Here is a 47646-nt window from a genome sequence, read left to right as displayed (position 1 = left end):
GAAGCTATTTAGGGTTGTATGGTTAAGTGACTAAGCGTATACGGTGGATGCCTTGGCAGTAAGAGGCGATGAAGGACGTGTAAGTCTGCGAAAAGCGGTGGCGAGTTGACAAAACGCATTTGAGCCATCGATGTCCGAATGGGGAAACCCACCCGCTTGCGGGTATCGTTAACTGAATACATAGGTTAACGAGGCAAACCCGGGGAACTGAAACATCTAAGTACCCGGAGGAAAAGAAATCAACCGAGATTCCCTGAGTAGCGGCGAGCGAAAGGGGACTAGCCGATATCTGTTGTGATAGTGGAATATTCTGGAAAGTTTAACGGTACAGGGTGATAGTCCCGTACACGAAGTTGCAACAGGTACATATTAAGTAGGTCGGGACACGTGTTATCTTGACTGAAGATGGGGGGACCATCCTCCAAGGCTAAATACTCCTTACTGACCGATAGTGAACCAGTACCGTGAGGGAAAGGCGAAAAGAACCCCTGTGAGGGGAGTGAAATAGAACCTGAAACCGTATACGTACAAGCAGTGGGAGCCCTTCGGGGTGACTGCGTACCTTTTGTATAATGGGTCAGCGACTTATATTTAGTAGCAAGGTTAAGCGAATAGCGGAGCCGTAGCGAAAGCGAGTGTTAACTGCGCGTTGAGTTGCTAGGTATAGACCCGAAACCCGGTGATCTAGCCATGGGCAGGTTGAAGGTTGAGTAACATCAACTGGAGGACCGAACCCACGCCTGTTGAAAAAGGCGGGGATGACTTGTGGCTGGGGGTGAAAGGCCAATCAAACCGGGAGATAGCTGGTTCTCCCCGAAATCTATTTAGGTAGAGCCTCGGACGAATTCCTTTGGGGGTAGAGCACTGTTAAGGCTAGGGGGTCATCCCGACTTACCAACCCTTTGCAAACTCCGAATACCAAAGAGAACTATCCGGGAGACACACGGCGGGTGCTAACGTCCGTCGTGAAGAGGGAAACAACCCAGACCGCCAGCTAAGGTCCCAAAATATTGCTAAGTGGGAAACGATGTGGGAAGGCTAAGACAGCTAGGAGGTTGGCTTAGAAGCAGCCACCCTTTAAAGAAAGCGTAATAGCTCACTAGTCGAGTCGGCCTGCGCGGAAGATGTAACGGGGCTAAGCAATATACCGAAGCTGCGGCAATGCGATTTATCGTATTGGGTAGGGGAGCGTTCTGTAAGCCGCTGAAGGTGAACTGTGAGGTTTGCTGGAGGTATCAGAAGTGCGAATGCTGACATGAGTAACGATAATGCGGGTGAAAAACCCGCACGCCGGAAGACCAAGGTTTCCTGTCCCATGCTAATCAGGGCAGGGTAAGTCGGCCCCTAAGGCGAGGCAGAAATGCGTAGTCGATGGGAAACGGGTTAATATTCCCGTACTTATATAATCAGTGATGGAGGGACGGAGAAGGCTAGACAAGCTTGGCGTTGGTTGTCCAAGTGAAAGTGAGTAGGCTGAGTGCTTAGGTAAATCCGGGTACTTAAGGCCGAGACACGAGACGAGCCACCACGGTGGTGAAGTTGTTGATGCCCTGCTTCCAGGAAAAGCTTCTAAACTTATGATTATGTGAACCGTACCCCAAACCGACACAGGTGGTCAGGTAGAGAATACTAAGGCGCTTGAGAGAACTCGGGTGAAGGAACTCGGCAAAATTGTACCGTAACTTCGGGAGAAGGTACGCCCCTGCGTGTGATAAGACTTGCTCTTTGAGCACACGGGGGCCGCAGTGACCAGGTGGCTGGGACTGTTTATTAAAAACACAGCACTCTGCTAAATCGAAAGATGACGTATAGGGTGTGACACCTGCCCGGTGCCGGAAGGTTAATTGATGGGGTTAGCGTAAGCGAAGCTCTTGATCGAAGCCCCGGTAAACGGCGGCCGTAACTATAACGGTCCTAAGGTAGCGAAATTCCTTGTCGGGTAAGTTCCGACCTGCACGAATGGTGTAACCATGGCCACGCTGTCTCCACCCGAGACTCAGTGAAATTGAAATCGCAGTGAAGATGCTGTGTACCCGCACCTAGACGGAAAGACCCCGTGAACCTTTACTACAGCTTGGCACTGAACATTGAACCTACTTGTGTAGGATAGGTGGGAGGCTTTGAAATATGGACGCCAGTTCATATGGAGCCGTCCTTGAAATACCACCCTGGTATGTTTGATGTTCTAACGTTGGTCCCTAATCGGGATTGCGGACAGTGTCTGGTGGGTAGTTTGACTGGGGCGGTCTCCTCCCAAATAGTAACGGAGGAGCACGAAGGTTAGCTAATCACGGTCGGACATCGTGAGGTTAGTGCAATGGCATAAGCTAGCTTAACTGCGAGACAGACACGTCGAGCAGGTACGAAAGTAGGTCATAGTGATCCGGTGGTTCTGTATGGAAGGGCCATCGCTCAACGGATAAAAGGTACTCCGGGGATAACAGGCTGATACCGCCCAAGAGTTCATATCGACGGCGGTGTTTGGCACCTCGATGTCGGCTCATCACATCCTGGGGCTGAAGTCGGTCCCAAGGGTATGGCTGTTCGCCATTTAAAGTGGTACGCGAGCTGGGTTTAGAACGTCGTGAGACAGTTCGGTCCCTATCTGGTGTGGGCGTTGGATGATTGAGGGGAGCTGCTCCTAGTACGAGAGGACCGGAGTGGACGAACCGCTGGTGTTCGGGTTGTTTTGCCAAAGGCATTGCCCGGTAGCTACGTTCGGAATCGATAACCGCTGAAAGCATCTAAGCGGGAAGCGAGCCCCAAGATGAGTCATCCCTGAACTTTAAGTTCTCTGAAGGGTTGTTGAAGACGACAACGTTGATAGGCAGGATGTGGAAGTGTTGCAAGGCATTAAGCTAACCTGTACTAATTGCCCGTGAGGCTTAACCATACAACGCCTAAATGGCTTTATCATTTAGAAGTTGATGGTCATGACTGACTAATTAAGAAGTTAGAGTAGCGTTACTCTGATTGATAAACGTATCACGCTTTCCAGAATTGTTAAGTTACTGACGATGTCGGTAACAACCAAGTTTAATGCCTGACGGCAATAGCGACGTGGTCCCACCTGATCCCATTCCGAACTCAGAAGTGAAACGCGTTAGCGGCGATGGTAGTGTGGGGTTTCCCCATGTGAGAGTAGCACACCGTCAGGCTCCCAATTACGAAAAAGCCCGCTCATCTGAGCGGGCTTTTTTCGTTCTAGGCAGTTAAAAAAAAGGAAGTTACATTACGTAACTTCCATATTAAATCATGCCTGCTTATTCGAAGATCAGTGTGCTCTCGCCAGGCACCACTGATAAATCATATTTGCCGTAATCTTCTTGTCCCGGGCAATTATTAACAGTACCGCTTAAGCTAATTGTACCGCTGGTCAAATTCTCATATTGCCCGGTCGCTCCAACCAGGTTCACATACTCAAGAATTTCCATTGGTGAACCTGTAGAACAGAAAAGATCGCCTGAGACAGGATAAAACACGTCGTTCTCCGAGCGAATAACGGTAGAGCGATCATCATCTATCATTACGTGAGATACCACAGGTCCCACGGTGTAAAGGTTAGACACATCAATCGTGCCCTTCAAACTACCAGTAATGTGTACATACTTTCGAACGCGGAGTTTGTCGCGCCAGGGAAGTCTGTTCCACTCCGTATTTTTTAATAAAATAGAGTATGTACCTAATTGTTCGAGTTTGGTTGGATCAGATGATATATCAAAGGTCTCAACTGAGCCTGAAACTACCGTATAGCTGCCTTGCACAACTCGACTAGCGTTATGATTGATGTCTGATTTCTTTGCCGATGCATTAGCGGAAAAGCCGAGAAACGCTATCATTGTGGCCGTAGCGAGGGTCTTAATTTTCATAAATATCCTTTTAATCTTTCCAAAGTGTGAATGCGACTTGTTTTGAAGTTAAGCTGCGGTGAGTGTGATGCTCCACAATATTCAAATATAGTTATGTAAACTGTGTCAATAGTAATACATGCGTATTGCAGCTGACACCCATCCATATTACTGATGTTTCACGCATTTAGCTCACAAGTAGCGTTATTACTTAGTTCTATCATGTATACAAATCGATAGTTTAGTAATGAAAATAGGATGTGCTTTTTTAAACTTACGGATATTCATCGTTTAAGCGAAACATCTGTAATAAATAATACTAATGTCGATATGTTGTGCTTCCGTAAATTTCCATAACTGGTCTATAGTTAAGTTATAAAAGTTAACAGGATGTTGTTTGAAGTGAAAAACTCTATTGTTATCGGTATTGTTGCAGCAGTCGTGGTAGCGGCGTGCGGATTTTTACAATTAGCTTATTGGTGGATAGCCATGTGCACCGCACTCGTTGTTGTACTTGTATCTGCTGTACTCACTAAAATGTCTACTGAACAACTAGCTGAAACACATGGCACTGAAATGAGTATTGATCCTCAGCTAGGTGAATCTATTAGCCAGTCTGCTAGCCGTATTGCCATCGGCGGTGCAACCGTTTCTCATTTCCTTGATAAGTTAGCTGAGGTTTTTAAAAATCAGGCGAACAATGTACAGGGAATTGCGACGAGTATTCGACACCTTGAAGAGGGTAATCAGCAGTTAGTTTCATTTGCCACCGACGCACAATCGAAAATCCAGGCGGCAGACAGTAAAACGCAAGACTGCAAGGATTCACTGCATAAGCTGTTTCTTCAACAAGAGCAATTGAAGCAAGAAATTGAATCGTCTTCTGACATGCTTGCCACATTAAAAAGTAAGGCGGATTCAATAAGCGGTATCACCACAACCATTAATTCTCTTGCCGATCAAACCAACATGTTAGCGCTTAATGCAGCAATAGAGGCGGCCCGTGCAGGAGAGCAGGGCAGAGGTTTTGCCGTGGTTGCTGATGAGGTCAGGGATCTCGCACAGAAAACCACGAACGCAACGCAGGGGATTGACGATGTGCTCAATGAGATAAATCGTTATAGCCAATCCTCAGTGGATGCTATCGGCAAGGTATCAGTAGCTAATTCTTCAATGTCTGAAGTAATAAATCAGATTTCCACAGTCATTGAAGAAACCAGTATTATTTCTGCTGAAGCAGCAGATTCCATGGGTCAGGTCGCTAATACAGTGGGCGTTCATGGAGAGACAAATCGCGGTATTTCCGTTAATGCTGATTCACTGCATGAAAATACACAGCACTTGGAAGGTGACCTTATTGAGGTATCTGAGAAGGTCATTGCACTGAGTTATCAGACCGAAGGGATTTTCCGTTTACTACAGAGCTTCGAAGTGAATGATCGGAACGGACAAGTTCAACGCATTGCCGTTGAGACTGCTGCAAAGATTGGTCAGTTATTTGAATCATCGATCGCTTCCGGAAAAATCAGTGAGTCTGATTTATTCAATTTTAACTATCAGCCCGTCGCCGGGACTAATCCGCAAAAGTTCACAACCCAGTTTGATAGCTTCACCGATAACTTACTCCCTCAGATTCAGGAGCCTATTCTTGAACAGAATAATTTCATTATTTATGCGGGCGCTGTCGACGTGAACGGTTATTTTCCAACCCATAACCGCAAATTCAGTAAACCGATGACCGGTGATTACGATGTCGACCTGGCACAAAGTCGAACCAAGCGCATTTTCGATGACCGCACAGGTTCACGATGCGGAAAGAACACCGAGTCATTTTTGCTACAAACTTACAAACGGGATACCGGTGAAGTGATGCATGATTTGTCGGCACCCATTTATGTCAAAGGCCGCCATTGGGGCGGTTTCCGAATTGGTTTCAAAGCCATGGACAGCTAAGCAGCGCTGGTGACTTTTTCCGCTTATTACTTGAAGCAGCTTTTGGGCTGCTCTTTTATTATCTCAAAAGTTTCGTCACTTTCATTTTATACGATGAAAGTATTACCTCTAATAGTCGGTCTCTTTAAATAACCTGACATAAACAGCAGGTGCTGAATCAAATGCTACTGCTGTTATTCATTATTTGAGGACAAGACAAATGAGCAATTTTAAACGTACTTTATCTCTCGGCATTGTGAGCGCAGCGGTTATGGGCAGTGGTTCTGCGCTGGCAGATTCTAACCCATTCGGGCAGCAAACACTCGAGTCAGGGTATATGCAGACATTTATCGAAGGCAAATGCGGCGAAGGTAAATGTGGAGGTAAAGAAAAGAAAACAGAAGAAGGGAAGTGCGGTGATAAAAAGGCCATGAAAAAAGTGGCCGAGGAAGGAAAATGTGGCGAGTCAAAACCTTCTGCTGTCAAAGACATGAAAGACAGCAAAGCAATGTCGGAAACCATGGCAAAAAAAGCCGCTGAGGGAAAATGTGGTGAAGACAAAAAAATGAAAGAGGGAAATTGCAGCGCGATGAAGAAAGCTGACAAAGAAGGAAAGTGTGGAGAGGGTAAATGCGGTGCGAGCAAGCGCTAAGATAATCAAAAGTACAGGAGCAAGGTGATGAATTTACACGGTGCCGGTCTCGGACTTCGTCGTGAAATGCTGCCTTCGCTCCTGCCCAATTTACCGTCTGAAGTGGATTTTTGGGAGTTGGCACCGGAAAACTGGATCCCCATGGGGGGAAAGTTTGCGCGTCAACTTCGTGATTGTACTTCTCAAGCCACAACGATTGCCCATGGATTGTCACTGTCTATTGGTAGTCCAGATCCTCTCGATATCCAATTCGTCAAAGCAGTAAAAACCTTTTTAGACGACCACAATATTCAGTTATACAGTGAACATTTAAGTTACTGCTCCTCAGAAGGTCATCTATACGATTTATTACCGATCCCGTTTACGGAAGAAGCGGTTCAACATGTGGTAGACCGCATTAAGCGGGTACAAGATATAATCGAGCGCCCATTAGTGCTGGAAAATGTCTCTTATTATTATCAGCCTCATGGGCAACTCACTGAATTGGAATTCATTCTGGCTGTGCTTGATGGCGCAGATTGCCAGCTGTTGCTCGATGTGAATAATCTCTACGTAAACAGCATCAACCACAAATACGATGCTGCTCAATTTCTGCAGGCACTGCCATCATCCCGAATCGCATTGGGACATATCGCGGGGCACTTTGACGAAAGTGAGGCACTAAAAATAGACACCCATGGCGATGCGGTATGTGAACCGGTGTGGTCGCTATTGGCGCAAGCATATGCCGTGCATGGTGTGTTTCCTACCTTACTAGAGCGCGATTTCAACCTGCCGCCGATGGCTGAATTGCTTGGTGAAGTCTCCCGCATCAAAGATATCCAGGAAACCGCCGCCTTTCACCAGGCTTCCAAACGGGGGGAAGGTAAATCGGCATGAATAAAACAATCGAAGAGCAATTCGCATTCGCCAGGGCTGTACGTGATCCTTCCGTAAAATATGGTGCCGATACTGCTGAGACGAGGCAGCGTTTGGGTGTTTATCAACAATTGGTTTTAAGCAACATCACCCAGTTTGTCGATTCTGCTTTTCCGGTTTTGAAGTCATTTATTCGTGAGGAACAATGGCAATCGATACTTCGCCATTTTGTTATCCATCATCGATGTGATAGCCCTTATTTTGTAGACATCAGTAAAGCCTTTCTTGAATATTTGCATGACAATCATGCTATTACCGCATCACTACCCGCATTCGCCCGAGATCTCGCGCATTATGAATGGCTAGAAATCGACATTGCTACCCGACAAAATTCGTATCCTGTAACAGTAAACCTAAATACTGCACACCGATTTACCTTGTCGCCATTGGCAGAAGTGGTCAGCTACAACTATGCAGTACATCAAATCAGTGCAGAGCACGCCGGCACAGACCTTGCCGCGAATCCCCACCATTACTGTGTCTATCGCGATGAAGACGATGAAGTACAATTTTCTGTACTCACGCCGGCGTCTGCGTTGTTGTTGGGCGTTCTGGCTGAAGCTGAACAGCCCTTAACCGAAACGTTAATATTGCACCATCTCGAAAGTCTCGTTGAACCCGCCGCCATCAGTCGATTGAAGCCTTACATCGCATCAACATTGCACGCATTTTGTGAAAAGAAAATAGTCTTCATGTGCTGAGGTCGGATTAACAATCTTGGCTATAATGGACATTAGCTCTGTTATTCGAACAGTGTTTCGATTAACATTTACGACCATTTTGACTTAAAACTTTCAGGTAATGATTATGGCTGATAACGGCGAGTTTAAAGAAGTGTTTAACTGGTGGTACTTTCTGGCAATCCTTGTCACGTTAGTCGCTTTCCCTCTGGCACATATTATCGCTGGCTGGTTCACTTTCTGGCTGTAATCATAAGGCAAAGAAGTGACTGCTGAATATATAAAATCTGTAATAAAAACTGTACCCGACTATCCCAAACCCGGCATCATGTTTCGTGATGTCACCAGCGTACTGGAAGACCATAAAGCGTTCACCGCTTGCGTGGCTATGCTGCTTGAACAATATCAGGGCATAACCTTCGACAAAGTCGCTGGCACTGAAGCCCGAGGCTTTTTGTTTGGTGCGCCGCTGGCCTTGGAAATGGGTGTGGGATTCGTTCCTGTGCGCAAACCCGGTAAATTGCCTCGTGAAGTGGTGAGCGAATCTTACGAGCTGGAATACGGCAAAGATACGCTGGAAATCCACAAAGACGCAATAAAGCCAGGCGACCGTGTGCTGCTAATCGATGATCTGCTGGCAACCGGCGGAACGATTGGTGCATCCGCAAATCTTATTCGACGCTTGGGCGGTGTGGTTGAGCACGCCGGGTTCGTGATTGGTCTGCCAGATCTTGGCGGCTATGACAAGCTGACTGCGCTGGGTATCGAATGCTACTCAATTTGTGATTTTGAAGGTGAATAAGGAAAACTTGGTTTTATGAGTTATCAGGTTCTGGCAAGGAAGTGGAGACCAGGGAAGTTCAGTGAGCTTGTTGGTCAGGAACACGTTGTTACTGCCATCGCCAACGCATTAGATAACGACCGCCTTCACCATGCTTATTTGTTCACCGGCACCCGGGGTGTCGGTAAAACAACTATCGCACGAATTTTTTCAAAAAGTCTGAACTGCGAGACCGGGCAGGGCGCGAATCCTTGCGGCGTTTGTGATACGTGTCGCGAAATCGAGCAAGGCAACTATGTCGATTTACTCGAAATCGATGCGGCGTCCCGTACCAAGGTAGAAGACACCCGGGAACTACTCGATAACGTGCAGTACAAGCCAACTCGGGGGCGCTATAAAGTGTACCTGATTGACGAAGTGCACATGCTCTCTAAGCACAGCTTTAACGCGTTATTGAAAACACTGGAAGAGCCACCTCCCCACGTTAAGTTTCTGCTGGCGACTACCGATCCGCAAAAGCTGCCCATTACTATCTTATCCCGTTGTCTGCAATTCAATTTGAAGGCGTTATCTCGCGAGCAAATATCCGGACAGCTTGATCATATTTTGCAGCAAGAGCAGATCGGTTTTGAGCCCGCTGCGCTAGCGCTGCTGGCCCGTGCTGCACAAGGCAGTATGCGTGATGCGTTGAGTTTGACAGATCAAGCCATTGCCCAGGGCGACAATCAAGTGTCAGCGTCGGTCGTCACCGACATGCTAGGTCTGATGGACCGCCATCAGGTGCTTAAGTTACTTTTTGCCCTGGTGAAGAAAGACGCAGCTGAATTATTGGATATTGTGGCACAAATGGCTGAGCAGGCACCGGATTTTGGTCAGGTGTTGGCAGAGCTATCTAGCTTGCTACATCAAATTGCGCTTACGCAGTGGGTGCCTGATGCCTGTAAGCTGGAAACCACCTCCGCTAAAGCCATTTATCAACTGGCGAAGGCCATGCCAGCAGAACAGGTACAACTGTTCTATCAGATAGCCCTTCAGGGTAAAAAAGATTTACCGTACGCGGTAGACGGTCGTTCAGCACTGGAAATGACACTGCTGCGCATGATGTCTTTTGCACCCGTTCCGCCAAATGACGGTAACCTTGAATTAATTGTCGAAGGTGATGGGGCACAGTTAACACCTGTTAATTCAACACAAGTTGCTCCTGCATCGCCTGTTACCCAAGCCTCAACTGTGACGCAGAACCCCTCGGAGCCTGAGCCCGAGCTTGAGTCAAAGTCGGAGCCCGAGGCCTCAATTGTGACTTCGTCTTCAGCTCCTGAAGATAGCCTGCAGTCAGAAACTCCCAGTGTTAATGCTGCGGAAAGTACGAAGGAGCCAGAAGCAACTACATCTGAGGACGTTGCCGACGATGAATCGTCGGTTGCACCATTAGAGGCAGAGCAACAAGATATTGAGCAGATGGCTCACAAGCTTCGTCAATCTGCTGAACCTGTGGCGCCCAAACCTCAGCCACAAATGGTGCCTGAGAATGAAAGCGAACCGCAACAACAGCCTCATCCATCGCAACCGCAAGAAGTGATTCAGGCCGAAACTCAACCTGCGCCAGCACCTGCACAATCGGTTGATCAATCTTTTGAGCACGCAGATAATGCGCCGCCACAATGGGATAATATTCCAACGTCCCATTATGATGATATGCCTGCGCAGGATTACGATGATGAGGTATACATCGATGATTATCCGTTACCCGATAATCAGCACGGAGCTGCTCAGGTGTCTGCTCCGGTAGATAACACGGCTTCACTCACGTCAATTGAAGAAATGCTCGCTTTACGTCAGAAACTCAAAAACGGACGTAAAGAGGCTGATGAGTCACCGGCAAAAAAGCAGCAAGCGGATAAAGCCGATACATCCGAACGGGTTCGCAGATTAAGTCAGCGTGGGGGGCAACAGTCAGTTACGTCATCTGACGCTAACGTGCCTGAACAATCCGAAGGCGGTCAGCCTTCATCCCATGAGTTAAATCAACAACCTGTACTGCAATCGGAAATCCAACCTCCTGTTGCTGAAGAGCCGCCTCCATGGGCTACCGATGAGATACCTGCACAGCTGTCATCGATGGACGAGCAGGATCATACCGAAACGCCTGCGGACGTTTTAGAGCCTGCTGATAATGCGGCATCGATGCCTGTGGCCCAAGTGGACAGTAGCATTGAAAATGCGTTGCCTGCTGAATCTGAGCAATCGGAATCAGATAGCGATGAACAACAACCCTCGGTACCAGAACAAACGTCTGAACCGGCCAAATCTGTTGTACAAAGCGTAGATAAAGACGCGCTTCCAGCATATCTGCCTGACGGCACGAAATTGCTGCTTGGCAGACAAATCGATAGCTGGAGCGAGCGGGTTGCCAGTCTAGGTCTGGTTGGTCTGACGAAACAAATCGTACTTAATTCAGCATTTTCGCAAAATGGTGAGCAAGTAACGCTTGAATTAGACCAGAGTCAGAGCCATCTAATAAACGATAATGCGATTGCCCAGCTCACTGATGCGCTGTCCAGTGCATTAGGACAGCCAGTGAACGTAGAAATTGTTTACGGGCATCCACAACAAACACCGTTATCGCTGCAGGCACGCATAGATACCATGCGTCAGGCTTATGCCCATGAAGTAGTGAGTAACGACGAAAAATTTACGACATTGCGGGATGTTTTCGCTGCCTCGGTACTCGAAGATACCGTTCAGCCCCGCTAATGCAATTCCAATCAATTTAGAAAGAGAGAATCGACCATGTTTAAAGGTGGAATGGGAAATATTATGAAGCAGGCGCAACAGATGCAGGAGCGCATGCAGAAAGCCCAGGAAGATCTGGCAAAAATCGAAGTGACCGGCGAAGCCGGTGCCGGTCTGGTAAAAGTAACCATGACCTGTAACCACAACGTGCGCCGTGTTGATATTGATGAGTCGTTAATGGACGACGACAAAGACATGATTGAAGATCTGGTTGCTGCTGCATGTAACGACGCGGTTCGTCGCGTACAAGAAACCAGCAAAGAAAAAATGGGCGATGTGACTGGTGGCATGCCACTGCCTCCAGGTTTTAAAATGCCGTTTTAACCAATGAAATTTAGTCCGCTTCTTGGTGAGCTCATCAGTGCGCTCACCTGTCTGCCCGGTGTGGGCAATAAAAGTGCCCAGCGCATGGCGTTTCACTTGCTGGAACGTAACCGTGATGGCGCAATGAAACTGGGTACCGTGCTGCACAATGCCATGGAGCATATTCAGCATTGTCAGCAGTGTCGTACGTTTACCGAAGATGAGGTGTGCGAGATTTGTCGTTCGCCGAAACGTCAGGAAGCGGGTGTACTGTGTATTGTGGAAAGCCCGCAGGATGTGCTGGCTATTGAGCAAACGCTGTCGTTTGGCGGTACATACTTCGTGCTGATGGGGCATTTGTCGCCCATTGATGGTATCGGCCCTGCGGATATCGGCTTAACTGAACTGGAAACCCGCCTGAAACAGGAACCCGTGTCGGAAGTTATTCTTGCCACTAACCCCACGGTGGAAGGTGAGGCCACTGCCCACTATATTGCGCAGATGTGTAACTCACTGGATATCACTGCCAGCCGTATTGCCCACGGTGTGCCGGTAGGTGGTGAACTGGAATACATCGATGGCAGCACGCTCACGCACGCGTTCTCCGGTCGTCGTAAGCTTTAATTGCTGATTTTTTGCTCTGTCAGCGGCGTGGTTGGCAGAACCTCTTCCCACTAAATTCATCAAATCTGATAAAAACCCTACTTTTCAGGTTGAAATAATTTCCGCCGACCTTACTTCCTACTCTGAAAATTGTTTCAAACAGCTAGGAGATTCTGGTTTATGGCTGAAGCAGCCCAACAAGAAAAACATGGTTTTCAGACTGAAGTAAAACAGCTTCTGCAACTGATGATTCACTCTTTGTATTCCAACAAAGAAATCTTCCTGCGTGAGCTGGTGTCTAACGCCGCCGATGCGGCCGACAAGTTACGCTTCCGCGCGTTGGAGAATGCAGCGCTGTACGAAGGTGACGGCGAACTGAACGTTAAGCTGAGCGTCGATGCCGACGCGGGCACCATCACCATCGCCGATAACGGTATCGGTATGAACCGCGAAGAAGTTATCGCTAACCTGGGTACGATTGCTAAGTCCGGTACCAAGGATTTCTTCAGCAAGCTGTCTGGCGATGCCGCTAAAGATTCGCAGCTGATTGGTCAGTTCGGTGTGGGATTTTACTCGGCATTTATCGTTGCCGATAAAGTAACGGTTCGCAGCCGTGCAGCAGGCGCTGATGCATCGGAAGGTGTTGAGTGGATTTCAGACGGTGAAGGTGAGTTTACCGTGGCTGAAATTAACAAGCCCACACGCGGTACTGAAATCACGTTGCATATCCGTGAAGACGAAAAAGAGTTTGTTGATGCATGGCGTCTGCGTTCAATCATCGGCAAATACTCTGACCATATCAGCATTCCGGTTCTGATGTGGAGAGATGAAATCCCTGAGCAGGATGGTGAAGACGGTGAGAAAATCCCGGCCGTACCTGGCGAATGGGAAAGCGTGAACAAGGCCACCGCGCTGTGGACACGTGATAAGTCAGATATTTCTGACGAAGAATACAAAGAATTCTACAAACACATTTCACACGACTTTGCTGATCCGCTGTCGTGGGCGCACAACAAAGTGGAAGGTAAGAGCGAGTATACCAGCCTGCTTTACATCCCTGGCAAAGCGCCGTTTGATATGTGGAACCGTGAACAGAGCCATGGCCTGAAACTGTATGTGCAGCGCGTATTCATTATGGATGACGCTGAGCAGTTTATGCCTACGTACCTGCGCTTTGTGAAAGGTCTGCTGGACTCCAACGATCTGCCGCTGAACGTTTCCCGTGAAATTCTGCAAGACAACAAAGTCACCCAGACACTGCGTCAGGGCTGCACCAAGCGTGTACTGCAGATGCTGGAAAAAATGGCCAAGAATGACAGTGAGAAGTATCAGTCATTCTGGAGCGAGTTCGGTAACGTTCTGAAAGAAGGCCCGGCTGAAGACTTCAGCAATAAAGACAAGATTGCGGGTCTGCTGCGTTTCTCGTCTACCCATGATGAGTCTGATGCACAATCTGTGTCGCTGGAAGATTACATCAGCCGCATGAAAGAAGGTCAGGACAAGATTTATTTCGTAACTGCAGATAGCCTGCAGGCAGCGAAAACCAGTCCACACCTGGAAATCTTCCGCAAGAAAGGCATCGAAGTGCTGCTTATGGGCGAGCGCATTGACGAGTGGTTAATGTCTCACCTGACTGAGTACAACGAAAAGCAATTCCAGTCGATTGCCAAAGGTGATCTGGACTTAGGTGATCTCGACGACGAGGAAACCAAAAAAGCCCAGGAAGACGCCGAGAAAGAAGTTGAAGGTGTACTGGAGCGTGCCAAGACTGCACTGGGTGAAAAAGTTATCGACGTGAAATTCACCCACCGTCTGACTGAATCTCCTGCGGTAATTACTGCTGACGAGAATGGCATGACGACGCAAATGATGAAGCTGATGCAGGCTGCTGGCCAGACTGTACCAGAGGTGAAATATCACTTCGAACTGAACCCTGAACACCAGTTAGTGAAAAAGCTGGCTGACGTGCAGGATGAAGCGTTGTTCAGCCAGTGGGTTGGCGTACTGTTCGACCAGGCGGCATTGTCAGAGCAGGGCAGTTTGAAAGATCCTGCCAGCTTTGTTCGTAACCTGAACAGCCTGCTGATGAACATGGCGAAATAAGGCCATTGTTTCAAATGTAAACATAGTAAAACGGGTCTTAATGACCCGTTTTTATTGTAATCATCATCAACATTTATTTAGCTTGGTAATGTTACTGTAAAACAACGGCTTAATTGTTGTTTTATAAACATAATGTAGTCTGGCCTGAAAGTTTTACAAGTCCCTTCCATCTGCTGCTATTGTAGTACTATTGTTCATAAAGCATGCGACATAGGTCGTATTATCTGATTCAGCCTCTGCTCTGGACTTGTTTCGCTTTCTCTTAGTGTGTAAAGTGCCGTCAGTTAAGAAAATAAAGCGGAGAGCGCAAAATGCGAATCATTCTTCTCGGCGCACCAGGCGCTGGTAAAGGCACTCAGGCTCAATTCCTGATGGGTCGTTATGGTATTCCTCAGATCTCTACCGGTGACATGTTACGTGCAGCCATTAAAGCAGGCACTGAGATGGGTCTTGCCGCCAAGCGCGTCATGGACGAAGGTAAGCTGGTGTCTGACGACATCATCATTGGTCTGGTTAAAGAGCGTATTGCTCAGGACGATTGTGAAAACGGTTTCCTGTTAGACGGTTTCCCGCGCACTATCCCTCAGGCTGATGCGATGAAAGAAGCTGGCGTGAACGTTGATCACTGCATCGAGTTCGACGTGCCGGACGACGTTATTGTTGAGCGTATGGGCGGCCGTCGTGTTCACCCTGCATCAGGCCGTGTTTATCACGTGGTTTACAATCCACCTAAAGTGAAAGGTAAAGATGATGAGTCGGGCGACGATCTGATCATTCGAGATGATGACAAAGAAGATACCGTTCGCGCACGTTTAGGCGTTTACCACGAGCAAACTGAGCCGTTGGTAAGCTACTACTCTGCAGAAGCCGAAGCCGGTAACTGCCAGTACCACAAACTCGATGGTACCAAGCCAGTAGACGAAGTCAGTAAAGAGCTGGCTGAACTGCTGGGCTAAGTCACACACATTGAAAAGGTCGCAGGTTGCGGCCTTTTTTTGTGCCTGTCTGTCAGAATAGGTAAAACATTTTGCCTCTTACCCGTTAAATTGACAGAATAACAATAACCAGAATAAAGATAACTGACGACTATGAGTTTTCCAATCACCGCGTTTTATGCCAGTTTGCTGGCCCTGTGCTATATCTATCTGTCATTCGCCGTTATTAATGTTCGCCGCAGCGCCCAAATTGGTGTAGGCGACGGTGGCAATGCCGAGCTGGCGCGTGCTATCCGGGTGCACGGTAATTTCAATGAATATGTGCCCCTAACACTCATCCTGCTAGCGTGCCTGGAAAGCTTGCATCCACAACATTGGGTGATCCATGCTGGCGGTTGTGCGTTATTGTTCGGCCGCATTCTTCATGCGTATGGCCTGCGTTTAAGTGAAGGCGTGAGTTGGCAGCGGTTATCAGGGATGATCCTGACGTTTCTGTCTATGCTGTTTCTCGCCTGCGCGAATTTATTTATGATTCACTACATTATTTAATCAACAGGATTTGATTCCAATAAGGGGCGTATGACCTTACTTTCTGCTTTGATCACCCCAGCTTGTGTTATCGACATAAACCGTCTTGAGCGAAACAGCGAACGGATGCTGACAAAATGTCGCACTGTGGGTTTGCCGTTGCGCCCCCATGTTAAAACACTAAAAAGTACTCAAGCTGCTGCGATTTATGCGCCGTTGCCGTCTGCAATCACGGTTTCTACACTGGCGGAAGCCCGCTATTTTGCCGGTGCAGGCTATCAGGACATTCTCTATGCCGTGGGCCTGACGCCTAACAAATATGAGGCTGTGAATAAACTACTTGCCGACGGCGTGGCGATAACCGTCGCCGTAGATAATCCGTCAGCTGTCGATGCCTTAACGCGTGCCAGCAGCCTGTTCTGCAAGCCGCTCAGTGTAGTCATAGAACTTGATGTCGATGACCACCGCGCTGGCATCGCCCCCGAAAGTGAAACGCTGCTTTCTATGGCAAAACAAATCAATGATGCTGAACAACTTGCGTTCTCTGGCGTGATGGCACATGCAGGCGCGTCTTACGGCTGCAACACGCAAGCTGCGCAAACTGCCATGGCCAAGCAGGAATGTGAACGTACCGCAATAGCAGCTGAGCGGTTAGCCGATGCAGGCTTGCCTTGTCGCGTGGTTTCCGTGGGTTCTACGCCAACGGCATTGTCTGACTACAAGCAAACGGGCATTACTGAAATTCGCGCGGGCGTTTATGCCACCTTTGACCTGGTTATGGCAGATCTCAACGTTTGTGCAGTGGAGGATATTGCGTTATCAGTGCTGACTACTGTAATTGGCCATCAGCCGAAGAAAAACTGGGTATTGGTTGATGCAGGCTGGATGGGACTTTCCCGAGATAAGGGAAGCAACAATCACGGTTACGGGTTGGTGACAGATGCGAGCGGCAAGGTGCTTGATGGCTGGTATGTGAGTATGACGAATCAGGAACATGGTATTATCGAGCATAAAGATAAACTGCCAATTCCAGACGGTCTGTTTGAATTTGGCAGTCAGCTTCGAATCTTACCGAACCATGCCTGCGCTACAGCAGGGCAATATCGCAAGTACTTCGTTACCCGCGATAATCAAACCGTCAGCGAAGTCTGGGACAGCGCCGACGGTTGGTAAGCTTAGATGGCCTGTTTAATCAGGTCGGTGATAGAAGGCGTTGCACGGCCAATGAGTTCGTGCAGCGTGTTGCTAGAGCCACTTAAATCTCCTTCTTTGGCGTACTGTTCTGAATTCGCCAATACCCCGGCCAGACCGGCAGGAAGTCCCGCCACATCTGTTAAGAAGTGTTGATATTCATCGGGTGACATGGGTTGGTAAGCTATACCTTTACCGGTGGCGGCGCTGATCGCATCAGCGTAGCCCTGTAATGTAAACGACGCATCACCTGCCAGTTCGTACACATTACCCACATGTTGGCTGACGTGATTCAGCACCACCGCGGCCGCTTCCGCGTAATCATTTCTTGTTGCCGTGTCGATGCGGCCATAGCCTGCAGCACCCGCGAGAACACCAGAGTCAATCACAGCTTGAACACCCTGTAGATAGTTTTCAGAGTACCAGCCATTTCGCAGGATCACGTAAGGAATACCAGATTCTTTAATGAGCTGTTCGGTGGCCTTGTGTTCTTCTGCCAGCGCGAGTTTGGAAGTGTCTGCTCGCAGCAGGCTAGTGTACACGATATGGGAAACACCCACTTTCTTCGCCGCGTTAATAACATTGGTGTGCTGTGGCAAACGGCTACCCACTTCACTGCCTGAAATCAGAAACAGCGTGGTTATACCATGCAAACCATGCTCTAGGGTTTCAGGGGTATCGTAGTTAAACGCTCGGGCCTCAATGCCGGGGTTCAGTTGCTTTGCTTTCTCCGGTGACCGCACCAGAGAGACGATGGTATCGGCAGGGATTTTGTTCAGCAGATTTTTAATTGTCAGTTGGCCTAATTGACCTGTTGCGCCAGTAATTCCAATCATTGTTAGTTACCTCGTATTCTTAAAAAATCGAATTTGAAAAATTAGTTTAATTTGTCAGTGTGTTGCTCGATGAAATTATTATGAGGTAACATCGGTGTATTAATAAGTAGGACAAAAAAGAATGCAGTGTTCTGATTTTGAGTACAATGGGTGGCAAGGTTGATGGACTATCAATACCTTCGACATCTGGCCATTTTTTGTGTGGTGGTTGAGGCGGGTAGCTTTGCTGCTGCCGCCAGAGCGCTGCACACCAGTCGTTCCCGTGTGAGTGAGCAAATTGCCGAGCTGGAAAGTGCATTGGACAGCCGTTTACTTCAGCGCTCGACCCGTCAACTCACCGTTACCGAGGAAGGGAATCGGGTGTATGAGCGGGCGAGGGTGCTACAGGAAGTCCTGCAAGACATCGACAGTATTACGGCATCAGAGCACCCCGCAGGACGGGTGGCTATCACTGCCAATCACGATATCGCCCATAAATTTGTTATGCCTGCGCTGGTGGCCTTCAAAACGCTGTATCCCGACGTGTACGTGGATTTTCTGGTCAGCGATGAACGCATAGATCTGATCCACGACAAGGTCGATTTAGCGGTGCGTATTGGTATTCCGAAAGATGCTTCGTTAATAGCAAGAGTATTGCACGAAGAGGCTTTCGCTTTATATGCGCAGCCTGAAATGCTGGCGAAATATGGTATGCCTGAAAATGTTGAAGGCTTAACCGATCTGCCTTGGGTACTGCTGGATTTGCCGAATTGGAATAACTCGGTAAGGTTGCATAACGCGTCAGGCACCCGCGTGATCACCCCAACAAATTACCACCGTTGTAATTCACCTATGCTAATTCATAAAATGGCTGCATCTGGGCTGGGCGTGGCATCTTTTTTACCCTCTACAGTTCAGGATGAAGTGGATTCAGGGGCGTTAACACCGATATTTACCCAGTGGCGCGGTGAACGAATGGCGTTTTCATTAGTGTACCCGTCGCGCAAACACATTCCCCAGCGTACCCGAGTATTGATTGATTTTTTGGTCGCTTATGGCATGTTTGAATGAACGACACTGTCTGTCGGTACCCAGTAGCTCCTGTTACCAATATTTTCTACGCAACAATGCAACAATGCCTGGCAAATGAATCGGGCAGCTAATTCGCTGCCCGTTTTTCATTAGCTTACTGAGTCAATAAAGTTGCCCAGCCTGTCTGTCGACCCTTGGTCTGCCTGCAAGCGATTCGCTTCACGCTCTGTTTCATCCTCCAGTCGCTGCTCGATGTCGTCAAGTTCACTTTGTAGAGAGGCATCATCCACTTCGGTAATTTCGAGCATTTCTCGCAGAACATCCGCTTCTGCTCTGAGTAGCTGTATGGTGTCAGCTAAATCCTCATTCCCGTAAGGGTCTACTGTGGCTACGTCTTCCAGCGTTTCAATGGCCGTAGACTGTACCTCTGTTGCTTCGGTCGCTGTGGTAACCGGCGCTGCCCCTTCGAGGTTTTCTTCCGGCGCATTTAAATCCGTTGTCTGAACGAAATTCAGTCGGGTTGCCAGTTCCTCCTCGTCATCCGCCAGTGCGGTGCGTCGTGACGAATCTCCCGCCGCTTGATCGTAATTGTCAGTCACGGGCTGTTGCAGTGCCTGCTCATTGCGAAGTTCATCGGTTGCTTCGCGTTCAGCCTGCAACCTTGCAGCATCACGGCGGTTCGCTAACTGTTCCTGTGCTTGAAGTTGGTCTTGTTCCTGCAACGCGAGTCTTCGCTCACGCAGGGCTTCACGTTCTTCACGCAGTTGTTCCAAACGTTCATCAGAACGGGCTTCGGCCTGTCGTCGCTCATCCTGACGCTCATCCAGTTCACGCAATATCTGCTGGCGATTTTCTTCACGAGCTGTACGACGTTGCTCTATTTCATCGTTACGCTCTGCACGACGTTCAGCATCTTGGGCTTGTCGTTGCTCTATCTCGTCCTGTCGTTCTTCCTGACGTCGAACTTCCTCGCGACGTATTTCTTGTTCACGTACTTGTTCGCGCTGTTCATCTGCCTGTAACGCTTCAGCCGGCGCAACGGCCGCCGTCGCTGTAGGTTCTTCTGAAGCCGCTTCGGATTCCTGGGCACGTCTTCTGGCTTCTAGTTCAGCCTGCGCAAGTGTGGGTAATTGATTAATGGTCATCGGTTACTCCTTAAGCTATCTGGTTTATTGAATACGCTTCAACAAAAATCAGTTATGCTTTAAGCGATGCATCTTAAATGCCAGTACCCTGTATTCATCGGAATATATCTAAGAGTTGAAAACTTGATTAATTTCAGTGTATTGCAAGTTATCTACTGCTTCTTGTTAAATAGTACAGAGAGAAGAACCGGCGAGCTATGAAAATAGTATCTTCAGCTGTAACTCTTACCGGATGAAAATGCGTTTCAGGAAGCGGGTTTATAAACGCGAACTACAAAAAACGGCACCCGAAGGTGCCGTTCTCAATTCTTCTGCAGTTAGTTATTCAGCTTTGTGTTCAATGGCCGCGTTGCCAATCTCAATTTTGCGGGGCTTTTTCGCCTCAGGAATAACTCGCTCGAGATCCACATTTAGCAAGCCATTTTCCAGGTTCGCGCCGGTAACATTCACATGGTCGCCAAGTTGGAATTTGCGTTCAAAGTTGCGCTCAGAAATCCCCTTGTGCAGAAATTTACGGGCTGCATCTTTTTCATCGTCCGGTTTCTTGCCGGTGACGGTGAGGGTGTTTTCTTGCACTTCAATGGTAATGTCATCGTCGGCGAAGCCTGCTACAGCCATAGAGATGCGATATTTATTTTCCTCTAGCAACTCAATGTTGTAAGGAGGGAACGCACTCTGGCTTTCAAAGCGGGTGGCGTTATCAATATAAGAAGCCAGACGGTCTGAGCCGATGAATGAACGGTAAAGTGGTGATAAATCAATAGTACGCATGGTCATATCCTTTCAATTAAGCAATATGTAAAGTTGTCAGCCCCGAATACGGCAGCTGGTTTTTTAACGGTATCGGCTCAACGGAAACCGATACCGGAAATCAATAAAAGAGTATTTAAGGCTTATTCAGCGGAATCTGATGCTGGTTTGCCAATTTCAACACGACGTGGTTTCTTTGCTTCTGGCACTACCCGTGCGAGTTCAATATGAAGCAGTCCGTGTTGTAAATCTGCACCAGTGACTTTTACATGGTCACCGAGTTGGAATTTACGCTCGAAGCTACGCTCAGACAGGCCTTTATGCAGGAATTTTCGTTCCGCTGCATTTTCCTGTTGGGCTTTTTTCCCGCTTACGGTTAAGGTGTTGTCTTGAGCAACAATTTCCACTTCGTCAGAAGAGAAGCCGGCAATGGCCATGGAAATGCGGTATTTGTCATCGCCCAGTAATTCAACGTTGTAAGGCGGATACGTGCTTTGGCTTTCAGAGCGTGAAGCGGCATCAACTAAAGATGCAAGGCGGTCTGAACCAATAAAAGAACGGTAAAGTGGAGAGAGATCGATAGTACGCATGGTCATATCCTTTTTATAAAGCAATATGTTTAAAAAGTTTGCCCCGACATTGCGGCGGCGGTTCTGTCGACCTTGCTATCAAGCGCCGACAATTACTATGTAGGTGCTAAAAAAACCTTTTCAACACCTCCAAGCAAAAAAATTTAAATTTTTTATTCAAGCGCTTGAAATGTGCGTGCAATCCTAGGCATATAGGCGTTGTCGTTATCCAATGAATAGGCGATGTGCGACGCTTTTCCGATGATTTCATCCATAGGAATAAAGCCATGTACTCTGGAATCTGCTGAGTTATTACGGTTGTCGCCCAGCACCAACACATGATGTTCCGGTACGGTTACCGTATCGAAAGAGGATAGCGGCGAGCCGGTTTTATCAATATGGATCTGATGAAGCACTTCACCCAATTGCTCCTGCTGATCTTCATCATCGCCGGAATAGTGTAGGGGCTGATTGTTCAGATACAACACATTGTTGCGCATGGCGATGCGGTCGCCGGGCAAGCCCACTACACGTTTAATCAGGCGGTTATTGGCCGCTTTACTGTCGAACACAATAATGTCACCACGGGCAGGAGAGCCGGTCTCTGTTAGGCTGATGTCGGTGAAGGGCACTTTGACATCATAAGCCAGTTTGTTCACAAAAATTCGGTCGCCAACCTCGATAGTCGGCTCCATGGAACCGGAGGGAATGTAATACCAGTCCGCCACACCGGCGCGAACAAACAACATGAGTCCCAGAAAAATAAAAAACGATTTATTTTCCTGCCAGATCTTTTTCAGTGAGAGTCCTTTTTTCATCTTTTCCTCTGTGTCGATAATTGCTCATGGCTTCGAGCGCTAAGCGGGTTGGATTGTTCAATCGCAGATGTAACAAATCCCTTCAAACCGTGGCTGAGTTGCCTGTTAGGCTTCCTGTAATCCATTAAAGGCTTAGGCTGCTATTCGTGCAAAACAATGATATTGTATGTTTTATAATCATAATTCATTGATGCAACATGCGCTTATTAATTGCCCTGCTTATTTTGTTTCCGTGGTTCGCTCATGCGCAATCACCGCGACTGTCTGTGGTCACAGAGTCATCACCGCCGCTTCACTACGTAGATAAATATGGGCGTGTGGCGGGGGAAAGTACCGACAAAGTTCGCCAGATCCTTAAACTTGCCGCATTGGAAGCCGATTTTTCCGTTTATCCCTGGGCGCGCTCGTATACCCTGGCGGAGAAAAATGCCGATACACTCATCTTTTCACTTGCCAAAACTGCTGAGCGGAAAGATAAGTTTTATTGGATAGCCAAGGTATCGGAATTTCATTTATCGGTAGTCGGCCTTCGGGATGAAGCACGGGCAAACAAACTGGTTACCATGGATTCTATCTCACGCTTTACATTTGCCGTGCAGCGCGACGATGTGGCACATCATTGGTTGGTCGAGCAGGGGTTTACCGAGGGGGATAACCTTATGGTGTGTGCCGATATTCAGTGTTCGTGGAATTTTCTGGTTCGTGGGACAGTAGATTTTATCATTGAGGACCCGTCTCTTATTGCACCCATGGCAAAACGATTAAACATCAACGGGGAAGAGATTGTACCGGTAACCGATATTCCAGAGCTGGCGTTAACGGGCTATCTCGCGGCGAGTAAAAGCACTGACAAAGCAGTTGTACAGCGCCTGAAAGACGCTGCACAGCAGCTTGGCATCAATGCTACTTCTGGTGACGCGCACGTAGTACAGCGATGACATCGTCCATGGACATATCGCTGGCCTGAAGCAGTACTGTCAGATGATACAGTAGGTCAGCCGCTTCATTTTTTAACTCTTCTTTGTCTTGCACCGTCGCTGCAAGTGCAGTTTCCACGCCTTCTTCACCGACTTTCTGAGCGATACGTTTAATGCCCTTGCTGTACAAAGAAGCGGTATAACTGGAATCTGGATCAGCAAATTTGCGCGCTGCCAACACACGTTCCAGATCTGCCAGGAAAGTGAATGACGCTGGTGTATTATCGAACCAGCAGCTTTCCGTTCCGGTGTGGCAGGTTGGGCCTTTCGGGCGCGCTAGGATGAGTAAACTGTCGTTATCGCAATCGCTGCCCACTTCAATAAGGTTTAATACGTTGCCAGACTCCTCGCCTTTCATCCACAAACGCTGTTTAGAGCGGCTGAAAAAGGTGACTTTTTTCGAATCAAGAGTGACTTCCAGCGCTTCCGGGTTCATATAACCCTGCATCAGTACTTTGCCGGTTACGGCATCCTGTACGATAGCCGGAAGCAGGTTATCCATTTTATCCCACGCCAACTGCGCCAGATTGTCTTTAGTAATAATCATTAAATTGTTCCTTAACGGCCGTGACGGATACACATGGGAATAGCCTGTGAAGCCAACGTATCTTTCAGTTCGTGCATATCAATGATGCCTTTGTGGAAGACTGACGCTGCCAGCGCGCCATCCACATCTGCCTGCTTGAATACGTCGGTAAAGTGTTCAATGGCGCCGGCACCGCCAGAGGCGATGAGTGGTACCTTACATACTTCACGCACGGCTTTCAGCTGTTCGATGTCGTAGCCCTTACGCACGCCGTCCTGATTCATGCAGTTCAGTACGATTTCACCCGCACCGCGTGACTGCACTTCTTTAATCCAGTCGATGGTGTGCCACTGAGTTTGCTGAGTGCGGCTTTCGTCACCGGTAAACTTGTACACATCGTAACGACCATTCGCCTCGTTGTAGAAACTGTCGATACCAATGACCACGCACTGCTGACCATAAATGTCGTGCAGCTCGTTAATGAGATCTGGATTAGAAAGAGCAGGGGAGTTAATGGAAATCTTGTCCGCGCCCATTTCTAAAATGCGTCCAGCGTCTTCCACCGATTTAATGCCGCCAGCTACGCAGAACGGAATGTCGATGACCTGAGCAATTCGGCTTACCCAGCTTTTATCGACAACACGTTGATCAGACGACGCGGTAATATCATAAAACACCAGTTCGTCGGCACCGGCTTTGGCATACTGTTCTGCCAGTGGCACAATGTCGCCAATGATTTCGTGGTTACGGAACTGAACGCCTTTAACGACTTTACCGTCACGGACGTCGAGACAGGGAATTATCCGTTTTGCCAGCATGCGATAGCCTCCTCAACGGTGAATTTACCTTCCAGCAGGGCGCGGCCTAAAATCACCCCGCCCACATTGGTAGGACGCAGGGCGCGAATGTCATCCAGGCCGCCAATGCCGCCGGAAGCTTGCCAGCTCACTTGCGGGAATTGGGCACATACGTCGGTGTATAAATCCACGTTGCTGCCCTTAAGGGTGCCGTCACGGCTGATATCAGTGCACAGCACGTGTTTCACGCCGACTTCCTGAAAATCTTTCAGCAGGCCTTCCAGCGCCACGCCGGAGTCTTCCTGCCAGCCGTGGGTGGCAATCATACGCTCACCGGCATCGTTGATGTTTACATCCAGCGCCAGCACAATTTTCTCTGCGCCGTATTTCTGCATCCAGCCTTTCACCAGTTCAGGCTGCTTTACTGCCAATGAACCAATAACTACACGGCTTACACCAGAATCTAATAGTTGGGCCACGTCGTCTTCGCTGCGAATACCGCCGCCAGCCTGAAACTTCATGCGTTGGGTGTCGACCATTTTGCGGATAAGCGTAAGCTGTCGCTTGCTGGTGTCTTTGGCACCGGTGAGGTCGACAATGTGCAACCACTGCGCGCCCTGATCGGCGTAGTCGTGTACCACGTCTACCGGATCTTTTTGGTACTGGGTTTTCTGGTTATAGTCGCCCTGAAACAGACGCACCACGGCGCCGTCGATTAAATCAATTGCTGGAATAATCATTACATTTCCACAAAATTAGTCAGAAGTTGTGCGCCGGCTTCGCCGCTTCGCTCGGGGTGGAACTGCACACCGAAGAAGTTATTACTGTGCAGGGCGGCAGAGAACGTTTGGCCGTATTCACAGGTGGCCAGCGTTTTATCGTATACCGGCACGGCAAAGCTGTGCACAAAATAGAAATAAGTGTCAGCCGGAATGCCTTTGAACAGCGTGTTGCCCTCAAGCGGCGTTACCGTGTTCCAGCCCATGTGAGGGAGGCGCAAATCACCAGCCTGCAGGCGGGCAACGTGTCCGGGTATCAGGCCCAGACAGTCAATCTGACCGCTGCTGGTTTCATCCGAGGTTTCCACCATCAGCTGCATACCAAGGCACACGCCGAGCACGGGTTGTTCCAATGAACGAATGGTGTCGGTGAGGTTCTTGCCGTTGATGCTTTTCATCGCGGCATAGGCACTGCCCACGCCGGGCAGAAACACTTTGTCGGCGGCTTTGATAATGTCGAAATTATCGGATACATCTACCGTTACGCCCAGGCGCTCAAGGGCAAACTTTACCGACGAAATGTTCGCACAGCCGGTGTTAACAATAACAATCTTCTGCGCCATTACAGAGCTCCTTTACTGCTCGGCAAGGCATCGCCCTGACGGGTAATTGCCTGGCGTAATGCGCGGCCGAATACCTTGAACAGACTTTCTACCTGATGGTGAGCGTTACCTTCGCTGGTGGACAGGTGAAGGGACAGGCCCATGCTCTGCGCCAGTGAATAGAAAAAGTGCGGTACCATTTCGGTGGCCATTTCGCCTACCTGATCGCGGCTGAATTCAGCGTCCATTTTCATGTAAGGGCGGTTGGAAATATCCATGATGCACTCGGCACGACATTCATCCATAGGCAGTGCGAAGCCAAAGCGGCCAATACCGCGTTTGTCGCCTAATGCTTTTTTCAGCGCATCGCCCAGTGCCAGCGCGGTATCTTCCACGCTGTGGTGGTCGTCGATGTGCAAATCGCCGTCTACCGACACCTGCATTTCAAAACCGCCGTGGGTAGCAATCTGATCCAGCATGTGGTCAAAGAAGCCCATACCGGTGTGGATTTTTGATTTTGCCGTAGAGTCTAAATCTACCCGCACGCGGATATCGGTTTCGGAGGTTTTACGCACCACTTCGGCAATACGCGAAGACGCCAGCAAGGCTTTCTCAATGTCTTTCCAGTTGTTGGTTTCAGGGTTGTACTGAAACGACTTAATGCCCATGTTTTCGGCCAGTTGCACATCAGTGATGCGATCGCCAATCACGTAGGAACGGGTAAAATCGATGCGGCCCTGTTGCAGGTAATCTTTTACCAGACCCAGGCGAGGCTTGCGGCAGGCACAGTTTTCGTGGTCGAAGTGGGGACAAATCAGCACGTCATCAAAGGTCACGCCCTGAGATTCGAAAATCGCCATCATCGCATTGTGTGGCTTGTCGAAATCTTCCTGCGGGAAGCTGTCAGTGCCTAAGCCGTCCTGATTCGACACCATGACCAGGGAAAAACCAGCGGCTTTCAGTTTCAGTAAAACCGGAATGACGTTTGGTTCAAATACCAGCTTTTCCAGGCTGTCCAGTTGCTTATCTACCGGCGGCTCTTCAACAAGGGTACCGTCACGATCGATAAATAAAATAGCTTGCTGACTCACTTGGAAGCTCCTGTCTGGGAAAAATAATCATTAATCAGCTGTAGCAGGCGGTCGTCCTGCTCCGGGCTGCCGATGGTGACACGCAGGCAGTTTTCCAGGTTTAGCTGTTTGGACTGATCGCGGATTAGCATGCCGCGCTCAACCAGATACGCCATCAGCGCCTTGCATCCCGCATAGCGGAACAGCACGTAATTGGCTTTGGTGTCACCAACCATCTCAAATTCTTCAAACGCACTCAGTGCTTCCGTGAGACGGGCTTTCTCTGCGTTTAGAATATCGACTTGTGCGTGCAAACGACCAATGTTTTCTTTGCTTAACGCCTCGGCAGCAATCTGCGCCACCGGATCCGGGATAGGATAAGGCGCAATCACTTTCATCAGCGCAGCAATCACATCGTCATTAGCGATGGTAAAACCGCAGCGCAGACCGGCAAGGGCAAAGGCCTTGGACAGGGTGCGCAGGATTACCAGATTCGGGTAATCAGCCAGCTTGTTTGCCCAGGTGTTGTCTGCATCAAACTCGATATAGGCTTCGTCCACAACTACTAACGCTTTGTCGGTGAAGTGGCGCAGTACGGTGTCCAGATCCTGTCTGGCTACCTGAGTGCCGGTTGGATTATTTGGCGCACAGATAAACACCACATTGACGTCGTTATTACTGCAAATACCTTCCACATCAAGGCTGAAGTCGGCTTTCAATGGCACTTTTTTCACGCCAATGTTGCAGGTTTCAGCGCTAATGGCGTACATGCCATAGGTTGGCGGACAAATCAGAATGCTGTCCTCACCCGGGGTACAGAACGTGCGGATAAGCAGTTCAATGCCTTCGTCGGCACCACGGGTCACCATAAGCTGGCCTTTTTCGACACCAGCATAAGCTGCGTAACCGTTAATCACGCCGTCAGGCTGACAGGACGGATAACGGTTGAAGTGGCTGCTGTCCACATCATAGTGGTTGGCGAACGGCGATTCGTTGGCATTCAGCCAGTCCTGACCACCGGCGTACAGGCGGCGCGCTGACTCGTATGGCTTCAGCGGGATCAGATTGTCATTAATGAGTTGGTCGACCAGACTGCTCATTGCTCATTCCCCTTTTCAAGCTCAGCCATGCGCAGGGCAACGGCCTGTTCGTGGGCATCGAGCCCTTCAGCACTGGCAAGCTTCATAATGGCGGGCCCAAGATTACGCATGCCGTCGGCAGACAGTTCCTGCACGGTGAAACGACGCATAAAATCAAGCAGACCTAAACTGGAATAGTTGCGCGCATAGCCGTAGGTCGGCAGCACGTGGTTAGTGCCCGAGGCGTAATCGCCAGCAGATTCCGGTGACCACTGGCCAACAAAAATAGAACCGGCATATTTGATGTCGGTAAGCAGCTCGCGGGCGTTGTCAGTTTGCACAATTAAGTGCTCCGGCGCGTAGGCGTTACTTACCAGTACGGCCTCGCTAATGTTGCCGGTGAGGATATAGCGGGCATTTTCCATGGCCCGAGAAGCAATGCTGTTGCGCGACAGTTTCGCCAATTGCAATTCTACCTGCGCTTTCGTGGCTTCAATCAGCGCTTCACTGTCTGAAACCAGAATGGCCTGGGAATCCGGACCGTGTTCTGCCTGCGACAATAAATCCGAAGCAACAAATGCTGCATTGGCATTGCCGTCAGCCAGCACCAACACTTCTGAAGGGCCGGCCGGCATATCGATAGCGGCACCGTCGGCACGCTGACTGACTTGTTGTTTGGCTTCGGTCACAAAGCTGTTACCCGGGCCAAAAATTTTGTCCACTTTGGCAATGCTTTCGGTACCGAATGCCATGGCGGCAATGGCCTGGGCTCCGCCACACAGATAAATTTCTTCAATGCCACACAGTGAAGCCGCAAGAGCGATTTCCGGGGCGATTTCACCGGCCTGGTTGGGTGGTGTACACAACACTTTACGTTCGCATCCGGCAACCAGCGCCGGTACGCCCAGCATCATCACGGTTGACGGTAACGGCGCACTGCCGCCCGGAATATAAAGGCCGACAGCATCCAACGCGGTAAAACGCTGCTCGCAGACTACGCCCGGCGTAGTCGTCAGGGTAATATCCTGAGGCTTCTGCGCTTCGTGGAATTGTTTCACATTGTTGAACGCAACCAGCAGGGCGTCTTTAACGTCAGCAGATACCCGTGTTGCCAGTTCGTCCCGCTTTGCAACAGAAAGCGGCAGGCTGTTCAGTGAAGCACAGTCGAACTTCCGGGTGTATTCCAGTACCGCTGCATCACCCTGTTGGCGAATTGTCGCGAGTATGTCTGCAACGGTCACCCGCAGACTGTCTGAGTTTTTCATTACCGGCCGGGCGAGGGCTTCTGTCTGCCCGGCAGGTGTCAGTGAGGACCAGTTGATCATGGCAGATTAACCCATCATTTTTTCAATTGGCATAACCAGAATAGAACGACAACCTAAGGATTTAAGCTTCTCCATGGTTTCCCAGAATAAGTCTTCAGGGCTGACCACGTGTACCGCTACCGCATCGTCAGACCCAGCAAGAGGCAGTACGGTAGGGTTCTCAGCGCCTGGCAGTAAACTCTTTACTTGTTCCAGGTAAGCTTTCGGCGCGTGCAGCATGATGTACTTGCTTTCTTTGGCCTGAATTACGCCATCGATGCGCGGAACAAGACGGTTAACCAGCGCCTGTTTCTCATCAGACAGGGCACCGTCAGCACGTTGGATGAGCACGGCTTTAGAGCGGAAAATCACGTCTTCTTCGACCAAGCCGTTGGCTTCTAAGGTTGCACCGGTAGAAACCAGGTCACAAATCGCATCGGCCACGCCAGCGCGGGGAGCAACTTCTACAGAGCCTGTGAGCATGACTGCACGGGCATTGATATTATTTTCTTTGAAATAACGTTCTAACAGGTAAGGGTAAGTTGTCGCGACTTTTTTACCTTCCAACGACTGAATACCGTCGTATTTCATTTCCTGCGGTACCGCGATAGACAAACGGCAACCCCCGTAATCCAGACGACGCAGTACTTCGAAATCTGCCGCTTTGTTTGCAGACTGGCGCTCAAGCATCTTTTCTTCCAGCTCGTTTTCGCCGATGAAGCCCAGGTCAACAATACCGTCCATAACCAGGCCCGGAATGTCGTCGTCGCGAACGCGTAACAAATCGATAGGCTCATTGGTTGAATGGGCAATGAGGAGGCGGTCGCGAATGTAGAGTTTAATACCGATCGCTTTTAGCAGCGCGATGCTGTCATCGCTTAAACGGCCTGATTTTTGAACTGCAATACGCAGACGTTTGCTGTCACCCATGTGAACATTCCTCTTTTATGAACCTGATTTGAAGCTGCTAAAACGAAAAACCCCCGGAAGTTTCCTTCCGGGGGTCGAGAATTCTTTATCTGCGCCGCTGGAAGGAACAAATAACCTTCCAGCACAAACCTGAAAGGCTATGCTTTATGATGGTGGTGATGGTTCGCAGCGCAATTAAACATGTAACGTAATTCTTTCCAATCTTTAGACGCGGCAAACATTAGCTAATCGGCTGCGCTAAATCAACCCCAAAACGGCTTTTTTAGGGAATTATTAGACCAAATGTTTGGTCATAAGTTATATCCTTCAGTTTAAAGGGGTGAAACTGACGTGTTTGTGAAAGGATTGTCATAAATGGAAGCGAAATTATGGTAAATGATTTGCTGTTTCCCATTCTTCCCCGGGATAGCCGTGCGCGGGTTCAATTTCGAAATCGCGTGCAAAAAATTGGCAAGATTACCCGTATTGAAGCGCTTGGTGAACATGAACGAATGGAGCACGATGAAGAGCGCCGTGTCAGCAGCGAACAGGAGCGGAAGCAATATCAGCAGAACCGCCATGAGCATGATGACTTGTATGGCCGGGATGGGCATATGGCCGAAGAACATGAGGCCAAGGAAAACAATGCACATCTGAAAGAGGAGCAGGAACATCAGGATGCTGAACCAGATGCAGAAAATGGAGATAAAATTAAGCATCTGGATATTTATATTTAGTAACGTTTTTTTCGTCACACCCAGTTCAAATATCCGCTAGTATAAAAATTGGCCACAAAGACGTTGGCCGGGTTGTGGCTTATACATGGCCGCTTCGCTTCAATGCCCCTAAAATAATTACTACGGACAGAACTCATGAAAAAGACGCTTCTGCTGGCCGCTCTCGCGGTTACGCACACCAGCCTATTTGCGCAATCTATCGACGTTAAGAGTCTCGAAATTCCCCACACACGCTATGAACTCGACAATGGATTAACCTTACTGGTTCACGAAGACCATAAGGCGCCGATTGTGGCGGTTTCGGTGTGGTACAACGTAGGCTCAAAAGACGAAAAACCAGGCAAAACCGGTTTTGCCCATTTGTTCGAGCACCTTATGTTTAACGGTTCTGAGAACTATGACGGCGAATACTTTAAGCCGTTCGAACAGGTCGGTGCCACCGACATGAACGGAACCACCTGGTTTGATCGCACGAATTATTTCCAGAACGTGCCGTCTACGGCTGTCGATTTGGCGCTTTGGATGGAATCGGACCGCATGGGGCATTTACTCGGGGCGATTACGCAGGAAAAGTTGGATAACCAGCGTGGCGTTGTACAGAACGAGAAACGCCAGGGCGATAACTCACCATATCGTAAAGCTGAATATAGTTTGCTGGAAGGGATTTTTCCGGAAGGCCATCCGTATCGCTGGAGCACCATTGGCTCCATGGAAGATCTCAATGCCGCGAGCCTGGACGACGTGAAAGACTGGTTTAAGCAATATTACGGCGCGGCGAATACCGTTATTGTACTGGCCGGTGATATTACTGCTGAAGCCGCCAAACAAAAGGTCGAACATTACTTCGGTGATATACCGCCAGGGCCGCCAGTCAAACGCCTGAGATCTTATGTGCCGGAAAAAGAAATCAGCAGCTATGAAGAAGTCTTCGATAAGGTCGCTGCCGAGAGAATTTATCGCGTGTGGCCGGTGGCAGGTCGTACTACCGATGATATTGAAGCACTGAACCTGCTGGCAAAAATTGCCGGTGAAGGTAAAACATCGCGCCTTTATCAACGTTTGGTTGAAAAAGAAAAACTGGCTACCGGCGTCAGTGCTTATGTTGAAGAACACACCCTTGCCAGTATTTTCAATGTAGAAGTGACGCTGGCAGACGGCGCTGATGAAGAAGAGGTTTCCGCTATCATTGATGAAGAAATCACAAAGCTGGTGAAGTCTAAGGTAACCAAGTCTGAGCTGGACGGTGCCCGTATGCGCACGTTGTCGCGGACGATTCGCGGTATGGAGAAAATCGGCGGCTTCGGTGGAAAGGCAAACGTGCTGGCCGAAGGTGAGCTTTACGCCGATGATTCAAATCACTATATGGAGAGTCTCGAGCGCTATGCCGGTGCAACACCAAAAGATCTCAACGAGGTCGCAAAAGCGTGGCTGAGCGGCGGGTTTCATCAGGTGATTGTGCGTCCGTTCCCCAATTATGCTGTGAGCAGTGAAAGCGCAGATCGCTCTACATTGCCTGAAGTCACCGAAATGCCTGAACTTGCGTTCCCGACGCCTGAAGAGTTCAAGCTGGACAACGGCATTTCCGTTTATTTTGTTAAGCGGGATGCGGTGCCTGATGTTTCCATGCGCGTGGTGTTTAACAGTGGTTACGCCGCTGATGCCAATGGCTATCCGCTGGGAACGTCTTCTATGACCATGCGAATGCTGGAAGAGGGCAGTGGTAAAACTGATGGCGAGGCATATAAAACTGAAATGGATAGGCTGGGTGCAGCCAGTTATTTCGGCGCATCGCTGGACAGTTCTTATGCCCATCTACAATCGCTGACGGCGAATCTGAAGCCTGCACTGTCGCTTTTCAGTGAAGTGATTCAAAAACCGGCAATGCGAGATAATGATCTGACTAAGCTGAAGCCAATCTGGCTGTCGAATATCGCACAGGAGAAATCTCAGCCCGTTCAGCTTGCTTTCCGGGAACTACCGCCGTTGCTGTTCGGTAACGATCATCCTTATGGCATGCCGCTAACCGGTTCCGGTACCAATGAGTCAGTGGGCAACATTACCACTAAAACGCTGAAAGATTTCCATAGCACCTGGTTACGTCCGGATAATGCGCAAATCATCGTGGTAGGCGATATTGAGAAATCGACGCTGAAAGCCATGCTGAACGATAGCTTCGGTGAATGGAATGTTTCTGGTAAAGCCGGTAAAAAAGAGATTGCTGATGTGCCGCAAGTGAAGGGCCGGACGTTCTATCTGGCTGATCGCCCGGACTCACCGCAGTCGTTGATTCTGGCGGGTAAATTAATTCCCTCGATTACCGATGAAGATGCGCTGGCAATCGACACCGCTAACGCTATCGTTGGCGGCAAATTCACGGCACGTCTGAATATGAATCTACGTGAGGACAAAGGTTGGGCCTACGGTGCCCGTACCATGTCGCTGACCACGGCGGGTATGCGTCCATGGTTCGCCTATGCGCCGGTTCAGAGCGATAAAACCGTTGACTCTATTAACGAAATCGACCGTGAAATGAAAGAATATAACGGTAAGAATCCGGCTACAGCAACTGAGCTTTCGGAAACGGTTACTACCGAGGTTCGCAAGCTGCCGGGTTCATTTGAGACTAACAACAGTGTGCTTTCTGAAATTCAGTCCAGTCTGATGCAGGGTAAACCTCTGAATTATCCAATGCTGCTACAGCAGGAATATGACAAGCTCACGCTGGAGGATGTACGCGAACAGTCTGACCTATTTACCACCGACAATATTGTCTACATGATTGTAGGGGACGCTTCGTTGTACAAAGCAGAACTTGAGAAAATGGGCAAAGTGGTGATGCTCGACATCGAGTAATCTTCTACTTTGAAAAAACAAAGGCAGTATCTGATTGAATCCAGACACTGCCTTTTTTTATTGTGAATTTTGTTTGGTTGCGGCGAATTCAGGCAAACCAATGTCGAGTTCGATTAGCAAACCACACCAGCGACAACATCACCGGCACTTCAACAAGCACACCCACAACGGTCGCCAAGGCTGCGCCGGAGTGCAAGCCAAACAGTGAAATGGCGACGGCCACTGCCAGCTCGAAAAAATTCGAGGTGCCAATCATACAGGCCGGTGCGGCCACCTGATGCGATAGCCCCATTTTTTTCGCCAGCCAATATCCAATAGCGAAAATACCATAAGTCTGGATAAGCAGGGGAATCGCTATTAGAACAATGGCCTGTGGATCGGCGATGATGGTTTCAGACTGAAAACCGAACAATAGCACCACAGTGGCCAGTAAACCAATAATCGACCAGGGTTTCATGGTGGCAAGAAAACGGTTTAACCGCTGGTGGTTGTTGTGGTTATCCAGCGCTTTGCGAGTGAATACGCCGGCCACCAGTGGAATTAATACGTACAGTACAACAGACAACAGCAACGTATCCCAGGGAACCGTGATATCGGTTACGCCAAGCAGAAAAGCGGCCAGAGGCGCAAAGGCAAAAATCATGATGATATCGTTTACTGAGACTTGTACCAGTGTGTAGTTTGCATCGCCTTTCGTTAGCTGGCTCCATACAAATACCATGGCCGTGCAGGGCGCTACACCCAGTAAAATCATACCGGCAATGTATTCGCTGGCGGTTTGTGGGTCGACCCAATCAGCAAACAGGCCTTTAAAGAACAGCCAACCCAAAAACGCCATAGAGAAGGGTTTTACCAGCCAGTTGATCACAAGCGTTAATACCAATCCTTTAGGTTTTTTACCCACATCTTTGATAGAGGAAAAGTCCACCTGTACCATCATCGGATAAATCATCAGCCAGATAAGAACCGCAATTACCAGATTTACATGGGCATATTCCAGCCCAGCTACCGCTGCAAATAAATCCGGAAACAGACTGCCTGCCACCAGACCCGTAATAATGGCGAGAGCAACCCAGACCGATAAAAAGCGTTCAAATAATCCCATTATCCTGCCCTTAGATTGATTTTTGGTTTACGCGTTTGCTGAGCTCTTCAGCACTTTCAACCCGTTCAGAATAGCGGTCGACAAAATAATCTTTGTTGCCACGCAGCATCAGGGTGAATTTCATCAGCTCTTCCATCACATCCACAACGCGGTTGTAAAAAGGCGACGGCTTCATTCGTCCATCTTCTTCAAATTCGAGGAAAGCTTTAGGCACCGACGACTGATTAGGAATGGTGACCATGCGCATCCAGCGACCTAAAATACGCATCTGATTAACCGTATTAAACGACTGTGAACCACCGCATACCTGCATCAGCGCAAGGGTTTTGCCTTGGGTGGGACGCATACCACCAATACTTAACGGCACCCAGTCAATCTGACTTTTGAAAATACTGGTCATTGCGCCATGTCGTTCTGGCGAACACCAAACCTGGCCTTCAGACCACATCATCAACTCACGCAATTCTTTTACTTTAGGATGGTGCTCATCTTCGGTATCGGTTTGGGGGAGCCCTTCGGGATTAAACACCTTCGCTTCAGCACCCATGGCGGTAAGCAAACGGGCAGCTTCTTCCACGAGAAGGCGGCTGAATGAACGGACCCGTAATGAACCATAAAGCAGTAAAATGCGTGGCTTGTGCGTGAGCGATGATGGGGCGCAAGCATCGAATGTTGGCGCATGCCACTGGCCCTCATCAATATTTGGCAGATCTGTTATCTTAGTCATCAGGCTTGTGCCCCCAGTGTCTGTAAAGCGGCGCGAAGTGCAGATGGATCGTTGCTGTGTGTCGCAATGCTAAGCAATTCACAGGCACGCTTTTCGATGATGTCGATGCAGGCAAGGAAAGCCGCTTTAATTTCATCTTCTGTACCGGTTACCTTCGACGGGTCAGAAAGTCCCCAATGGGCTTTTACGCTTTTCCCAAACCATACCGGACAGGTTTCGCCAGCGGCAGAGTCACAAACAGTGATCACTAAATCAGCCTCAAATGCCTCGAATTCATCCCAGGACTGACTGCGCAAATTCTCAGTGTGATAGCCCGTTTCTTCTAAATACTTCACTGACAGCGGGTGCACTTCACCAACGGGCTGACTACCCGCACTGCGCGCCTCAATCACACCTTCGCCTATTTTATTGGTGATGGCTTCACTTAAAATGCTGCGACAACGGTTGTGTGTGCAGATAAATAATATTTTCATCATATTCCTTGCTTAATGTTTTCAGTCGCGGTTAACAGCAGCGTGAGTCACTGATCTGACAGCGGGTGAACTTTGCTTTAAGGGCGTCAAATTCATTATTTTGACAATCAACCGCTGTGCTAATAATAGTGCGTGCAGCCTTTGATAATTCAGGCTGTAAGCGGTAATACATCCATTTCCCCCGACGCTCATCGAGCAAAATGCCGCACTTTCGCAGCTGCGCTAAATGGCGGGATATTTTGGGTTGGTCCAGGGCCAGCGCTTCCATAAGTTCGCACACACACGCCTCGCCAAAGCAATGAATTAACATCACACACTTAAGGCGGGTATCGTCGCTTAGGCATTTAAATAGTTGCAGTACATCCATAGAATGAATCAAATTACACATACGTTTTTTCACATATGTGTAATTTCACATGTGTTAGCTCGCATGTCAATAAGGAGAGTTAACGGTTAGTGATATAGGCGTATTATTTGATGTTGTGATTGATCCAGAGCTTTGGCCATATCTGTTGCCACCGCTTCCAAGCAAGACCTATGTACAGGACTTTGCCATAGAAGCGATGCACAATGCGACGTTAATTCGCGGGTGTCTGTTACCATTTCAGGCGTTTCATCATATCTGAGTTGTCACCGTGTCTGGTTTGTTAGCTGAAATTAGTTGAGGGCTTTGTCTACCCAGAATTTTGTGCCTTTCACTGTTGCTTGTAGCGATAGACCAGATTCTGTCAGCGTATACACAGTGATATCGCCGAGATAGCCTTCACCTTCAACGGAAACCCCCTTCTGACCCGCTTTAGCTGTTGCATCGGCATTGCCGCCGGCTGTCCAACCATTCTTTTCGAAGTAATCCATAGCCTTGCGAGAATGGAATACCATGACTATGCGGTAATCTTTTGCACCAATCCCTAAACCGACACCGCCTTCAGCCATGTTCATATAGACCTGACGACCGGTGGCATTATCGTTCACCACGCCGTAGCCTGTTCCGGCAGAAACAAAAATCACATTCACGTTGGCATTACTGAACACAGCATAGCCTGGTGCCGTTTCGATTTGGGCACGAACATCAGGTTTTTCTTTATACAGTTTAGCCAGCGCGACATCTTGCATGGTAATAATCGCTTCTCGTTTCTCAGCTATGGTGCCTTGACCCATTGACGCACAACCAGAAACCGCGACAATCGTCGCCAGTACCAGTGCGCTTGTTATCATTTTTATTTTACTTTTCATTCATTACTCCTTTAAAGCAGCCTGATGCCAACTTGCTGAACAGGCAATTTGTCTTTCGACAAGATTGTTATAAGCGTTGACTGCAATTAATGTGCAAAGTATAGAAAAGTTAAATCTATCATTGGTTTATGTGGTGGGATAGAGATTTACAGTTCTTTTAACAATTAAAAAGCGGCGCAAATTGCCGACACATTGTCGGATTTACACCGCTTATTTAACTACAATTAAAAGCGATAACGTTTGAGCTGCTCTTGCATTCGCGAAATTTGCTGCACCAGTTCTTCACAGTTATCAGACACCGTTTGCGCATGCTGCAGATTTTCCTGACCCGCGCGCTGAATACTGTCTAACCGACCGGAAATACCTTTAGAAACGGCGGCTTGTTGCGTCGCCATGGATGACGTTTCCTGGTTCAATTCAGAGATAGTCGCCACAGCGGTAAGCGCTTGTTGCAGAGTTTCTCCGGCTTTCTGCGTGACTTCCACGGTGTTATAAGCATTGTCTTTATTCGATTGCATACGCTCAGAGGCATCACGACTACCTTGTTGCAGGCGTTCGATCATCACTCTGATTTCTTCGGTAGAACTCTGTGTTCGGCTGGCGAGTGAACGAACTTCATCGGCAACCACCGCAAAGCCCCGGCCTTGTTCACCGGCGCGCGCTGCTTCAATAGCCGCGTTAAGCGCAAGTAAGTTTGTTTGCTCAGCAATATTGCGGATGACATCCATGACACCGCTAATTTCTTCGCTAGAGCGGGCAAGTTCGGTGATTACCTGTACTGATGCGTCGACTTCCTGGGCTTGCTTCTCGATGTCAGCAATGGTGGCTTTGAGTACATTCACACTGTTTCGTGTATCGGTATCGGCAGCGCGGGCGGCGTCGCTTGAGCGAATAACTATGTTGGACACGGCTTCTGCGCTTTGGTGCATTTCCGTGATCGCGCCCGTAATGGCATCCGTTTCGTTAGTAAGTGACGCTACCGTTGTTTTAGCGCCATGAGCGGTATCGTTCAACGTTTGTGATTTCGCCAGCATGGTTTGTGTGGTTTGACAGACTGTCTGTAAGGTTGTTTGCAGCTGCTCTAACAGATTATTAAACGCTTTAGCCATGCGGCCAAATTCATCATCGTTTTTCACATCGAAACGGAAGGTGAGGTCACCTTCACCACTGGATAAATCGCTGACCACTTTTTGGAATTCGTCGAGAGGCTGACCAACAACCCGTTTAACCAGTATCACCAGGGCGATAAGGATAATGGCGCCTGCGAGCAAAATTTTGACCAGCAGGTGGAGAATCGCAGAGGTCAACATGCCGGATTTTTCGCTTTCCGATTCAACCAGAATGATGTCGTAACCCCATTTTTTAAAAGGTACCACTGTGGTTTTCCAATCGCCGCGATTTGCCAAAGCTTCGTCTACGTCTGACATCTTTACATGTGAAGAGTGCATTCTGACATTGCCTTTCGCGTCTCTAAGCGCCACAAAACCCTTATCGAGAATGTGACTGGACGAAATAGCTTCTTCCAACACTTTTAGATCGGCTGAATAGCCCACGTACCAAATACCAATAACCTGATTCGATGCATTAAACATGGGCTCGTAGCCAGTGAGGTAGGGGCTACCCAGAATATCGACTTCACCATAGTATGCCTGGCCCTTTTTTATCATTGCCATGGCTTTGCCCTGAGGTGCTAATTTAGTACCGATGGCGCGCTGTCCGTCCTTAATAACGTTGGTGCTCACTCGAATGTAGTCGTCGCCAGTCTTACTAAATAAGGTTGCTGTGCCGCCCATTATTTGCGTAAGGCCGTCTACCAACGCAAAATTATTTGCTTGTGTTTGGTTACCAAGGTAGAGCTGATTGGCACTGGTTTCTTTGACCATTGCCGTTCCCCGTTGAGACGGTATGCCAATAGCTTGTCCACGCTGTTTTAGCAGCGCCATACTACTTGTAACGCGTTCACTCATTATCGAATCGGTAACGGTGAATATGTTCAGCAAGCGATTAGTAGTTGCATCAACCTGTGAAGTGATCCGTTCATCAATGTCTGTTTTAATCGCACTCACGGTAACGATACAAATTACAATGGTGAAAAGGGCGATAACCGCAGAAATAGAAATTAAAAACTTACGCTTAATAGACATGGAAACTCCGACAATGCTTATCTCTCAGCTAAGCAAAGCTCAATAAGGCCCGGACCAGTCGCGTCAGATCCGGGATGTTCTCGTTGGGTCATGCTGTAAGAATAGTTTAAAACTTCAAATGGAGAGAGTTTTTATTTCATCTGATTGTATTTTTATGTAGTGAAACAAAAACTAAGCATTTATTTGTACTATTTACTGGAGCTGATGCACGGTGAAACCTTTGGTTTCTAACATGCTAAGCACGCCATCGGGGCCAGCCATGTGCATGGTGCCTACCAACACAAACTCGGTTTCGGGCGTAGCCAGATATTCTTCTATTTTCGGCAGCCAGGCTAAATTACGCTTTGTCAGTACGTTGGCGTAGACTTGCGGGTAATCGTTTTTGAATGTGTCCATCGATGAATCAAACAACTGGTTCATGTTGCCATTGCGCCAGGCTTGCTTCATGGGTTCCAGGGTTTCAGACATGGTGTCCAATTCTTCAAGAGAGTAACGAATATAAGCATCTTCTTCGCCTTCCCCAAGCTTAGACAGGATCTCAAGTTGTTGAGTGGGCGTTTCAAACCAGTCTACCCGTTTTTCATCGGCATCTGCTTTGGTGAAGAAGAAGTTATCGACGCCGGGATTGGTAAGTCCGGCATGCTGAAGCGCCATCATAGAAAGTGTTATACCGAGAAACGACGGTTTCATTTTTTCTACCTGCGTTACACTCACACCGTAGCGAGCAAGATAGGTTTTCAGTTGTTGGTACGTATCTTCACTTAAATCGTCGCGAATGGTTCGTCCGTTCTTGTAGGTCATTAATTGTTGTGTTTGCTCAACAAACTGAGGAGAAACGAGTGCCGCCAGGTCGGTTTCGAAAACCAGTAAATCGGAAGCCTGGTAAGCGACATCGTATTGTTGGGGCAGAGGATAATCATCAGGACTCAGAATGTGCAAGGTACCACCAAGATAAATCGTATTGTCACCTTTGGAAACCTGCCATACGGAGGCTGCTTGGCAGGATAATGCAGTGAGCAGAAGGGTGGTGAACAAGCTGGAAAGAAAAACTGGCTTAAAGCGGCCCCTGATATTTCGCATTTGGTGAACTCCTTTGCTACGATTCCCTATTTATTCGCTATGCAATTTACTGCTAATGTCACCAAAGTACAAACCGCATTATGATTCTACGCCCCGGTGGCGAAAAAATGATCGAATTTGAGAAGTAACTATCTGTGTCCATTCTGTTAAACCGTTTTACCGTACCTTCTATTCTGCTGCTTGTGTGGGGCGTGGTGTTTTTTAGTCAGGCTGAACCACTTACCCTGGCTACAGATTTTGGTGGCTTTCTCGTGCTTGGTGTCATCGGGGCTATTTTCGCCAACGCCACGGGCGCCGGAGGAGGCGTTGTCTTTGTACCCGTATTTAACCACTTAGGATTTGCACCGGTAGATATTGTGGCCACCAGCTTTGCCATTCAATGCTGTGGTATGACTGCCGGGGCATTAAGTTGGTGGGGACATTTTACGCATGCTGAAAGGCAAAATGCGCAATGGTCGGTTTTACCGCAGGTGCTTGTGCTTTCCATACCTGGTTCGGTATGTGGTTTACTTATGGCGCAGTACGCAGCGAGCAGTGTGCCTTTTCTCTCAGCCATTCAAGGCAATGTGGACGATTTACACCTTGGCTTTGGCGTATTTTCGGTATTTCTAGCCCTGGTGATTTTTGCCAGTATTCCGCTGCTGCGTAAAACCACATTCAAATCGGAAATGACTGGTGTGGAAGTATTACTGCTACCTGTGGTGGGGTTCGTCGGCGGCGCGATTACCGCATGGTTATCTGTGGGTGTTGGTGAGCTCGTTGCTGTGCTACTTATTTTGCGAGGTTTTAGCGTTACCATGGCTATTGCAGTGGCGGTTATCCTCTCTGCGGTATCCGTGTGGTTTGGTGTCATTTATCATGTTGTTGAAACGCAGGCGGTAGCCTGGCAAGTGGTATTATTTGCAGGCGCAGGGGCTATCATCGGCGGCCGCTTGGCCCGGTATGTGGTGCTGGCATTTTCGGTACAAAAACTGAAATTGTTTTTTGGTTTTTGGGTACTGTTACTTGGCTTAAGTGGCTTGCCGGTTTTTTATTAGCATCAATAATGTTGCATGGCATGACAAACTTTTCCTCTATTGCAGCGTAAACAATGTATTGCCGGTGAAAACCTGCGAATGCAAATGCGAGGGAATTACCGGCGTTCAATCTTAAAAGGGAATGAAGATGGCAGAACCGTTTGTACCGCAAAATCGCTATCAGGTGTCACAACCTGAATGGTCAAAAAATGCTGTTGTTTACCAGGTTAATACCCGTCAGTTCAGCAGCAATGGCGATTTCGACGGCGTGCGGGAAGGCTTAGCACGGATCAAGGCACTCGGTGCCGATATTATTTATTTGATGCCGGTAAATCCCATTGGCGAAATGAATCGCAAAGGTGAGTTGGGAAGTCCTTATTCGGTAAAAGATTACTACGCCATCAACCCGGAGTTTGGCGATGCCAGCAGTTTTGAGAAGCTGGTAAAAGCCGTGCACGCGCTGGGCATGAAGCTGATCCTCGACTGGATCCCGAACCACAGCGCTTGGGACAACCCTTTAACCGTTTCTCACCCAGACTGGTATGCCCGGGATCACAAGGGGAATTTCCGCCCATCCCCCTGGTGGGATTGGGACGACATCATCGAATTCGATTACAACGTACCCGCACTCCGACGTTACATGGTGGAAGCCATGTGCTATTGGGTAGAGCATTTTGACATTGACGGTTTCCGTTGTGATGTTGCCGGGTATGTGCCCAATGATTTCTGGGCGCAGGCGCGGGTGGCGTTAGATACCATTAAACCGGTTTTTCTGCTGGCGGAATGGGAAAATCGCGATTTGCATGAAAAAGCCTTCAACATGTCCTATGCATGGAGCTGGAATGAGGCGCTACATGAAATCGCTCATGGGCAAGCGCCGGTTGACCGGTTAAGAAAGTATTATTCCTGGAATGAGCGTAGTTGGCCAAAATCCGCTTACCGGATGACATTCGTTAGTAACCACGACAAAAACGCCTGGGATGGGACGCAACACGAGCAATTTGCCAACGCGTTAGAAGCGGCGATTGTGTTGTCTGTAACCGGTGAAGGTGTACCACTCATCCATAATGGTCAGGAAGCGGGGGAATCGAAACGATTAGCGTTCTTTGAACGGGACCCCATCGAATGGCAGGAGCATCCCATCGGTGATCTGTACAGACAACTCATTGCGCTTAAAAAACGGACTACAGCGTTATGGAACGGTGAATACGGTGCCACAATGTTGCAGGTGGTGTGTAACGATTTATCTCGTGTTTTCAGTTATGTACGGCAAGACGATAACGGCAAGGTGTTAGTCATCCTTAATTTGTCAGCTGATGTGGTTTCGCCTACCTTCGATGCCGATTTATACAATGGCCAATACATTGATGTGCTCAGTGAACAGCCCGTGGAACTGGATGCCTCTCAACCGCCAATTTTGTCGCCATGGGCGTATCGCGTTTATGAAGCCGTTTAAAAAAACGCCTTCGATAATCCATTCTTCCGGGCAGTGAAAAGCTGCCCCATTTTTCTGATAATTCTGGCATACTACGCGCTTTAAATTTTTAGTTGTGATCTATGCCTTCTGTTTCTTCAATTTTCACTGCTGACGGATTATTGGCTCAGGCGATACCTGGCTTTATGCCCCGTGCAGCGCAGACCGATATGGCGCTGGCGGTGAAGTTAGCGCTGGACGACCAACACAGCCTGATTGTAGAAGCCGGAACAGGTACCGGTAAGACCTTTGCTTATCTAGGCCCCGCGCTACTGGCTGAAGGTAAAGCGATCATTTCCACCGGTACCAAAAACCTGCAAGAACAGCTTTATCACCGTGATTTACCGGTAATGAAGAAAGCGCTGGGAAGTCGCCGTAAAACGGCATTGCTGAAAGGCCGCGCCAACTATTTGTGTCTGCATAGAATGTCACAGCACGGTGGAAATTCTGTGCTGGTGGAAAAAGAAGTGCTGGGGCAGCTTTCTACCGTGCGCAGTTGGGCAGAAACCACTAAAACCGGTGATGTAGGGGAGCTGAAAACCCTCCCAGAAGATGCCAAAGTATTGCCGCTTATCACCTCCACGGTGGATAACTGCCTGGGGCGGGACTGCCCAGCCTATGAAGATTGTTATCTTGTAAAGGCGCGTCGAAAAGCGCTGGAAGCCGACATCATTGTGGTTAATCACCATTTGTTTTTCGCAGACATGGCCTTAAAAGATACCGGGTTTGGCGAGCTGATCCCCGAGGCTGATGCCATTATTTTTGATGAAGCGCATCAAATCCCAGACATTGCCAGCGACTACTTTGGTGAATCGTTGTCGACCCGACAACTGCAGGAATTGGCAAAAGACATCAACGTACTTTATCGCACCGTGCTTAAAGACGCCGACCAACTGGATAAATCTGCCGAGAAATGCCGAATTGCTGCTGCAGATTTACGCTTACTGTTCCCGGAACAGCCGGAAAAAGGCAACTGGGCGGAAGCCCTCGACAGGCAAGACGTGCAAACGCAGATTTCCCGTCTGACCGACGGCATTGCGGTGCTCTACGAAGTCATTAAACTGCACTTGGGCCGTGATAAAGATCTCGACAATATTTATGAACGTGTAGCGCAAACCCGTGACCAGCTTGCAGCGTTGTGTGATGGCCTGCAGGATGGGGTTAGCCTGTGGTATGAAACTACCCAGCGTCATCTTATTCTGCATTTGACACCGCTCTCTATTGCGGCCAAGTTCCGTCGTTTCATTAATGCGGTGCCACGCGGCTGGGTGTTTACGTCTGCCACCCTTACCGTTGATGGTGGATTCACGCATTTTCAAAAGCGGATGGGCCTGGATGATGCCAGAACCCTGGAATTAGAAAGCCCGTTTGATTACCGCGAACAAGCCATTTTATGTGTGCCCCGGTATTTGCCTGAGCCAAACAGCTTCAGCATGAAAGATACCTTATTCGAAACGGCTAAACGTTTAATTGCCGCCAGTAAAGGCCGATGTTTCTTGTTGTTTACCAGTCACGCTATGTTGCGTGAAATTGCTAAACGTTTGGAATTTGCCGTAGACAACACTTTGCTGGTTCAGGGCACCACCACAAAACAAGCGTTGCTCGATGCATACCTTGCCGACGAACAAGCCGTATTACTGGGTACCGGTGCCTTCTGGGAAGGGGTTGATGTTCGTGGAAACGACCTTATATGCGTGATGATTGATAAACTGCCCTTTGCCTCGCCAGACGACCCGTTGTTACAGGCCAGAATGGATGATGTGAAAAAGCGGGGGGCAAACCCGTTTGCCGCCATTCAAATTCCACAGGCAGTTATCACCCTTAAACAAGGGGCAGGGCGTTTAATTCGCGACCCTACCGACAAAGGGGTGTTGGTTATTTGCGATAATCGCCTGGTAACCAAAAATTACGCGCAGACATTTATTGCCAGTCTGCCTGACATGAAACGTACCCGCTCACTCGATGTGGTTGAGTCATTTTTAAAAACCATCGATTAACAGGAATTGTATGAACCTTCTTGCTATAGATACCGCCACAGAAGCCTGTTCAGTGGCTGTGAGAACTGAACAGGGTGATTTTCATCGGTTTGAAATCTGTCCTCAACAACACAGCCAGCGTTTGCTGCCCATGGTAGATGAGGTGCTTAAAGAGGCTGGCCTTACGCTAAAAGAAATTGATGGTCTGGTTTATGGTCGTGGCCCGGGGAGTTTTACAGGAGTGCGCATCGCAACCGGTATGATTCAGGGGTTGGCTTTGGGCTCAGGTTTGAAAGTGGCTGGGGTGAGTACGCTTGCTGCTATGGCGCAACAAGTCTTTGAATCACAGGGGAGCGCATCGGTTGCAGTGGCTATTGATGCGCGAATGAGCGAAGTGTATTTTGCACAATATCAGGCTGAAAACGGGCTAGTACAATTGTTGGGTGAAGAGATGGTTTGCCCGCCCGAACATGCTGCGTCTTTGCTTAGCGATAGTGCAAGTCCAGCAGGTACTGGATGGGCAGCGTACTCGGAACTCACAGCCAAGTGCGGCCTTGAGGTAGCGGTTTTGTATCCCGATGCACGCTTTATGTTAAGCCTCGGCGAACAGCAATTTGCTCTAGGCGATGTAAGCGAAGCTGAACACATTGAGCCGGTTTACTTACGCGATAAGGTCACCTGGAAAAAGTTGCCTGGAAGAGAGTGATGGCGCAATTTTTGCTTGACTTGTTTCTCAATATTGGCTCTCATTGTATAAAATGTAATCGATAAATTGTAAGGGTTAACGCGTTTACATTATGGAAATCCAATCTGGCTTTGGCATCATCAGACCGGAACAGGCTCCGCAGCGCGGACAGCCTGAGCGTGTTGATGCCCGTCAGAAAGATCAGGCTCAACCGCTCGAGGGCATTGTTGAGCTAAAACCTATCCGCAACGATGCCTCTGACGACGTATTAAATTCTGCACGCAAATTTCAACAGCAAACCGGTTATGATCAGCCTGAAGGTAAAGGCAGACAAGCTGTTGCGGCTTACCAAAGTCTGGAGCGGGAAGCGCAACGGGACAATATCCGTGAATTACTCGGCGTTGATCTTTACGCCTGATGCGATAAGGCGTTAACCTTCTTAGTGCTTCATTCGTATAATGTTTAAGAATATCTACTGTTCAGCTAGCATTCAGCTTGCGGTAGGATAATGAACATGCCTATCAAATATTCAGGAACTACTATGCTGCGTTCTCTTTTCTTATTAGCTGCAATTGCATTGGCAACAGGTTGCTCTGTTGTTCCGGACGACATCGATTTGCCTGACGATACGAATCTTGTTTCGTATAACCGCGCTGTAACCGGCGGGGATTCTGTAATCGGACAAACTGCTCGATGGGGCGGGATTATTGTTGGGGTGGAAAATAAACCCGAGAAAACCTTTGTCGAAATCGTTAATTTCCCTTTGAATCATTACGGAAAGCCTAACGCGGGTGAAGAGACTATCGGTCGCTTTAAAGTCGCAATGGACGGATTTGTTGATCCTATTCATTTTGAAAAAGGGCGCCTGGTGACGTTTGTGGGTGAAGTGCAAAAACCTATTGCCGGCATGGTAGGTGAGCAACCGTACATGTACCCATTATTAAACGGTGATAATTATCATATGTGGCGTAAGAACTCGGTTAACTATATCAGTCCGCTGTTCTTTGATTACCGCATGGGCTGGTACTCTCCGTTCTATTACGGTGCTTACAGACCGTTCTCTACGCCTTGGGGCTTTGGAATCTATGATGGTTATTATCAGTACAGCAACGGGCCAGCTATTCGTATGAGAAAAACATCTATCAATAACGTGGGCAGTTCTTTACGCTCAAACCGAAGCGGCGTATCGAGTCGCGCAGCTCCACGGCCAACTTCAAGCGCAACGCGATCTGTTGTGAGAAAAGAACAGTAATAAAATGCGGAAGTGTTTTTCCTAACAGAGCGGCAAGAGATTGCCGCTTTTTTGTTTGCCCAGCGAAGCTGGCAAACCCGTCAGGTTGAAAGAAGCCTGAATCACCCTGACTGAGGGGAAGATAATCCGAATGGCAAGGGCGTTGCTGGCTAACGGCAGGGTCTGAAGGAAGCCATAGGAAGTTAGAAGTACACAACGAAAGTGAACCTGATTCGGCAATGCAGGAGGGTAAGCGTGCAAAATAGCGTGAAGCCCGATACTCGGTCAGTCCTGTATTGTGCTTGAGGGTGGGATTTCTAACAGGGAGCCAGTGCAGTAACTGGGGAAGCCTGACACCGTCTCTGGTGATAAACCAGAAGCATCTGTACGAGAGGAAACTCAAGGCAGGTGTTGGTGCGAGGTGGCAGATGATGCCGTAGTAGTGAGTAAGGTCCGGCCTGAGAAAGCCAGTAATGGTGTGGAGGATAAAACCGGACTGACCATCTGCATTAAGTCAGATGGGGTCTTTACAG

At 48.7% G+C, this 47646-nt stretch carries 44 protein-coding genes, 2 rRNA genes and 1 other annotated feature; of the genes, 25 read left to right on the top strand and 21 right to left on the bottom strand.

The genetic code is table 11. From position 1 onward, the window contains the following. The first annotated feature begins 20 nt into the window (after positions 1–20). Both BFC18_RS08720 and rrf read left to right on the top strand, forming a co-directional pair. A 23S ribosomal RNA gene (locus BFC18_RS08720) occupies positions 21–2893 on the top strand. 149 nt (positions 2894–3042) lie between these two features. Next, positions 3043–3158: ribosomal RNA gene (rrf, locus tag BFC18_RS08715) — 5S ribosomal RNA — on the top strand. Positions 3159–3263: 105 nt separating this feature from the next. Here rrf and BFC18_RS08710 read toward each other — a convergent pair. Further along, positions 3264–3869, bottom strand: a complete 606-nt coding sequence (locus BFC18_RS08710) for a hypothetical protein (protein ID WP_070125177.1) — start codon at positions 3867–3869, stop codon at positions 3264–3266. 381 nt (positions 3870–4250) lie between these two features. On the opposite strand from BFC18_RS08710, the gene BFC18_RS21685 reads away from it, so the two are divergent. The 13 genes from BFC18_RS21685 (at position 4251) to BFC18_RS08650 (ending at position 17249) form a co-directional block, all read left to right on the top strand. Next, the gene (locus BFC18_RS21685; protein ID WP_170826582.1) at positions 4251–5801 is read left to right on the top strand and encodes a methyl-accepting chemotaxis protein; all 1551 of its coding nucleotides are present in this window, start codon (positions 4251–4253) and stop codon (positions 5799–5801) included. A gap of 199 nt (positions 5802–6000) precedes the next feature. Then, positions 6001–6432 carry an HvfA family oxazolone/thioamide-modified RiPP metallophore gene (locus BFC18_RS08700; protein ID WP_070125175.1) on the top strand — a complete coding sequence of 144 codons (432 nt, stop codon included), beginning with the start codon at positions 6001–6003 and terminating at the stop codon, positions 6430–6432. A gap of 27 nt (positions 6433–6459) precedes the next feature. Beyond that, positions 6460–7311 carry an HvfB family MNIO-type RiPP peptide maturase gene (locus tag BFC18_RS08695; RefSeq protein ID WP_170826581.1) on the top strand — a complete coding sequence of 284 codons (852 nt, stop codon included), beginning with the start codon at positions 6460–6462 and terminating at the stop codon, positions 7309–7311. Next, positions 7308–8051, top strand: coding sequence for an HvfC family RiPP maturation protein (locus BFC18_RS08690; RefSeq protein ID WP_070125173.1), 744 nt, complete (start codon positions 7308–7310; stop codon positions 8049–8051). The genes BFC18_RS08695 and BFC18_RS08690 overlap by 4 nt, the downstream gene beginning before the upstream one ends. A gap of 106 nt (positions 8052–8157) precedes the next feature. After that, on the top strand, positions 8158–8280 hold the full coding sequence (locus tag BFC18_RS22020) for a hypothetical protein (protein ID WP_281182394.1): 123 nt from the start codon (positions 8158–8160) through the stop codon (positions 8278–8280). A 15-nt stretch (positions 8281–8295) separates the two neighbouring features. Further along, complete coding sequence (apt, locus tag BFC18_RS08685; protein WP_070125172.1) at positions 8296–8832, top strand: adenine phosphoribosyltransferase; 537 nt, start codon at positions 8296–8298, stop codon at positions 8830–8832. A 15-nt stretch (positions 8833–8847) separates the two neighbouring features. After that, positions 8848–11565 (top strand): DNA polymerase III subunit gamma/tau, encoded by a 2718-nt coding sequence (dnaX, locus tag BFC18_RS08680; RefSeq protein ID WP_070125171.1) that lies wholly within the window; start codon positions 8848–8850, stop codon positions 11563–11565. 36 nt (positions 11566–11601) lie between these two features. Beyond that, the gene (locus tag BFC18_RS08675; protein ID WP_070125170.1) at positions 11602–11928 is read left to right on the top strand and encodes a YbaB/EbfC family nucleoid-associated protein; all 327 of its coding nucleotides are present in this window, start codon (positions 11602–11604) and stop codon (positions 11926–11928) included. Positions 11929–11931: 3 nt separating this feature from the next. Continuing rightward, the gene (gene recR, locus BFC18_RS08670) at positions 11932–12531 is read left to right on the top strand and encodes a recombination mediator RecR (protein WP_070125169.1); all 600 of its coding nucleotides are present in this window, start codon (positions 11932–11934) and stop codon (positions 12529–12531) included. 159 nt (positions 12532–12690) lie between these two features. Then, positions 12691–14613, top strand: a complete 1923-nt coding sequence (gene htpG / locus BFC18_RS08665) for a molecular chaperone HtpG (protein ID WP_070125168.1) — start codon at positions 12691–12693, stop codon at positions 14611–14613. 311 nt (positions 14614–14924) lie between these two features. Further along, complete coding sequence (gene adk, locus BFC18_RS08660; RefSeq protein ID WP_070125167.1) at positions 14925–15569, top strand: adenylate kinase; 645 nt, start codon at positions 14925–14927, stop codon at positions 15567–15569. Positions 15570–15701: 132 nt separating this feature from the next. After that, positions 15702–16097: an MAPEG family protein gene (locus BFC18_RS08655; protein WP_070125166.1), complete on the top strand. Its 396-nt coding sequence runs from the start codon at positions 15702–15704 to the stop codon at positions 16095–16097. 30 nt (positions 16098–16127) lie between these two features. Next, positions 16128–17249, top strand: coding sequence for an alanine racemase (locus BFC18_RS08650; protein WP_070125165.1), 1122 nt, complete (start codon positions 16128–16130; stop codon positions 17247–17249). A 2-nt stretch (positions 17250–17251) separates the two neighbouring features. Here BFC18_RS08650 and BFC18_RS08645 read toward each other — a convergent pair whose 3' ends face one another. After that, entirely contained in the window at positions 17252–18103 is an 852-nt protein-coding gene (locus BFC18_RS08645; protein WP_070125164.1) for an SDR family oxidoreductase, read from the bottom strand. A 162-nt stretch (positions 18104–18265) separates the two neighbouring features. On the opposite strand from BFC18_RS08645, the gene BFC18_RS08640 reads away from it, so the two are divergent. Then, positions 18266–19153 (top strand): LysR family transcriptional regulator, encoded by an 888-nt coding sequence (locus BFC18_RS08640; RefSeq protein WP_070125163.1) that lies wholly within the window; start codon positions 18266–18268, stop codon positions 19151–19153. A 110-nt stretch (positions 19154–19263) separates the two neighbouring features. Here the strand turns inward: BFC18_RS08640 and BFC18_RS08635 are convergent, their stop codons facing one another. The 4 genes from BFC18_RS08635 to lepB form a co-directional block, all read right to left on the bottom strand. Beyond that, positions 19264–20259 (bottom strand): coiled-coil domain-containing protein, encoded by a 996-nt coding sequence (locus BFC18_RS08635; RefSeq protein ID WP_070125162.1) that lies wholly within the window; start codon positions 20257–20259, stop codon positions 19264–19266. A 321-nt stretch (positions 20260–20580) separates the two neighbouring features. Next, entirely contained in the window at positions 20581–21030 is a 450-nt protein-coding gene (locus BFC18_RS08630) for an Hsp20 family protein (RefSeq protein ID WP_070125161.1), read from the bottom strand. Between the two features lie 122 nt (positions 21031–21152). After that, positions 21153–21599 (bottom strand): Hsp20 family protein, encoded by a 447-nt coding sequence (locus BFC18_RS08625; RefSeq protein WP_070125160.1) that lies wholly within the window; start codon positions 21597–21599, stop codon positions 21153–21155. A 152-nt stretch (positions 21600–21751) separates the two neighbouring features. Beyond that, positions 21752–22396 carry a signal peptidase I gene (gene lepB / locus BFC18_RS08620; protein WP_070125159.1) on the bottom strand — a complete coding sequence of 215 codons (645 nt, stop codon included), beginning with the start codon at positions 22394–22396 and terminating at the stop codon, positions 21752–21754. 197 nt (positions 22397–22593) lie between these two features. On the opposite strand from lepB, the gene BFC18_RS08615 reads away from it, so the two are divergent. Then, positions 22594–23334 carry a substrate-binding periplasmic protein gene (locus BFC18_RS08615; protein WP_070125158.1) on the top strand — a complete coding sequence of 247 codons (741 nt, stop codon included), beginning with the start codon at positions 22594–22596 and terminating at the stop codon, positions 23332–23334. On the opposite strand, the gene hisIE is transcribed toward BFC18_RS08615, so the two are convergent. From hisIE to hisG, 8 genes are read right to left on the bottom strand one after another with little or no spacing between them, the layout of a single operon-like run. Beyond that, on the bottom strand, positions 23300–23920 hold the full coding sequence (hisIE, locus tag BFC18_RS08610) for a bifunctional phosphoribosyl-AMP cyclohydrolase/phosphoribosyl-ATP diphosphatase HisIE (protein ID WP_070125157.1): 621 nt from the start codon (positions 23918–23920) through the stop codon (positions 23300–23302). The genes BFC18_RS08615 and hisIE overlap by 35 nt on opposite strands. A gap of 11 nt (positions 23921–23931) precedes the next feature. Continuing rightward, a complete protein-coding gene (hisF, locus tag BFC18_RS08605) occupies positions 23932–24717 on the bottom strand; it encodes an imidazole glycerol phosphate synthase subunit HisF (RefSeq protein WP_070125156.1) in 786 nt (261 codons plus the stop codon). Then, positions 24699–25436, bottom strand: a complete 738-nt coding sequence (hisA, locus tag BFC18_RS08600) for a 1-(5-phosphoribosyl)-5-[(5-phosphoribosylamino)methylideneamino]imidazole-4-carboxamide isomerase (RefSeq protein ID WP_070125155.1) — start codon at positions 25434–25436, stop codon at positions 24699–24701. The genes hisF and hisA overlap by 19 nt, the downstream gene beginning before the upstream one ends. Beyond that, on the bottom strand, positions 25436–26038 hold the full coding sequence (gene hisH, locus BFC18_RS08595; RefSeq protein WP_070125154.1) for an imidazole glycerol phosphate synthase subunit HisH: 603 nt from the start codon (positions 26036–26038) through the stop codon (positions 25436–25438). Before hisH ends, hisA begins: the two co-directional genes overlap by 1 nt. Next, complete coding sequence (gene hisB / locus BFC18_RS08590) at positions 26038–27108, bottom strand: bifunctional histidinol-phosphatase/imidazoleglycerol-phosphate dehydratase HisB (protein WP_070125153.1); 1071 nt, start codon at positions 27106–27108, stop codon at positions 26038–26040. The genes hisH and hisB overlap by 1 nt, the downstream gene beginning before the upstream one ends. Then, on the bottom strand, positions 27105–28187 hold the full coding sequence (gene hisC, locus BFC18_RS08585; protein WP_070125152.1) for a histidinol-phosphate transaminase: 1083 nt from the start codon (positions 28185–28187) through the stop codon (positions 27105–27107). Before hisC ends, hisB begins: the two co-directional genes overlap by 4 nt. Beyond that, on the bottom strand, positions 28184–29491 hold the full coding sequence (hisD, locus tag BFC18_RS08580; protein ID WP_070125151.1) for a histidinol dehydrogenase: 1308 nt from the start codon (positions 29489–29491) through the stop codon (positions 28184–28186). The genes hisC and hisD overlap by 4 nt, the downstream gene beginning before the upstream one ends. 6 nt (positions 29492–29497) lie before the next feature. After that, entirely contained in the window at positions 29498–30400 is a 903-nt protein-coding gene (gene hisG, locus BFC18_RS08575) for an ATP phosphoribosyltransferase (protein ID WP_070125150.1), read from the bottom strand. Positions 30401–30445: 45 nt separating this feature from the next. After that, positions 30446–30562, bottom strand: a sequence feature (His leader region). A gap of 206 nt (positions 30563–30768) precedes the next feature. Here hisG and BFC18_RS08570 point away from each other — a divergent pair. Both BFC18_RS08570 and BFC18_RS08565 read left to right on the top strand, forming a co-directional pair. After that, complete coding sequence (locus BFC18_RS08570; protein WP_070125149.1) at positions 30769–31116, top strand: hypothetical protein; 348 nt, start codon at positions 30769–30771, stop codon at positions 31114–31116. A 135-nt stretch (positions 31117–31251) separates the two neighbouring features. After that, entirely contained in the window at positions 31252–33969 is a 2718-nt protein-coding gene (locus BFC18_RS08565; protein ID WP_070125148.1) for a M16 family metallopeptidase, read from the top strand. An 88-nt stretch (positions 33970–34057) separates the two neighbouring features. Here BFC18_RS08565 and arsB read toward each other — a convergent pair whose 3' ends face one another. The 7 genes from arsB to BFC18_RS08530 form a co-directional block, all read right to left on the bottom strand. Next, complete coding sequence (arsB, locus tag BFC18_RS08560) at positions 34058–35074, bottom strand: ACR3 family arsenite efflux transporter (protein ID WP_070125147.1); 1017 nt, start codon at positions 35072–35074, stop codon at positions 34058–34060. A 10-nt stretch (positions 35075–35084) separates the two neighbouring features. Continuing rightward, entirely contained in the window at positions 35085–35801 is a 717-nt protein-coding gene (arsH, locus tag BFC18_RS08555; RefSeq protein ID WP_070125146.1) for an arsenical resistance protein ArsH, read from the bottom strand. Further along, positions 35801–36274: an arsenate reductase ArsC gene (locus tag BFC18_RS08550; protein WP_070125181.1), complete on the bottom strand. Its 474-nt coding sequence runs from the start codon at positions 36272–36274 to the stop codon at positions 35801–35803. The genes arsH and BFC18_RS08550 overlap by 1 nt, the downstream gene beginning before the upstream one ends. A gap of 31 nt (positions 36275–36305) precedes the next feature. Continuing rightward, positions 36306–36584: a metalloregulator ArsR/SmtB family transcription factor gene (locus BFC18_RS08545; RefSeq protein ID WP_425388364.1), complete on the bottom strand. Its 279-nt coding sequence runs from the start codon at positions 36582–36584 to the stop codon at positions 36306–36308. A gap of 347 nt (positions 36585–36931) precedes the next feature. After that, the gene (locus BFC18_RS08540; protein ID WP_425388363.1) at positions 36932–37507 is read right to left on the bottom strand and encodes a lipid-binding SYLF domain-containing protein; all 576 of its coding nucleotides are present in this window, start codon (positions 37505–37507) and stop codon (positions 36932–36934) included. A 224-nt stretch (positions 37508–37731) separates the two neighbouring features. Then, positions 37732–39651, bottom strand: coding sequence for a methyl-accepting chemotaxis protein (locus BFC18_RS08535; protein ID WP_070125145.1), 1920 nt, complete (start codon positions 39649–39651; stop codon positions 37732–37734). A 192-nt stretch (positions 39652–39843) separates the two neighbouring features. After that, complete coding sequence (locus BFC18_RS08530) at positions 39844–40731, bottom strand: TraB/GumN family protein (protein WP_070125144.1); 888 nt, start codon at positions 40729–40731, stop codon at positions 39844–39846. 134 nt (positions 40732–40865) lie between these two features. Here BFC18_RS08530 and BFC18_RS08525 point away from each other — a divergent pair, with 134 nt between their 5' ends. The 6 genes from BFC18_RS08525 to BFC18_RS08500 all read left to right on the top strand — a co-directional run bounded on the left by BFC18_RS08525 (position 40866) and on the right by BFC18_RS08500 (position 47134). Then, positions 40866–41768, top strand: coding sequence for a sulfite exporter TauE/SafE family protein (locus BFC18_RS08525; protein WP_425388362.1), 903 nt, complete (start codon positions 40866–40868; stop codon positions 41766–41768). A gap of 121 nt (positions 41769–41889) precedes the next feature. Next, positions 41890–43203, top strand: coding sequence for an alpha-amylase family glycosyl hydrolase (locus BFC18_RS08520; protein ID WP_425388361.1), 1314 nt, complete (start codon positions 41890–41892; stop codon positions 43201–43203). A 101-nt stretch (positions 43204–43304) separates the two neighbouring features. Beyond that, positions 43305–45218, top strand: coding sequence for a DNA repair helicase YoaA (gene yoaA, locus BFC18_RS08515; RefSeq protein ID WP_070125142.1), 1914 nt, complete (start codon positions 43305–43307; stop codon positions 45216–45218). Between the two features lie 10 nt (positions 45219–45228). Continuing rightward, positions 45229–45903, top strand: a complete 675-nt coding sequence (gene tsaB / locus BFC18_RS08510) for a tRNA (adenosine(37)-N6)-threonylcarbamoyltransferase complex dimerization subunit type 1 TsaB (protein WP_070125141.1) — start codon at positions 45229–45231, stop codon at positions 45901–45903. 91 nt (positions 45904–45994) lie between these two features. Beyond that, positions 45995–46300, top strand: coding sequence for a hypothetical protein (locus tag BFC18_RS08505; protein WP_070125140.1), 306 nt, complete (start codon positions 45995–45997; stop codon positions 46298–46300). Between the two features lie 123 nt (positions 46301–46423). Beyond that, positions 46424–47134, top strand: coding sequence for a Slp family lipoprotein (locus BFC18_RS08500; protein ID WP_070125139.1), 711 nt, complete (start codon positions 46424–46426; stop codon positions 47132–47134). The last annotated feature ends 512 nt before the right edge of the window (positions 47135–47646 follow it).

It is taken from the genome of Alteromonas confluentis, assembly GCF_001757105.1.
Taxonomy (GTDB): domain Bacteria; phylum Pseudomonadota; class Gammaproteobacteria; order Enterobacterales; family Alteromonadaceae; genus Alteromonas; species Alteromonas confluentis.
Note: the sequence above shows the minus strand (reverse complement) of the source record. Positions and strands in the feature narration are given on the sequence as shown.

Coding starts and splice junctions, on each gene's coding strand:
- BFC18_RS08710 (WP_070125177.1), bottom strand. CDS start 3,869: ATGAAAATTAAGACCCTCGCTACGGCCACAATGATAGCGTTTCTCGGC.
- BFC18_RS08700 (WP_070125175.1), top strand. CDS start 6,001: ATGAGCAATTTTAAACGTACTTTATCTCTCGGCATTGTGAGCGCAGCG.
- BFC18_RS08695 (WP_170826581.1), top strand. CDS start 6,460: ATGAATTTACACGGTGCCGGTCTCGGACTTCGTCGTGAAATGCTGCCT.
- BFC18_RS08690 (WP_070125173.1), top strand. CDS start 7,308: ATGAATAAAACAATCGAAGAGCAATTCGCATTCGCCAGGGCTGTACGT.
- BFC18_RS22020 (WP_281182394.1), top strand. CDS start 8,158: ATGGCTGATAACGGCGAGTTTAAAGAAGTGTTTAACTGGTGGTACTTT.
- dnaX (WP_070125171.1), top strand. CDS start 8,848: ATGAGTTATCAGGTTCTGGCAAGGAAGTGGAGACCAGGGAAGTTCAGT.
- BFC18_RS08675 (WP_070125170.1), top strand. CDS start 11,602: ATGTTTAAAGGTGGAATGGGAAATATTATGAAGCAGGCGCAACAGATG.
- recR (WP_070125169.1), top strand. CDS start 11,932: ATGAAATTTAGTCCGCTTCTTGGTGAGCTCATCAGTGCGCTCACCTGT.
- htpG (WP_070125168.1), top strand. CDS start 12,691: ATGGCTGAAGCAGCCCAACAAGAAAAACATGGTTTTCAGACTGAAGTA.
- adk (WP_070125167.1), top strand. CDS start 14,925: ATGCGAATCATTCTTCTCGGCGCACCAGGCGCTGGTAAAGGCACTCAG.
- BFC18_RS08655 (WP_070125166.1), top strand. CDS start 15,702: ATGAGTTTTCCAATCACCGCGTTTTATGCCAGTTTGCTGGCCCTGTGC.
- BFC18_RS08650 (WP_070125165.1), top strand. CDS start 16,128: ATGACCTTACTTTCTGCTTTGATCACCCCAGCTTGTGTTATCGACATA.
- BFC18_RS08645 (WP_070125164.1), bottom strand. CDS start 18,103: ATGATTGGAATTACTGGCGCAACAGGTCAATTAGGCCAACTGACAATT.
- BFC18_RS08640 (WP_070125163.1), top strand. CDS start 18,266: ATGGACTATCAATACCTTCGACATCTGGCCATTTTTTGTGTGGTGGTT.
- BFC18_RS08635 (WP_070125162.1), bottom strand. CDS start 20,259: ATGACCATTAATCAATTACCCACACTTGCGCAGGCTGAACTAGAAGCC.
- BFC18_RS08630 (WP_070125161.1), bottom strand. CDS start 21,030: ATGCGTACTATTGATTTATCACCACTTTACCGTTCATTCATCGGCTCA.
- BFC18_RS08625 (WP_070125160.1), bottom strand. CDS start 21,599: ATGCGTACTATCGATCTCTCTCCACTTTACCGTTCTTTTATTGGTTCA.
- lepB (WP_070125159.1), bottom strand. CDS start 22,396: ATGAAAAAAGGACTCTCACTGAAAAAGATCTGGCAGGAAAATAAATCG.
- BFC18_RS08615 (WP_070125158.1), top strand. CDS start 22,594: ATGCGCTTATTAATTGCCCTGCTTATTTTGTTTCCGTGGTTCGCTCAT.
- hisIE (WP_070125157.1), bottom strand. CDS start 23,920: ATGATTATTACTAAAGACAATCTGGCGCAGTTGGCGTGGGATAAAATG.
- hisF (WP_070125156.1), bottom strand. CDS start 24,717: ATGCTGGCAAAACGGATAATTCCCTGTCTCGACGTCCGTGACGGTAAA.
- hisA (WP_070125155.1), bottom strand. CDS start 25,436: ATGATTATTCCAGCAATTGATTTAATCGACGGCGCCGTGGTGCGTCTG.
- hisH (WP_070125154.1), bottom strand. CDS start 26,038: ATGGCGCAGAAGATTGTTATTGTTAACACCGGCTGTGCGAACATTTCG.
- hisC (WP_070125152.1), bottom strand. CDS start 28,187: ATGAGCAGTCTGGTCGACCAACTCATTAATGACAATCTGATCCCGCTG.
- hisD (WP_070125151.1), bottom strand. CDS start 29,491: ATGATCAACTGGTCCTCACTGACACCTGCCGGGCAGACAGAAGCCCTC.
- hisG (WP_070125150.1), bottom strand. CDS start 30,400: ATGGGTGACAGCAAACGTCTGCGTATTGCAGTTCAAAAATCAGGCCGT.
- BFC18_RS08570 (WP_070125149.1), top strand. CDS start 30,769: ATGGTAAATGATTTGCTGTTTCCCATTCTTCCCCGGGATAGCCGTGCG.
- BFC18_RS08565 (WP_070125148.1), top strand. CDS start 31,252: ATGAAAAAGACGCTTCTGCTGGCCGCTCTCGCGGTTACGCACACCAGC.
- arsB (WP_070125147.1), bottom strand. CDS start 35,074: ATGGGATTATTTGAACGCTTTTTATCGGTCTGGGTTGCTCTCGCCATT.
- arsH (WP_070125146.1), bottom strand. CDS start 35,801: ATGACTAAGATAACAGATCTGCCAAATATTGATGAGGGCCAGTGGCAT.
- BFC18_RS08550 (WP_070125181.1), bottom strand. CDS start 36,274: ATGAAAATATTATTTATCTGCACACACAACCGTTGTCGCAGCATTTTA.
- BFC18_RS08545 (WP_425388364.1), bottom strand. CDS start 36,584: ATGTTAATTCATTGCTTTGGCGAGGCGTGTGTGTGCGAACTTATGGAA.
- BFC18_RS08540 (WP_425388363.1), bottom strand. CDS start 37,507: ATGAAAAGTAAAATAAAAATGATAACAAGCGCACTGGTACTGGCGACG.
- BFC18_RS08535 (WP_070125145.1), bottom strand. CDS start 39,651: ATGTCTATTAAGCGTAAGTTTTTAATTTCTATTTCTGCGGTTATCGCC.
- BFC18_RS08530 (WP_070125144.1), bottom strand. CDS start 40,731: ATGCGAAATATCAGGGGCCGCTTTAAGCCAGTTTTTCTTTCCAGCTTG.
- BFC18_RS08520 (WP_425388361.1), top strand. CDS start 41,890: ATGAAGATGGCAGAACCGTTTGTACCGCAAAATCGCTATCAGGTGTCA.
- yoaA (WP_070125142.1), top strand. CDS start 43,305: ATGCCTTCTGTTTCTTCAATTTTCACTGCTGACGGATTATTGGCTCAG.
- tsaB (WP_070125141.1), top strand. CDS start 45,229: ATGAACCTTCTTGCTATAGATACCGCCACAGAAGCCTGTTCAGTGGCT.
- BFC18_RS08505 (WP_070125140.1), top strand. CDS start 45,995: ATGGAAATCCAATCTGGCTTTGGCATCATCAGACCGGAACAGGCTCCG.
- BFC18_RS08500 (WP_070125139.1), top strand. CDS start 46,424: ATGCTGCGTTCTCTTTTCTTATTAGCTGCAATTGCATTGGCAACAGGT.